Source organism: Streptomyces flavalbus (assembly GCF_042674625.1).
Taxonomy (GTDB): Bacteria; Actinomycetota; Actinomycetes; order Streptomycetales; family Streptomycetaceae; genus Streptomyces; species Streptomyces flavalbus.
The window spans coordinates 3,464,175-3,521,690 of record NZ_JBHTEB010000001.1 but is presented as its reverse complement, the minus strand read 5'-3'; the positions used below and the strand labels follow the sequence as shown (position 1 = coordinate 3,521,690).

Annotated in this window: 48 protein-coding genes and 2 pseudogenes (2 of these 50 running past the window's edge); 27 read left to right on the top strand and 23 right to left on the bottom strand. The window is 68.4% G+C overall.

What is annotated here, in order from left to right; genetic code table 11:
- On the top strand, positions 1-105 hold the 3' portion of the coding sequence (locus tag ACFQZ6_RS15660) for a DUF4913 domain-containing protein (protein ID WP_381609056.1). Its footprint begins 336 nt before the window's first position; 105 of the gene's 441 nt are visible here — the last part of the coding sequence; its start codon lies off the left edge, out of view; it ends in the stop codon at positions 103-105.
- Positions 106-158: 53 nt separating this feature from the next.
- On the opposite strand, the gene ACFQZ6_RS15655 is transcribed toward ACFQZ6_RS15660, so the two are convergent.
- Positions 159-1,373, bottom strand: a complete 1,215-nt coding sequence (locus tag ACFQZ6_RS15655) for an RICIN domain-containing protein (protein WP_381609052.1) — start codon at positions 1,371-1,373, stop codon at positions 159-161.
- Positions 1,374-1,496: 123 nt separating this feature from the next.
- Between ACFQZ6_RS15655 and ACFQZ6_RS15650 the strand changes: the two genes are divergently transcribed.
- Positions 1,497-3,092, top strand: coding sequence for a glycosyl hydrolase (locus tag ACFQZ6_RS15650; protein WP_381609049.1), 1,596 nt, complete (start codon positions 1,497-1,499; stop codon positions 3,090-3,092).
- Here the strand turns inward: ACFQZ6_RS15650 and ACFQZ6_RS15645 are convergent.
- On the bottom strand, positions 3,074-5,974 hold the full coding sequence (locus tag ACFQZ6_RS15645; RefSeq protein WP_381618335.1) for an AfsR/SARP family transcriptional regulator: 2,901 nt from the start codon (positions 5,972-5,974) through the stop codon (positions 3,074-3,076). The two genes, ACFQZ6_RS15650 and ACFQZ6_RS15645, sit on opposite strands and share 19 nt — an antisense overlap.
- A 252-nt stretch (positions 5,975-6,226) precedes the next feature.
- On the opposite strand from ACFQZ6_RS15645, the gene ACFQZ6_RS15640 reads away from it, so the two are divergent.
- The 3 genes from ACFQZ6_RS15640 to ACFQZ6_RS15630 all read left to right on the top strand — a co-directional run bounded on the left by ACFQZ6_RS15640 (position 6,227) and on the right by ACFQZ6_RS15630 (position 11,316).
- The gene (locus ACFQZ6_RS15640) at positions 6,227-7,411 is read left to right on the top strand and encodes a hypothetical protein (protein WP_381609046.1); all 1,185 of its coding nucleotides are present in this window, start codon (positions 6,227-6,229) and stop codon (positions 7,409-7,411) included.
- A gap of 51 nt (positions 7,412-7,462) precedes the next feature.
- Positions 7,463-10,342: an AfsR/SARP family transcriptional regulator gene (locus ACFQZ6_RS15635; protein ID WP_381609043.1), complete on the top strand. Its 2,880-nt coding sequence runs from the start codon at positions 7,463-7,465 to the stop codon at positions 10,340-10,342.
- Positions 10,343-10,407: 65 nt separating this feature from the next.
- Positions 10,408-11,316: a hypothetical protein gene (locus ACFQZ6_RS15630; protein ID WP_381609039.1), complete on the top strand. Its 909-nt coding sequence runs from the start codon at positions 10,408-10,410 to the stop codon at positions 11,314-11,316.
- Positions 11,317-11,339: 23 nt separating this feature from the next.
- Here ACFQZ6_RS15630 and ACFQZ6_RS15625 read toward each other — a convergent pair whose 3' ends face one another.
- Together ACFQZ6_RS15625 and ACFQZ6_RS15620 are read right to left on the bottom strand one after the other, a co-directional pair.
- Positions 11,340-13,160, bottom strand: coding sequence for an MFS transporter (locus ACFQZ6_RS15625; protein ID WP_381609036.1), 1,821 nt, complete (start codon positions 13,158-13,160; stop codon positions 11,340-11,342).
- Between the two features lie 135 nt (positions 13,161-13,295).
- Positions 13,296-15,790, bottom strand: a pseudogene (locus ACFQZ6_RS15620) (D-alanyl-D-alanine carboxypeptidase).
- Between the two features lie 225 nt (positions 15,791-16,015).
- Here ACFQZ6_RS15620 and ACFQZ6_RS15615 point away from each other — a divergent pair.
- The 3 genes from ACFQZ6_RS15615 to ACFQZ6_RS15605 all read left to right on the top strand — a co-directional run bounded on the left by ACFQZ6_RS15615 (position 16,016) and on the right by ACFQZ6_RS15605 (position 18,316).
- Positions 16,016-16,771, top strand: coding sequence for a GOLPH3/VPS74 family protein (locus ACFQZ6_RS15615; protein WP_381609033.1), 756 nt, complete (start codon positions 16,016-16,018; stop codon positions 16,769-16,771).
- 274 nt (positions 16,772-17,045) lie between these two features.
- Entirely contained in the window at positions 17,046-17,903 is an 858-nt protein-coding gene (locus ACFQZ6_RS15610; RefSeq protein ID WP_381609030.1) for a helix-turn-helix domain-containing protein, read from the top strand.
- Between the two features lie 221 nt (positions 17,904-18,124).
- Positions 18,125-18,316 (top strand): DUF397 domain-containing protein, encoded by a 192-nt coding sequence (locus ACFQZ6_RS15605; RefSeq protein WP_381609027.1) that lies wholly within the window; start codon positions 18,125-18,127, stop codon positions 18,314-18,316.
- A 109-nt stretch (positions 18,317-18,425) separates the two neighbouring features.
- On the opposite strand, the gene ACFQZ6_RS15600 is transcribed toward ACFQZ6_RS15605, so the two are convergent.
- From ACFQZ6_RS15600 to tgmA, 5 genes are all read right to left on the bottom strand, one after another.
- Positions 18,426-18,941 (bottom strand): glutathione peroxidase, encoded by a 516-nt coding sequence (locus tag ACFQZ6_RS15600; RefSeq protein ID WP_381609023.1) that lies wholly within the window; start codon positions 18,939-18,941, stop codon positions 18,426-18,428.
- Positions 18,942-19,035: 94 nt separating this feature from the next.
- Positions 19,036-19,989, bottom strand: coding sequence for an N-acetylmuramoyl-L-alanine amidase (locus tag ACFQZ6_RS15595; protein ID WP_381609019.1), 954 nt, complete (start codon positions 19,987-19,989; stop codon positions 19,036-19,038).
- 296 nt (positions 19,990-20,285) lie between these two features.
- Positions 20,286-20,771, bottom strand: coding sequence for a hypothetical protein (locus tag ACFQZ6_RS15590; protein WP_381609015.1), 486 nt, complete (start codon positions 20,769-20,771; stop codon positions 20,286-20,288).
- A gap of 83 nt (positions 20,772-20,854) precedes the next feature.
- Positions 20,855-21,814: an ATP-grasp ribosomal peptide maturase gene (gene tgmB / locus ACFQZ6_RS15585; protein WP_381609012.1), complete on the bottom strand. Its 960-nt coding sequence runs from the start codon at positions 21,812-21,814 to the stop codon at positions 20,855-20,857.
- An 18-nt stretch (positions 21,815-21,832) separates the two neighbouring features.
- Positions 21,833-22,024: a putative ATP-grasp-modified RiPP gene (gene tgmA, locus ACFQZ6_RS15580; RefSeq protein ID WP_381609010.1), complete on the bottom strand. Its 192-nt coding sequence runs from the start codon at positions 22,022-22,024 to the stop codon at positions 21,833-21,835.
- Between the two features lie 295 nt (positions 22,025-22,319).
- Here tgmA and ACFQZ6_RS15575 point away from each other — a divergent pair, with 295 nt between their 5' ends.
- Positions 22,320-23,993, top strand: a complete 1,674-nt coding sequence (locus ACFQZ6_RS15575) for a cellulase family glycosylhydrolase (protein WP_381618333.1) — start codon at positions 22,320-22,322, stop codon at positions 23,991-23,993.
- 104 nt (positions 23,994-24,097) lie between these two features.
- Here ACFQZ6_RS15575 and ACFQZ6_RS15570 read toward each other — a convergent pair whose 3' ends face one another.
- On the bottom strand, positions 24,098-25,249 hold the full coding sequence (locus tag ACFQZ6_RS15570; RefSeq protein WP_381609007.1) for a hypothetical protein: 1,152 nt from the start codon (positions 25,247-25,249) through the stop codon (positions 24,098-24,100).
- Between the two features lie 266 nt (positions 25,250-25,515).
- Here ACFQZ6_RS15570 and ACFQZ6_RS15565 point away from each other — a divergent pair, with 266 nt between their 5' ends.
- Together ACFQZ6_RS15565 and ACFQZ6_RS15560 are read left to right on the top strand one after the other, a co-directional pair.
- A complete protein-coding gene (locus ACFQZ6_RS15565; protein ID WP_381618330.1) occupies positions 25,516-26,040 on the top strand; it encodes a SigE family RNA polymerase sigma factor in 525 nt (174 codons plus the stop codon).
- Positions 26,037-26,909 carry a hypothetical protein gene (locus ACFQZ6_RS15560; protein ID WP_381609004.1) on the top strand — a complete coding sequence of 291 codons (873 nt, stop codon included), beginning with the start codon at positions 26,037-26,039 and terminating at the stop codon, positions 26,907-26,909. Before ACFQZ6_RS15565 ends, ACFQZ6_RS15560 begins: the two co-directional genes overlap by 4 nt.
- A 29-nt stretch (positions 26,910-26,938) precedes the next feature.
- On the opposite strand, the gene ACFQZ6_RS15555 is transcribed toward ACFQZ6_RS15560, so the two are convergent.
- From ACFQZ6_RS15555 to ACFQZ6_RS15545, 3 genes are all read right to left on the bottom strand, one after another.
- Complete coding sequence (locus ACFQZ6_RS15555; protein WP_381609001.1) at positions 26,939-27,949, bottom strand: sigma-70 family RNA polymerase sigma factor; 1,011 nt, start codon at positions 27,947-27,949, stop codon at positions 26,939-26,941.
- Between the two features lie 43 nt (positions 27,950-27,992).
- Entirely contained in the window at positions 27,993-28,739 is a 747-nt protein-coding gene (locus ACFQZ6_RS15550) for an SDR family oxidoreductase (RefSeq protein ID WP_381608999.1), read from the bottom strand.
- A 102-nt stretch (positions 28,740-28,841) separates the two neighbouring features.
- Complete coding sequence (locus ACFQZ6_RS15545) at positions 28,842-28,997, bottom strand: ATP-binding protein (RefSeq protein WP_381608996.1); 156 nt, start codon at positions 28,995-28,997, stop codon at positions 28,842-28,844.
- A gap of 162 nt (positions 28,998-29,159) precedes the next feature.
- Here ACFQZ6_RS15545 and ACFQZ6_RS15540 point away from each other — a divergent pair, with 162 nt between their 5' ends.
- The 3 genes from ACFQZ6_RS15540 (at position 29,160) to ACFQZ6_RS15530 (ending at position 31,403) form a co-directional block, all read left to right on the top strand.
- A complete protein-coding gene (locus ACFQZ6_RS15540; protein ID WP_381608994.1) occupies positions 29,160-29,429 on the top strand; it encodes a type II toxin-antitoxin system Phd/YefM family antitoxin in 270 nt (89 codons plus the stop codon).
- Positions 29,419-29,886, top strand: coding sequence for a type II toxin-antitoxin system VapC family toxin (locus tag ACFQZ6_RS15535; RefSeq protein ID WP_381608991.1), 468 nt, complete (start codon positions 29,419-29,421; stop codon positions 29,884-29,886). Before ACFQZ6_RS15540 ends, ACFQZ6_RS15535 begins: the two co-directional genes overlap by 11 nt.
- A gap of 678 nt (positions 29,887-30,564) precedes the next feature.
- A protein-coding gene (locus ACFQZ6_RS15530) for an IS5 family transposase (protein ID WP_381608989.1) occupies positions 30,565-31,403 on the top strand; the annotation gives its coding sequence in 2 pieces (ribosomal slippage) (positions 30,565-30,909 and positions 30,912-31,403; 837 coding nt in all).
- On the opposite strand, the gene ACFQZ6_RS15525 is transcribed toward ACFQZ6_RS15530, so the two are convergent.
- Positions 31,400-31,735 carry a hypothetical protein gene (locus tag ACFQZ6_RS15525; protein WP_381608986.1) on the bottom strand — a complete coding sequence of 112 codons (336 nt, stop codon included), beginning with the start codon at positions 31,733-31,735 and terminating at the stop codon, positions 31,400-31,402. The genes ACFQZ6_RS15530 and ACFQZ6_RS15525 overlap by 4 nt on opposite strands.
- A 392-nt stretch (positions 31,736-32,127) precedes the next feature.
- Here ACFQZ6_RS15525 and ACFQZ6_RS15520 point away from each other — a divergent pair.
- Positions 32,128-32,672: pseudogene (locus tag ACFQZ6_RS15520) on the top strand (AAA family ATPase).
- A 461-nt stretch (positions 32,673-33,133) separates the two neighbouring features.
- On the opposite strand, the gene ACFQZ6_RS15515 reads toward ACFQZ6_RS15520, so the two are convergent.
- Positions 33,134-33,847, bottom strand: a complete 714-nt coding sequence (locus ACFQZ6_RS15515; RefSeq protein ID WP_381608983.1) for a hypothetical protein — start codon at positions 33,845-33,847, stop codon at positions 33,134-33,136.
- A gap of 437 nt (positions 33,848-34,284) precedes the next feature.
- Positions 34,285-34,869, bottom strand: a complete 585-nt coding sequence (locus ACFQZ6_RS15510; RefSeq protein WP_381608980.1) for a hypothetical protein — start codon at positions 34,867-34,869, stop codon at positions 34,285-34,287.
- On the opposite strand from ACFQZ6_RS15510, the gene ACFQZ6_RS15505 reads away from it, so the two are divergent.
- The 7 genes from ACFQZ6_RS15505 to ACFQZ6_RS15475 all read left to right on the top strand — a co-directional run bounded on the left by ACFQZ6_RS15505 (position 34,853) and on the right by ACFQZ6_RS15475 (position 42,368).
- Positions 34,853-35,263 (top strand): head decoration protein, encoded by a 411-nt coding sequence (locus ACFQZ6_RS15505; RefSeq protein WP_381608977.1) that lies wholly within the window; start codon positions 34,853-34,855, stop codon positions 35,261-35,263. The genes ACFQZ6_RS15510 and ACFQZ6_RS15505 overlap by 17 nt on opposite strands.
- A gap of 30 nt (positions 35,264-35,293) precedes the next feature.
- Positions 35,294-36,346, top strand: coding sequence for a major capsid protein (locus tag ACFQZ6_RS15500; RefSeq protein WP_381608974.1), 1,053 nt, complete (start codon positions 35,294-35,296; stop codon positions 36,344-36,346).
- A 181-nt stretch (positions 36,347-36,527) separates the two neighbouring features.
- On the top strand, positions 36,528-36,833 hold the full coding sequence (locus ACFQZ6_RS15495; RefSeq protein ID WP_381608971.1) for a hypothetical protein: 306 nt from the start codon (positions 36,528-36,530) through the stop codon (positions 36,831-36,833).
- A gap of 715 nt (positions 36,834-37,548) precedes the next feature.
- On the top strand, positions 37,549-39,636 hold the full coding sequence (locus tag ACFQZ6_RS15490) for a DEAD/DEAH box helicase family protein (protein WP_381608969.1): 2,088 nt from the start codon (positions 37,549-37,551) through the stop codon (positions 39,634-39,636).
- 11 nt (positions 39,637-39,647) lie between these two features.
- Positions 39,648-39,812 carry a hypothetical protein gene (locus tag ACFQZ6_RS15485; RefSeq protein ID WP_381608966.1) on the top strand — a complete coding sequence of 55 codons (165 nt, stop codon included), beginning with the start codon at positions 39,648-39,650 and terminating at the stop codon, positions 39,810-39,812.
- On the top strand, positions 39,809-41,716 hold the full coding sequence (locus tag ACFQZ6_RS15480) for an AAA family ATPase (RefSeq protein ID WP_381608963.1): 1,908 nt from the start codon (positions 39,809-39,811) through the stop codon (positions 41,714-41,716). Before ACFQZ6_RS15485 ends, ACFQZ6_RS15480 begins: the two co-directional genes overlap by 4 nt.
- A 154-nt stretch (positions 41,717-41,870) precedes the next feature.
- A complete protein-coding gene (locus ACFQZ6_RS15475) occupies positions 41,871-42,368 on the top strand; it encodes a DNA phosphorothioation-associated protein 4 (RefSeq protein ID WP_381608960.1) in 498 nt (165 codons plus the stop codon).
- A 588-nt stretch (positions 42,369-42,956) separates the two neighbouring features.
- On the opposite strand, the gene dndE is transcribed toward ACFQZ6_RS15475, so the two are convergent.
- The 4 genes from dndE to dndB are packed head-to-tail and all read right to left on the bottom strand — an operon-like array spanning position 42,957 to position 47,928.
- Complete coding sequence (gene dndE, locus ACFQZ6_RS15470; RefSeq protein ID WP_381608957.1) at positions 42,957-43,337, bottom strand: DNA sulfur modification protein DndE; 381 nt, start codon at positions 43,335-43,337, stop codon at positions 42,957-42,959.
- Entirely contained in the window at positions 43,327-45,324 is a 1,998-nt protein-coding gene (gene dndD, locus ACFQZ6_RS15465) for a DNA sulfur modification protein DndD (protein ID WP_381608954.1), read from the bottom strand. Before dndD ends, dndE begins: the two co-directional genes overlap by 11 nt.
- Entirely contained in the window at positions 45,311-46,801 is a 1,491-nt protein-coding gene (gene dndC, locus ACFQZ6_RS15460) for a DNA phosphorothioation system sulfurtransferase DndC (protein WP_381608951.1), read from the bottom strand. The genes dndD and dndC overlap by 14 nt, the downstream gene beginning before the upstream one ends.
- Positions 46,798-47,928 carry a DNA sulfur modification protein DndB gene (gene dndB, locus ACFQZ6_RS15455; RefSeq protein WP_381608948.1) on the bottom strand — a complete coding sequence of 377 codons (1,131 nt, stop codon included), beginning with the start codon at positions 47,926-47,928 and terminating at the stop codon, positions 46,798-46,800. The genes dndC and dndB overlap by 4 nt, the downstream gene beginning before the upstream one ends.
- Positions 47,929-47,996: 68 nt before the next feature.
- On the opposite strand from dndB, the gene dndA reads away from it, so the two are divergent.
- Positions 47,997-49,139, top strand: coding sequence for a cysteine desulfurase DndA (gene dndA, locus ACFQZ6_RS15450; protein ID WP_381608945.1), 1,143 nt, complete (start codon positions 47,997-47,999; stop codon positions 49,137-49,139).
- Here dndA and ACFQZ6_RS15445 read toward each other — a convergent pair whose 3' ends face one another.
- A complete protein-coding gene (locus tag ACFQZ6_RS15445) occupies positions 49,140-50,579 on the bottom strand; it encodes a DNA phosphorothioation-associated putative methyltransferase (RefSeq protein ID WP_381608942.1) in 1,440 nt (479 codons plus the stop codon).
- 381 nt (positions 50,580-50,960) lie between these two features.
- Here ACFQZ6_RS15445 and haaT point away from each other — a divergent pair, with 381 nt between their 5' ends.
- The 4 genes from haaT (at position 50,961) to haaN (ending at position 55,795) form a co-directional block, all read left to right on the top strand.
- Positions 50,961-53,726 carry a cyclophane-containing RiPP biosynthesis TPR protein HaaT gene (haaT, locus tag ACFQZ6_RS15440; protein ID WP_381608939.1) on the top strand — a complete coding sequence of 922 codons (2,766 nt, stop codon included), beginning with the start codon at positions 50,961-50,963 and terminating at the stop codon, positions 53,724-53,726.
- 128 nt (positions 53,727-53,854) lie between these two features.
- A complete protein-coding gene (haaA, locus tag ACFQZ6_RS15435) occupies positions 53,855-54,058 on the top strand; it encodes a HaaA family cyclophane-containing RiPP peptide (RefSeq protein WP_381608936.1) in 204 nt (67 codons plus the stop codon).
- 13 nt (positions 54,059-54,071) lie between these two features.
- Positions 54,072-55,283: a radical SAM protein gene (locus tag ACFQZ6_RS15430; protein WP_381608934.1), complete on the top strand. Its 1,212-nt coding sequence runs from the start codon at positions 54,072-54,074 to the stop codon at positions 55,281-55,283.
- Between the two features lie 32 nt (positions 55,284-55,315).
- Complete coding sequence (gene haaN / locus ACFQZ6_RS15425; RefSeq protein WP_381608933.1) at positions 55,316-55,795, top strand: cyclophane-containing RiPP N-acetyltransferase HaaN; 480 nt, start codon at positions 55,316-55,318, stop codon at positions 55,793-55,795.
- Between the two features lie 472 nt (positions 55,796-56,267).
- On the opposite strand, the gene ACFQZ6_RS15420 is transcribed toward haaN, so the two are convergent.
- Both ACFQZ6_RS15420 and ACFQZ6_RS15415 read right to left on the bottom strand, forming a co-directional pair.
- On the bottom strand, positions 56,268-56,450 hold the full coding sequence (locus ACFQZ6_RS15420; RefSeq protein ID WP_381608930.1) for a hypothetical protein: 183 nt from the start codon (positions 56,448-56,450) through the stop codon (positions 56,268-56,270).
- Between the two features lie 317 nt (positions 56,451-56,767).
- A protein-coding gene (locus ACFQZ6_RS15415) for a type ISP restriction/modification enzyme (protein ID WP_381608927.1) crosses the window boundary here: on the bottom strand, positions 56,768-57,516 show its 3' portion. 2,716 nt of this gene lie beyond the right edge of the window; only the last 749 of its 3,465 coding nucleotides appear in the window; the start codon falls outside the window, past its right edge — the gene reads right to left on this strand; it ends in the stop codon at positions 56,768-56,770.

The following is a 57,516-nucleotide window of genomic DNA, read 5'->3' as shown; positions in this document are numbered from 1 at the left end:
CGCGACCCGTCGGGCCCGTTCGCCGGGTGCAAGCCGGGCAGCCACCGCGCGAAGGAGGTCCCGACGGTCGACGCCAAGGACCCGTTCGGACCGCCACCCCCGTAGGACGGGCGTCCCCGTCACCCGCTGTCGGCTGACGGGGACGCCCGCACCGGCCGTCACGGCCTGCGGAACACCCACCGGTGGTCGTCGGAGTCGCTGCACGGGTACAGCGTGGCGTTGGTGTGCGCGGCCCGCTTGTCGGTGCGCGCCACGTCCAGGCACATGTCACCGCTCTTCTGGTTGCGTATCCAGTACGCGCCGTCCGCGCGCCGGTCCAGCCACCAGAGCTGGTTGTCGGCGGCGGTGCCGTCGCAGTGGTACTCGGTCACGGGCGTGGTCGCGCCGACGGCGCCGTAGTTCGGCAGGTCGAAGCAGAGGCCGTCCTTGGCGTTGCGGATCAGGTAGAGGTCGGCGCCCCGGGTGCCGCCGCCCTTCACCCGCCGCTCCAGGACCCAGCGCTGGTTGTCGGCGGCCGACGGTTCGCAGGCGGCGTCCTGGACCTTGCCGTCCGGGCTGCCCTTCCCGGTGCCGGGGACGTCGGCGCAGTAGCCGTACTTCTTGTTCCTGATCAGGATCGCGCCGGTGGGGATGGCGGGGTCGGCGTCGGACCTGGGCGTCGACCTGGGCGTCGACCTCGGCGTGGGCTTGGGGTCGGGCTTCGGTGTCGCCTTCGGTGTGGGCGTCGGCTTCGACTCCGGTGGCCTGGTGGTCTTCTTCTTCTTTTCGCGTTTCGGCTTGGGGGAGGGGGAGGCCGGGGGCGGGGTGTACGGGCGTGAGGAGAGCGTCGGGCTCACCGTCACCGGGGCCGGGGACGCGCTGGGCTGGAGGCTGACCGAGGGGCGTTCGGCGCCGGTGGTCTGGTCGGGGCCGCCCCCCGAGTCGCGGGTGCCGAGGGCGACGAGGGAGCCGATGACGAGGACGGCGACGGTGACGCCGACCGTGCCCAGGACCACCGGGCGGTGCAGGAGGCCGGGGGCCTGGTACTCGTCGTCGGACTGCGGGGCCGACTTGCGGCGCGGCGCGACCTCCGGCAGCGGCACCGGGGCTGGAGCTGGCGCCGGGACCGGCCCCGGGTCCACAGGGACCTCCTCGTCCCGGCGTTGTTCCAGCAGCGTGCTGGAGCCGTCCGGCGCGACCTCGACGACGGCGACGTAGCCCGCGTCGGGGTCGGAGATGGCGGCGGTGACGGGGGCGTCGCGGCTGCGGGCGTAGCCGTGCAGGGTGTCCAGGATGGCCACGTCGACCGGCTCGCCGGGCACCACCGGCACCGGCACGCCGTCGATCTCGGCCGTCCCGTCGGCGGAGATGACCACGGTCAGGGGTTCCGTCATGTCCGTCGCAACGGGAAACACCCCCGAACAGTTCAACCGCCGGGTGAACCGTCCGGCGTCCTCATCCGTCGTGGCCCCGCGGGTGGCCCTGATCCCGCCGACACGACTGAGAGGGACGTTTCCATGCCGTTGCCGATCCCCCTGCCCAGGCGCAGGCTCCTGCTGGCGCTGTTACTGGCCGTCGTCGCGGGCGCGACGGTCGTCGCGTCGGCCGTCTTCGCCCCCGGCGGGGGCGGCGCTGACCGCCGCGACCGCGTCTCCGGGGTCGCGGCCACCGGCGAGCACACCGTCACCTTCCGCAACGAGATGGCCGAGCCGGTCTGGATCGGCGCCACGGTCAACGCGGACGGCTCGGCGCCGCTCGCCGGGCTGCCCAGGCTGGAGCCGGGGCAGTCCGCCACCATCACCGTGCCGGAGCGGTCCGGCGCCGGGCACTGGCGCGGCAAGTTCTTCGCCCGGCAGGGGTGCACGGGGGAGGACGGCAGTACGTTCCACTGCGCCGTCGGCGACTGCGGTCCGTACGCCGACCACTGCGCGACCGGCGAACAGCCCGTCAGCCTCGCCGAGTTCAACTTCGACCCGGCCGACGCGCTGGCCCCCTGGTACAACGTCAGCTACGTCAACGCGGTGTCGTCGACGGTGACGATCGTCCCGGACGGTGCGGCACCGCCCCCGGACGGCGGCGAGTGCTCCGACGTCGGCTGCCCCGGCGACCTGCTGGCCGTCTGCCCGCCGGAGAACCTCACCCGGGACGCGGCGACGGGCAGGCCGCTGGTCTGCGTCAACCCGAACCGGGACGCCAAGACCGCCTACAGCGAGGCGCTCACCCGGCAGTGCCCGAAGGCGTACTCCTGGTCCAGGCACGACGCCGAGCCCGGCAACCAGGTCGTACGGCAGTGCAGCCACTGCACCGGCATGACCGTCACCTTCCAGGGCGCGTCCACCCCCGCTACCACGGACCCCGTGACCCCCACGCCGGACGCCCCCGCGCCCGCGCACGCCAAGGGCGTCAGCCTCAACCCCGTCGAGGGCGCCGCCCAGGCGCTGGTCGACTCCGGGGCGTCCTGGTACTACAACTGGGCCTCCTCCACCGGCGAGGTCACGAAGCCCGACGGCGTCGACTACGTGCCGATGATCTGGGGCCCCGGCTCGGTCACCGACGCCGAACTGGGCGCGGCGGCACGCGAGGGCACCAACCTCCTCGGCTTCAACGAGCCCGACCACCCCGGCCAGGCCAACATGAGCGTCGAGCAGGCCCTCGACCTGTGGCCCCGGCTGGAGGCGACCGGCCTGCGGCTGGGCGCACCGGCGGTCGCCTCCGGCGCCGACCTCGAAGGCGGCTGGCTCGACCGCTTCATGAAGGGCGCCGACGAGCGCGGGCTGCGCGTCGACTTCATCCCCGTGCACTGGTACGGCGCCGACTTCGGCCCCGACGCCCCGGAGCACCTGCGCCGCTACCTCCAGGCCGTCCACGACCGCTACGGCAAGCCGGTCTGGCTGACCGAGTACGGCCTGATCGACTTCTCCCAGGCCACGCCCCGCTACCCCAGCCCGCAGGAGCAGGCCGCGTTCGTCGCGTCCTCGACGCGGATGCTGGAGCAGCAGGGCTTCGTGGAGCGGTACGCGTGGTTCACCCTCTCCACCCGCACCAGCCCGACGGGCCTGTACGACGGGACGACGGCGAACGCCAGCGGCGAGGCCTACCGGGCGGCGGGTTGAGACGGACGGGGGGCGGGCGGGTGCTCGTCGAGACGGCGCAGGTTGGCGCGGACCTGCTCGGCGTCCGGGTGGTCCAGCTCGCCGAAGATCTTCAGCGCCCGCCGCCACGCCGTACGGGCCTCCTCCGGGCGGCCCACCGAGAGGAGGACCTCCCCGAGGTGACCGAGCGTGTGCCCCTCCCCCCACTGGTTGCCGACGTCCCGGTGGGCCTCCAGCGCCTGCCGGTACGCGATGATGGCGTCGTCGTGGCGGTCAAGCCGGTGCCGTACGGTGCCGAGGAAGTCGAGGGCGACGCCCTCGACCCAGCGGTTGCCGCTGGTGCGCAGCACGGTCATGGCCTCCTCCAGGCAGGTCACGGCGTCGTCGTACCGGCCGAGCCGCTGGTAGGCGTCGCCCAGGTTGGCCAGGCAGATGCCCACGCTCCACGGGTCACTGCCGAGGGTGCGGTAGAGGGCCAGACCTCGGCGGGTGTACTCGACGGACTTGCGGAACTGCCCGGCCTGGAGGTGGATGTCGCCCAGGTTGGCCATGGCCGACGCCCTGCCCTGCACGTCGCCCGACTTGCGGTACAGCACCAGCGCTTCCCGCAGGGCGCTGATCGCCTCCTCGTGACGGCCCAGGGAGCGCAGGGCGTTGCTCAGGTCCTTCAGCGCCCACGCCTCGCCCTGCTCGTCGCCGCTGGCCCGGGCCGCCGCGAGCCCGGCCCGGGTGGTGTCGTGCCAGTCCTGGAGGTGGCTGCGCAGGTAGAAGAAGCCCCACAGGGCGGCGGGCAGCCGCCACGCGATGCCGGGCAGCCCGGACGCGGCGGCCTGGTGCACCGCGGCGACGAGGCCGGGCCGTTCGGCCTCGCACCAGTCCACGGCCTGGTCGTGGGTGGTGAACGTCAGCGGACGGCAGCCCGGCGGCGGCGCTTCGAGGGGCACCCGGCGGCGGCGCGGCGCGAGCCACGCGTAGGCGGCGTCGGCGGTGTGCAGGTACCAGGACAGCAGCCGCTCGACGGCGTCCGCCCGCTCCCGCTCCGCCTCCTCGGCCTGGACGCGTTCGGCGGCGTAGGCGCGCAGCAGGTCGTGCAGGACGTAGCGGCCCGGCCGGTGCTCGGTGAGCAGGTGGGCGCGGGTGAGTTCGGCGAGCGGGCCGCGCACGTCCCGGGGCGCGAGCCCGACGAGGGCCGCCGCGGACGGGGTGGAGATGTCCGTGCCGCAGTGCAGCCCCAGCAGCCGGAACAGCCGTGCCGCCGGGGCGGACAGCGCCTCGTACGACCAGGAGAAGACGGCCCGTACGTCCGTGCCGAGGTCGCTGCTGGTGAAGGCGTCGAGGCTGCCGTGGCTCTCCCGCAGCTCGTCGACGACGGCGCTGAGCGGGAACCCGGGGTGGGTGGCGGCGCGCGCGGCGACCAGGGCCAGCGCCAGCGGCAGGCGGGCGCCGTACTCGATGATCTCGTCGGTCTCCTTCGGCTCCGCCGCCAGCCGCGCGGCGCCGAGGCGGCGGCTGAGGAAGCCGTGGGCCTCGGTGGTGGTCAGCGGGCTGAGCGTCAGCGGGTGCGCGCCGTCGTTGACGATCAGGCCGGTGAGCTGGCTGCGGCTGGTGACGATGACCAGACAGCCGGGGGCGCCGGGCAGCAGCGGCCGTACCTGTTCGGTGTCGCGGGCGTTGTCGAGGAGGATCAGCACCCGGCGCCGGGCGAGGGTGCTGCGGTACAGCGCCGCCTGCGCGTCGAGCTGGGCGGGGATGCGCTGCGGGGGCAGCCCGAGGGCGGTGAGGAAGATGTGGATGGCCTCGCCGGGCGGCATCACCGAGCCGGTCGGGTCGAAGCCGCGGAGGTTGACGTAGAGCTGCCCGTCGGGGAAGCGGTGGGCGACCTCGTGGGCCCAGTGCACGGCGAGCGTCGTCTTGCCGATGCCGCCCATGCCGCCGATCGCGCCGATCACCACCGTCTTCGGGGATGTGCCGTCCCGGGGCAGCAGGGCGCGGATCTCCTCCAGTTCGCGGTGGCGGCCGGTGAAGGCGGGCAGGTCGGCGGGGAGTTGCGCCGGTCGGCCCACGGTGGTGGGCGGCGGCTCCGGGGCGGTCGGCGCGGGGGCGGCGTCCTCTTCCTCGGGGGGCCGTCGTGGTGACGGGGCCGGGTCGGGGGCGGGGTCGAGGGACGCGTCGGCCGCGAGGATGCGGTCGTGTAACTCCCGGAGCGGGGCGCAGGGTTCGATGCCCAGTTCGGAGACGAGGATGCGCCGGGTCGCCCGGTACGCCGCCAGCGCCTCGGCCTGCCTGCCCGACCGGTACAGGGCCAGCATCAGCAGCCTGGACAACTGCTCACGCAGCGGGTGCTCGCCGGTCAGCGACGTCAGCTCGGCGATCACGTCGCGGTGGCGGCCCAGCTGGATGTCGAGGTCGAGCCGCATCTCCAGCGCGGCCAGCCGCCGTTCGGCCAGCCGGGCCCGCTCGCTCTCGGCCAGCGGTCCGGGCAGCCCGGCCAGGGGCGTGCCCTGCCATCCGGCGAGCGCCTCGTGCAGCAGGTCGGCGGCGGCGGCCTCCTCGCCCGCCGTGCGCAGCCGGGTCGCCTCGGCGACCCGCCGCTCGAACAGCCCCAGGTCCAGGGCCTCGTCGGGGACCTCGGCCAGATAGCCGTCCGCGACCGAGACGATCACCCGTGGGGTGCCGTCGCCGTCGCCGCCGGGTTCCAGTGTCTTCCGCAGCCGCGACACGTACGTGCGCAGCACGGATATCGCGGCGGATGGCGGCTGTTCCCCCCACACGGCGTCGACGAGTTCCCCGACGGTCACGGGGCGCCCGCGCCGCAACAACAGGGTGGTCAGTACCACTCGCTGCTGTGGCGAACCGAGATCGATTTCCTGTTCACCGTGCCATGCGCGGACCGGCCCCAGCACGGCGAAGCGCACAAACCCGCCGTGCGCTGTGTCTCCGTAGCCTGTGTTCACGCAGGTGACTCTACTGACGGGGACGTCGATCCGATCGTGACCAGGGTCTCTTTTCGGAACGTTGTTGCTTTGCCGACTCATGCCGGTAACGCATTTCCGGCGAATACGGGGAGGTAATGCGGAGTTGAAGGCAAGAGGCATCAATAGGGCGGTCCTGAGCGGGGGTTGAACTGTTCGGGGGTGTTTCCCGTTGCGACGGACATGACGGAACCCCTGACCGTGGTCATCTCCGCCGACGGGACGGCCGAGATCGACGGCGTGCCGGTGCCGGTGGTGCCCGGCGAGCCGGTCGACGTGGCCATCCTGGACACCCTGCACGGCTACGCCCGCAGCCGCGACGCCCCGGTCCGGGCGGCCATCTCCGACCCGGGCGCGGGCCATGTCGCCGTCGTCGAGGTCGCGCCGGACGGCTCCAGCACGCTGCTGGAGCAGGTGGCCTCCGCGCCTACCGCGCCTACCGCGCCTACCGCGCCCACCACGCCCACCACGCCTACCGCGCCCACCGCACCCGAAGCGCCGCCGCCCCGTCGCAAGACGGTCCCGCGGCAGTCCGACGACGAGTACCAACCCCCGGGTCTGCTCCACCGCCCGGTGGTCCTGGGCACGGTCGGCGTCACCGTCGCCGTCCTCGTCATCGGCTCCCTCGTCGCCCTCGGCACCCGCGACTCGGCGGACGGAGACAGCCAGAACACCGGCGCCGACCAGCCCGCCGTCAGCCTGGAACCCACCACGCCGACCACCCCCGTCACCGTCACGCCCACCCTGTCGTCCCGCCCGTACACCCCGCCCCCGCCCAGCCCCACCCCCACGCGCAAGAAGAAGCCCAAGCCCGACAGGACCCGGGAGAAGGACCCGAAAGCCACCGTCACACCCACCCCCACGCCCACCCCGACGCCCACACCCCCTCCCACCACCGCCCCCACCCCGCCCTCCGCCGCGATCGCCGTCTCCAAGCTCGCCGCCAGCGAACCCGGGCGGCACATCTGCTACCGCGCCTACGTCGTCGGCACCGGCTGGCAGAAGCCGGTGTGCGACGGCGCCACCGCGGGAGTGGTCAAGGGCGAGAGGAAGATCAGGGCGCTCAACTTCGCGGTGTCCGGCACGAAGGGCACCTCGGCCAACGCCTACCGGCACGAGAAGGGCTGGTGGCAGACGCCCTGGCCCGGCGTGGTCGACGGCGTGGACCTCTACGTCAACACCACCAAGAAGGACGCCCCGTATCTTCTGGGCTTCGCGATCAACGTCGGGGACGGCGTCGTCTGCGCCAACGTCAACGTCCAGACGCAGGGTTGGCACGGCCTGAAGTGCGACGAACCGGGCGGCTACGTCTTCGGCGGCACCCTGGACGAGGACCTCTGGCTGCGCGCCGTCCGCCTCACCGTGTGAGGTGACCAACGCGACGCCCCGTACGCCACCACAGTCGCTAGGGTCCCGACCGTGGAGGCTTACGACGCCCCGGCCGCGCCCGCCCTGCGCTTCGCACTGCTCGGACCGCTGCGGGCCTGGCACGGGGACACGGAACTGGCGCTCGGGTCACCCCAACAGCGCGCCGTCCTGACCCAGTTGTTACTGCGCCGGGGACAGGTCGTCAGCCTCGACGACCTGGTCGACGGCGTCTGGGACGAGGACCCGCCGACCGGCGCGGTGCCGGTGCTGCGCACCTACGTCTCCCGGCTGCGCAGACTGCTGGAGCCCGACCGGGAACCCGGCCACCCACCCCGGACCGTGATCTCCCTCGGCGACGGGTACGCCCTGCGCGGCACCGGCACGCTCACCAGCGACCTGGACGCCTTCGAGGACCACGTCCACCGCGCCGAGCGGCACCGCGCCGCGGGCGACCACGGCGCCGCCGCCGCGCTGCTGCGCACCGCGCTCGACCTGTGGCACGGCACCGCCCTTGCCGGGGTGCCGGGGCCGTACGCGCGGGCCGAGCGCACCCGGCTTGCGGCGCTGCGCCTCGACGCCGAGCAGTCCTGGCTGCGCGCCGAACTCGAACTCGGCCACCACGGCGCGGTCGTGCCGGAGCTGCTGGCCCTGCGCGACGCGCACCCGCTGCGCGAGGACGTCTGCGAGCTGCTGATGCTCGCGCTGTACCGGAGCGGACGGCAGGCCGAGGCGCTGGACGTCTACGCGACCGCCCGCCGTACCCTCGTCGACGAGCTCGGCATCGAACCGGGCCCCTCCCTGCGGGCGTTACACGCCCGGGTGCTGGCCGGGGACGACACCCCGGACCCCGGCTCCCCGGACCCCGGCGTCCAGCCCCAGCCCCACCGCCCGCTTACCCCGAAGCCGTCCCAACTCCCCGCCGACCTGCCCACCTTCACCGGACGCCGCGGCGAACTCGACCAGGTGGCCCGCCTGCTGCCCGCCGAAGGGCACCCCGGCGCCGCCGTGATCGCCCTGGTCGACGGGATGGCGGGCGCGGGCAAGACCACCCTGGCGGTGCACTGGGCCCACCAGGTGGCCGACCGCTTCCCCGACGGCAGCCTCTTCGTCAACCTGCGCGGCCACGACCGGGACGGCGCCGTCCTCGACCCCTCCGACGCGCTCACCGCGTTCCTCGTGGCGCTCGGCACCGCCGCGCACGCCGTCCCCGAAGGGCTCGACGCGCAGGCCGCCCTCTACCGCAGCGTCCTCGCCGACCGCCGGGTCCTGATCGTGCTGGACAACGCCCGCGACACCGAGCAGGTACGGCCGCTGCTCCCCGGCACCCCGGGCTGTCTGACCGTCGTCACCAGCCGCAACCGGCTCAGCGGACTGGTCGCCGGGCAGGGCGCCCACCCGCTCACCCTGGGCCCGCCGACGGCGGTGGAGGCCCGCGAGATGCTGGCCCGCAGGCTGGGCGCCGCCCGCGTCGACGCCGAACCGGCCGCCGCCGACGACATCGTCGCCCTGTGCGCCCGGCTGCCGCTGACCCTCGCCGTCGTCGCCGCCCGCGCCGCGCACCACCCCGAGTTCCGGCTCGTGGACATCGCCGCGGAGCTGAAGGAGAGCCACGGCAGCCTGGACGCGTTCACCGGAGGCGAGGTCGGCACCGACGTACGGGCCGTCTTCTCCTGGTCGTACCAGGCGCTGCCGCCCGCGTCGGCGGAGCTGTTCCGACGCCTGTCCCTGCACCCCGGGCCCGACATCAGCACCGCCGCGGCGAGCGCGCTGGCCGGGGTCCCCCGGGGCCGGGCCCGCGCCCTGCTCACCGAGCTGACCGGGGCCAGCCTGCTCACCGAACGGGAGCCCGGCCGGTTCGTCTTCCACGACCTGCTGCGCGCCTACGCCACCGAGGCCGCCGAGGCCGAGTCCGCGGGCGGCGAGGACGGCGACGGCGAGCGCGGGCGGGCGCTGCTGCGGATGTACGACCACTACCTGCGCACCGCCCACCACGCCGCCTCCGCCCTCGACCCGTTCCGCCAGATGCTCCCGCTCCCGCCCGCCACAACGGACGACACGGCCCCGCGGTTCACCGACCGCAAGGACGCCACGGCCTGGCTGCGCGCGGAGCGGTACGTCCTGCGGGCGGTCGTCGCACACGCCGCCGCCCACGGCCACCACGACCACGCCTGGCGCACCGCCTACGCCCTGGACGTGTACTTCAACCGCCTCGGCTTCTGGCAGGACCTCATGGAGATCAACGCCGTCGCCCTGGACGCCGCCCGCTTGGCCGGTCACCTCACCGGACAGGCGTACGCCCTGTGCGGTCTTGGCTTCGCCCACGCGCAGCTCCACCACGCCGAGCAGGCGCTGGCGTACCAGGAACGCGCCCTGGAGTTGTTCGAGGAGACCGGCGACGCCCTCGGGCAGGCCCACGCCCACCGCGCCCTCGCCTACCGGGCCAACCGGACGGGGGCGTACGACGTCGCGCTCGCCCACTTCGCCCGCGTCAGCGAGCTGTACCGGGCCGGGCACGACGTCAGCGGGGAGGCCGGTGTCCTCAACCAGGTCGCCTGGACGTACATCCTGATGGGCGAGCACGAGCGGGCCCTGGAGCGCTGCGAGCGCGGCATCGCCCTCTACCACGGCATCGGGGAGGCGTACGGCGAGGCGTCGACCCGGGACACCCTCGGCTACGCCCTGCACCACCTGGGCCGGGACCGGGAGGCCATCGCGTGCTTCGAGGCGTCGGCGGCGCTGTTCCGGGAGATCGGGGACCACTACCTCGAAGCCGACGTGCTGCGCCACCTCGGCACCTCCCACCGCGCCGTCGGTGACCCCGACGCCGCCCGTACGGCCTGGCGCCGGGCGCTCACGCTGCTGGCGGAGGCCGGGCACCCCGAGGCCGACGACATGCGGGCGAGCCTGCGCGAACTGGACGCCGGGGGTTGAACCGTCCGCCCCGTGGACCCGTTGTCGCCGGTGTCAGCACCGTCGACCAGGAAACGAGGGGCACCGTGGCCGAAGCCAACCCCCGTCCCGAGGACCGCGGCGGCGACCGGCCGTCGCTGATCCAGCGGGTCCGGGCCAGACGACGCGCCCGACGGATGCTGAGCCTGGAGCACGGACCGCGGCGCGGGCGCGGCCAGGCCCTGCTGGACGTGCTGCGCCGACTGTGGCGACGGCTGCGGGGCCGCGGCGGAGACGGCGTGTCCGCCGCGGCACCCACGGCCGGGTACGGCGCGGCACCCACGGCCGGGTACGGCGCGGGGCAGCCCACCGCCCGGGAGGCCCGCCGCGAGCGGCGCGACAACGAGAGGTTCGCCGACCTCGGCACCCGGATGCTGGACCTGCGCGGCACCGAACGCGAGGCGTTCGAGGACGCGGTGCTGCGGGAGCTGATGAAGCACAAGAAGAAGGACACGGCCCTGTGGAAGGCGTTCCAGGAGGGCCGGATGCCGGTCACGGCGATGTACGCCAACAACGCCTACGGCAGGGAACTGCTGAAGGCGGACAAGGCCACGGACCGGGAACGGCTGCGCAAGGACGCCGCACCCAAGTTGCCCGCTCTCGACCTGGGACCCGCGTTCAACCAGGGCGGAGAGGTCGACCAGGCCCTGGACGCGGCCCGGACGAGGGCGGCCACGGACTTCGAACGGGGCCCCCAACCCCTCAGCCGCTCGGCCTCCACGGCCTCCACCGTCTCCGCGGTCTCCACCAGGCCCGGAACCCCCGCCGTCGGTGACCCGGCCCTCGTCAGCCCGCTGTCCACCTTCGCCACGCCCGTCTCCCCGGTCTCCGACCGCGCGGCGCTCGCCTTCCCGCTGGGGAACTCCGCATCCCCGCCGTCGTCACCGAGCCACACCCGGCCGAACACGCCCCTGGGCCAGAAGCCAGCCCCGGCCCGGAAGGCGAAGGGCAAGTAGCCCCGCCGCCCCCGGCGCGGAGGTCAGCGCAGCTCCTCCGGGCACGGGGTGCCCCGCGGCAACTGGTACGGCGCCCCCAGCCGGTACACGCCCGCCCGCGGGGCGAGCAGGACCGTCCACTTGTCGCCGTGCTCGTCCTCCCCGGCCTCCATCAGACAGCCGTTGGTGTTCTCGAACACCTTCGGCTCGCCCTCGGCCCGCTCCTTCGACGCGTCCGTCTCCCGCGGCGGCTCCACGCCCTTGCCGTCGGCGTCCACCAGACCGAGCCACGGCGAGTACGGCACCCGGATGAGCACCCGGCCCGGCTCCCGCACCTCCACCGTCATCCCGCCCTGCTCGGCACGGTCGACGGTGGCGGGCGGATCGGCGAGCGGCGTCGGGTCGGTCACGGCGAACAACTGCCAGTTGGCGTCGCCCCAGATCTGCTGGAGGTACGGCAGCCCGCGCTGCACGAGGTCCCGCTCCCGGTGCCCGCCGTCCCCGTCCGGCTCGTCCTTCGGCAACACCACGAAGTGCACCGCCCAGCGCTTGAGCCACTCGTGGTAGTTCGCGGAGTTGAGGGTGTCGTCGTAGAAGAGGGGGTTGCGCTCCATGTCGGCCTGCCGGTTCCAGCCGCGGGCCAGGTTCACGTACGGGGCGAGCGCGGACGCCTCCCGGTGCGAGCGGGCCGGGACCACCTCCACGCGGCCCTTCTCCGCGCCGACCTCCTGCAACTCGTTGACCAGCGGCGCCAGCTCCCGCGCCCAGGACGCCGCCGGGGTGGTGTGCACCACGTCGTCGACGGACTTGAAGCCGATCCAGAAGGTGCACACGGCCAGCGACAGCACGACGGCGTACCACTTGAGGCTCCGCTGCACCGCGAACGGCAGCGCCGCCGCCAGCGCCACCACGGCGAACAGCATCGGCAGGCGGGTGATGTTCGACCCGATCTGCGAGCTGATCAGCCACACCAGCAGCACCGACAGCCCGTACACGGCGGACGTGATCCGCACCGTCCTCCACTCGCGCGGCACACAGAAGTAGACGGCCACCGAGGACAGGATCGGCAGCAGCGTCGAGGGGAACGGCATCGGCTGGGTGCCGGAGAACGGGAACATCCACGCCGACACCGCGACCACCGCGCTCGGCGCCAGGCCCAGCGCCCACGCGCCAGGACGCCGCTTCTGGAGGAACAGCGCCACCGCCACCAGCCCCACGAACAGCCCGGCGACCGGTGAGGCCATGGTGGCGAGCGCCGCCAGCGGGGCCGCGCACAGCGCCTTCGCCCAGCGTTTGTAGCGCCAGCGGTACGGCCAGCAGAACACGACGGCGACCGCGCCCAGCGCGAACATCATCCCGAGGCCGAACGTGACCCGCCCCGAGGCCGCGTTGCACAGCAGCGCGTAGACCCCGGCGAGCGCCGCCCACAGCGGGTTCCGCACCACCCGGCTGCGCAGCAGTATCAGCGTGAGCAGCCCCGCCGACACGGTCCCGGCGATCATCATCGTCGTACGGACCCCGAGCACCGACATCAGGTACGGCGACACCACGCTGTACGACACCGGGTGCATACCGCCGTACCAGGCGAGGTTGTACGCGGAGTCGGGGTGCCGTCCGACGAACTCGGCCCAGGCGTCCTGCGCCGCGAGGTCCCCGCCGCTGTTCGCGAAGGTGAAGAACCACACGACGTGCAGGGCGCCGGACAGCGCGGTGAGGGAGAGGACGGGGTGCCGGGCGAGTCTCTGCCGCAGCTCGTGCAGGGCTGTGTGGCGGACGGGCTCGGCGGGCGCGGGCGCGCTTATTCGCGGGCCCTTGTCCGGGCCCGGACCGGCATCGCCGGCGCGTGTCGGCTCCGTGGTGACCACCTGAGGCACTCCCCGTGTCCCGTCTTCTGTTCTTCGCTGTTCTCGGCGACGTGTCCCGTTTCGGGACGCTAGCAGACGCCCCGCCGGTGGGCGCCCTGATGAGGCGCCCGCCAGCGGGGCATGGGGGACGGCGGATCAGGCGACGCGGGTCAGTTTGGCCAGGAAGCCCGGCTCCGCCAGGTCGTCCTGGAGGGCGACCGGCACCTCGACCCCGCCGCCGCTGTCGTCGCCGACGGTGAGCGTGCCCACCCTCGTGCCCGCCTTCGCGGTGTGCGGCAGGTCGTCGGCGTCGAACGACAGCTCCACCTTCAGCCCGCCCAGCCGACCGCCCGCACGTCCTCGGTGGCGACGACCGGGGTGCGCCCGCCGAGCCCGTCGTCGACGTACCCGACGACGTCGCCCTTCTTCAGGATCTCCGCGGAGACCAGCCGCTCCCGCGCGGCGAGCATCGCGGTCTTGCTGACGGCGTTCACGGTGTCGATGATCGGCGCGGTGTGCTGGCCGAGGATCGCGCCGACGACGGTGACGGTCTCCCCGTCGACGTCCTTGGTCGCGGCGAAGAGCAGGTTGCCCCCGGCCGTGGTGGTGGTGCCGGTCTTGATGCCGATGGCGCCGTCATAGGGGACGAGGGTGTTCCAGTTGCGCCAGTCCTGCCCGGAGGGGTCCTTCCAGCTCGGCAGCTTGGTGATCTCCACCAGCGCCGGGATGCGCACCAGCTCGTTGCCGAGCTTCACCTGGTCCACGGCGGTGGAGACCGTGGTCCCCTCCAGGCCCGAGGGGTCGGTGTACGTGGTGTTCGTCATGCCGAGTTCCTTGGCGGTGTCGTTCATCTTCTTGACGAACGCCTCCTCGGAACCGGCGTCCCACCGGGCCACCAGCCGGGCGATGTTGTTGGCCGACGGGATCATGATGGCCGCGAGGGCCTGCCGCTCGGTGAGCTTGTCGCCCTCCTTGACGGTGTTCAGCGTGGACTCGCCGCCGGTCTGGTCGTAGCCGCCCTCCTTCTCGGCGAGCGCGTCGACCGTGATCTCCGGGCCCTCCTCGCCCGCCTTCAGCGGGTGCTCCTTGAGGATGACGTAGGCCGTCATCGCCTTGGCCACCGACCCGATCGCGACCGGCTTCTGCTCGCCGAAGTTCTCCATCGTGCCGATGCCGGAGACGTCCATCGCGCCCTGGCCCTCCTTCGGCCACGGCAGCCCCTCGAAGTCGCCCTCGAAGGAGTACGACTCCTCGGCGGTCAGGGTGAGCGTCGGCGTCGGCAGCGGGCGCAGGGCCTGCACGATCGCAAACACGATCGCCAGCAGCAGCACCAGCGGCGTCCAGATCTTCACCCGCCGCGCGAACGTCCGCAGCGGGGTCGCCGGGGGCGGCGGCGTGTTCGTCAGCTCCGCCAGCAGGTCCAGCGGCGGCTTCGGCGGCAGCGGCTGCTGCGTCGTCCGCTCCGGCCCGACCTGCGGGACGACGGCGGTCCCCTCGGCGGTCGTCGTCGGCCGGGCCTCGTCCAGCGGCTTCAACGCCACGAACTTGCTCGCCCGCTGCCCTTCCCCGGACGGCTCCCCACCCAACTTGAGCATCGTCGTCGGCTGATCGACCTCGGGCCCCTTCACCCGCGGCGCCCGGAAGACGGCGGTGGGCTGGTCGACGGGGGAGTCGTCGGGGGCGTCGGGGTCGGGGGCGGGGGAGACGGGGGCGTCGTCGTCGGAGTCGGCGGGGGCGGGGGCGTCGTCATCGCCGGTCGCCTGGGGCCGCCCGTCTTCCGGCTCGGCGCCGGGCTCCTCGGCGTCGGCGGTGGGGTCGGCGTCCTCGGGGGCGTCCTCAGCGTCGACCTCGGCGGCCGGGCTGGCGCCCGCCGCACGGTCGGCGTCGGCGTGGGGCTCGTCGGCGTCGGGGTCCGGGCTGGAGTCGCCCGGTGCCTCGTCGGCGTCGGACGCCGCGTCGCCGTCGCTGACGGCCTCCGCGTCGTCCTCGGCCCGGACAGCAGCCGCGTCCGGGGCCTCGCCGTGCTCATCCTCGACCGGCGTCTCAACGTCGCCCTCGGGCCCGTCCTTGGCCCCAGCCTCATCCTGGGTCCCGCCCTTGGCCCCGGCCTCGTCCTCGGCGTCCGCCTCAGCCCTGTCCGAGCCGCCAGCCTCAGCCTTGGCCCCGGTCCCAGCCGTGGCCCCGGCCTCAGCGTCGGTCTTCGCCTCAGCCCCGGTCTCGCCCCCCGCCTTCGCGGCGTCCGGCGCCTCGGCCTCGGGCTCACCCTCAGCGTCGGCCTCAGCCGCAGGCTCACCCCCAGACGCGGCGCCAGCCGCCCCCTCCGGCTCCGCCGACGTCACCCACGCCGCCACAGCCGCCCGCAACCGGTCCTCGCGGGCCGGGTCGGGCGCGTCGGCCGGGGCGGAGTCCTCCGGCTCGTCGGCGTTGCTGTCGGCGTCGACCGACCTCGGCGTGTCCCGCACCGAGAGCACCTGTGTGGCCGTATCCGCGCGCCCCCCGGAAGGCTCCTCACGGGTGACGGCGAGACGGGGATCGCGGGACTCGCCCCGCGCCCCGGGAACCGGACCCGCGCTCCCCGACGTCGGTTCTTCCGACGACTCGCGCTGCTTCGACCTGTCGGGGGACTCGCCCGCCACCGATGCCTCCTCCATGCGCCGCACGTTCTCCGTGCGCCTACCCGAAAATCGTGGAACCGCCGCCCGGACCACCACTCACAGCCCTGTCCGAACCATGTACCAGTGTCCTGTGTGCGGCCCTGCCCCAAGCGGTAGACGAGAACGACATACCTACTGGTTCCACTACAAACAGGTCACGCACCCTCGACAGACAGATGTGAGAGGGGTCACCCTGTCATTCATCCACGCGGGGAGGCATGGATGGGCAGGAGCCGCAGAACACTTCCGGAGGAGCTTCTGCTGCTGGCGTTGGACCCGGCCACGGGTACCACTGCGCAGCCGCAGTCGCTCGACCTCGGTCTGGCCGGAGCACAGCTAGTGGAGCTGGCGCTGGCCGGACGGATAGCCCCTGACGGGGATCGTATCGCCGTGGTCGTACCACGGCCGACAGGAGATCCGACTTTGGACTGCGCGTTGGAGTTGCTGCGAAGGCGCGGCGCCCCGGTGCGTGCGGTCCACTGGATCGGCGGACCCCGGCTGGGGCTCCGTCAGACGTACCTCTCGCACCTGGAGCGCTGCGGCATGGTCCATGCCGTGGAGGGCCAGATGTGCGGGGTACTGCCGACCACGCGCTACCAGGCGACGGACAACGCCATCAGCCGGGAGATCAGGGCCCGGCTGGACTCCGCGATCCGGACCGGCGTACCGCCGGACCCGCGGACGGCGGCGCTCGCCGCGCTGGCGCACGCGGTCGGACTGGGCAAGCACCTGTACCCGGGGAACGAGGGACGCTCGTCCCGCTCCCGGCTGCGGGACCTGATCAGGCACGACCCGATGGGCGGCCTCGTGGCGCACGCCGTGATGGACGTCCAGAACGGCGTGGCGGCCCAGCCGCGCCGCAGCCCGGCACCAGGACCGGGCCGCCAGCCCGGACCCGGCGCCAGGCCAGCTCCGGAACCAGCCCGTGGTGTTCCGGCGCAGCCGCGCCGCGGGATGGCGCGCGCCGTGGCTCACTGAGCCGCAGTCCCACGGCACGCACCGCACCCCAACAGACCCGGTTCGGGAGCCGCAGCGGTCCGCGCGGGGTGGCGGGACAGGACGTGTGAGAACGCGTCAGGTCCCGCCACCCCGCGCGGTCGCGTCCCGCCGGGTCCCGTCGCGTCCCGGAACTGGCGTGTACCCGCCGCATATCGATGGTTCTCCAGCGGTAAGAAGCACCTTGGTGGCAGTCTGCTCAACAGCAGATACGCAAAGTGGCAAATCGAGGCCCGCAGCCGGAGGTGCACGTCCCGTGGCGTCCAATGTCAATCCCACCGTCAGGCGTCGCCGACTGGGCCAGGAGCTGCGCAGGCTGCGCGAACTGAAGGGCATGACGGCCGAGGAGGTCGCCGAGCGCCTGCTGGTGTCCCAGTCGAAGATCAGCCGCCTGGAGAACGGCCGCCGCAGCATCAGCCAGCGCGACGTGCGCGACCTGTGCGGGGTCTACGAGGTGGAGGACCACCGGATCGTCGACTCGCTGATGCAGATGGCGAAGGATTCCCGCCAGCAGGGCTGGTGGCACTCGTTCGGGGACATCCCGTACAGCGTCTACATCGGCCTGGAGACGGACGCCGCGAGCCTGCGCGTGTACGACCCCCAGGTGGTGCCGGGCCTGCTCCAGACCCGTACCTACGCCGAGGCGCTCATCACGGGCGCGCTGGCGGAGGCGACCCCGGCGGACATCGAGAAGCGGGTCCAGGTGCGGATGCGTCGGCAGGAACGCATCACCGCGCCGGAGAACCCGTTGCGGCTGTGGGCGGTGGTCGACGAGGCGGCGGTGCGCCGGGAGGTCGGCAACAAGCAGGTGATGATCGAGCAACTGGAGTACCTGCTGGAGGCGTCCCAGTTGCCGCACGTGACGGTGCAGCTCATGCCGTTCGCGATGGGCGCGCACCCGGGGGTCAGCGGGCAGTACGCGATCCTGGAGTTCCCGGACGCGGCCGATTCGAGCGTGGTCTACATCGAGGGCGTGACCAGCGACCTTTATCTGGAAAAGGCGCAGGACGTCCAGAAATACGCCGTGATGTACGAGCATCTGCGGGCACAGGCCCTCAATGTCGACCAGACCCGGGAATTCATCTCGAACGTGGCGAAAGACTACGCGCGCTGAGAGAAGCGCCGCACGGTACACGATCGCCCGGCGGAGATGGAAGACCCTCCTGGAATATGCCATCCAGTCGAGTGAATAGTCGCTCCGCATCCCGGTGTTGGCGAGTAGCGTCGATCACGCCAATTGAGCACGAAGGTTGGCGCGATCCAAGCAGTCAGCAAGCACTCAGCAAGCACTCGGTAAGCAACTCAGCAAGTCAGCAACTGGCAACTGGAGCGAACATGGCGATCAAGCAGGGCGCGACGGACACGTGGGTCAAGTCCTCGTACTCGCAGGGCAACGGCGCGTGCGTCGAGGTCAAGTCCCCGGTCCGGCAGTCGATGGCCGTCCGGGACTCGAAGGTCCCCGCGGGCCCCGCCATCGGCTTCCCGGCCGACGCGTGGAACGCCTTCGTGGCCTCGGTCAAGTCGTAACGAGAACCGTCCACCCACCACCACACAACGCACCACCGACGAGCCCTCTCGACCAGTCCGCCGTCCTAGCCGAGGGGGCTCCGTCCGTGTCCGCGGGCGTGCCGGGACGTCAGCCCAGCGCACGCTCCACGGCCGCCGTGACCTCCGCCGACTCCGGCTCGGTCTGCGGCGCGAACCGGGCGACGACCTGGCCGTCCCGCCCGATGAGGAACTTCTCGAAGTTCCAGCGCACGTCCCCGCTGTGCCCCGCCGCGTCGGCGAAGCCGGTCAGCCGGTCGTAGAGCGGATGCCTCCCCGCGCCGTTCACCTCGACCTTCTCGGTCATCGGGAACGTGACGCCGTACGTCGCCGAGCAGAACTCGGCGATCTCCTCGGCGCTGCCCGGCTCCTGCCCCATGAACTGGTTGCACGGCACGCCGAGGACGGTGAAGCCCCGCTCGGCGTACCGCTCGTGCAGCCGCTCCAGGCCCTCGTACTGCGGGGTCAGCCCGCACTTGGAGGCCACGTTCACGATGAGCACGGCCTGCCCGGCGTACTGGCCCAGGTCGGCGGGACCGCCCCGCAGGGCGCCTATCTCGGTGTCGAGTACGGATGATGCCGCGTTGCCGTCGGTGTTCGTCGTCATGGGCGGATGCTAACCGCGCCGGATGACGGCCGTGGCGGCGCGCCGGGGCCCGGCCCGAGGACGGGCGGCGACCCCGGCCCCCTCGGCCGCCGTCTCAGGCGACGACGCTGAACAGCCCCGTGCGGTCGCCCAACGCGCTGAGGGTGATCTTGCCGGGGACGCCGTCGGCGTCGGCGCCGGAGTAGCCGAGGTGGCGCTGCCACTTGGCGTAGGCGGCGACGGTGGTGGAGCCGAAGGAGCCGTCGCCCGCGAAGGTCCTGTCCAGGTAGCCCAGTTGCACGAGGGCCGCCTCGGTGAGGTTGGTGCCCGCCATGTAGGTGACGTGGCCCTGCCGGGCGCCGGGGTCGGTCTTCGCGGCGGTGACCAGCCGGGAGAGGTCCACGCGGGGCTTGGCGGCCCGGCCGCTCCTGGCGGCGGAACCCGGCTTCTTCGCGGCGGAGCCCGCCTTCTTCCCGACCGGCTCGCTGGCGAGCTGCCTGCGCACGTCGGCCCGGAAGTCGTCCATGTCGAAGCTGGGGTCGATCTTGCCGGGCTGGACCTCCTTGTGCCCGGCGACGGACTTCTCGGTCCAGCCGTGCGCCCGGCACAGCGCCGCCGCCCACAGCACGGCCTGCCGGTACTGGGCGTCGGGGTAGGGGTCCTTGCCGTTGCCGAGGTTCTCGATCTCCAGGCCGTACAGCAGGTCGTTGCCGTCGGCGTTGGCGTCGTTGTCGTGGGGGAGCGCCTTCTCGGCGCGCAGGGCGTTCATGACGTCGAGGTCGACGGCCCCGGCGTGGTTGGCGCGGCCGTGGCCCAGCAGCCACAGACCCGCGGTCTTGCCGAGCCAGGCGTGGCAGAGCGGTCCGGGGAGGTCGGCTCTGCCGTTGAAGCACAGCTCGCGGTCGTTGTGCCCGGCGGTGTGGTGGATCAGCACGCCGATCACGGGCCCGAACTTCCGGCCGGTCGCGGCGTCCCGGTTGTGGGTGCGCCACCCCTCGTGCTCGTGGACGGTGAGGCCCTCGGCCTTCAGCACGGAAAGCGTCTTCGCGGCGGACAGCGGGGTCGCCATGGCTGCGTTCCCTTCGGAGCGGTGGAGCGTCACGTGAGGTGCTGGCGCGGGTGGGATTGAGGTGGAACGACCGCCGGTTGAATCACGGACGACGTTCCGCAGGGGTACAGCTTGGCGGAACACCGAGTCCGGGCGGGCCGGAATCCCCGGCTTCGGATGACGGCGGCGGGGCTCGCGGGGGTGCCCGGGTGGTGCGGGGGTGGTGAAGGGCTGGTGAGGGGGTGGGCGTGGGGCCGGGGCGGGCCACGGGGCGGCGGCCGTACCGGACGCCCCCGTACCGCCGTACCCCCTACGGCTCAGGTGCCGTGCGGAGCCATCCGTACGCGTCCGGACGAGCCGCCGTCACCGGAGTGGGTGGCCAGCCATACGCCGCGCACCAGGGACCAGGCCACCAGCGACGCCACCACGGGCACGCCGAACAGCATGGTCAGTCCGGCGCCGATGTTGGCGCCGATCACCCCGGCGGTCAGCACCCGGTACCCGACGCCGACGACCACGCCGGTCACCATCAGCGGCCCGAGCACCTGCCACCACCGCACGTCCAGCCGCCCGGCGCGCGAGGCCCGCACGAGGAGGGCGGCGGCCAGCCCGCCGACGAGCAGCGCGGCGGCGCCGAGCAGGGCGGCGGGGCCGTCGGCGATGTCCAGTGGGCGGTAGGCGTAGTCGAGTTCGGCGGGCGCGAAGCCCTCGGCGTCCTGCTGGCCCATCAGGCCCCAGGCGGCGACTGGTACGGCGGCCACCAGCGCGCTGGCGGCGGTCAGGAGCGTTCCCCGTGTGGTCATGCGTCCAGGGTGTCCGGGCGGCCCGGCGACGGCATGAGTCCGCGTACTCAGGTGCTACTCAACGGCGGCCACGGTCCCCGTTGCTATTCAACGGCGGCCACGGTCCCCCGTGTCGCGTCCTCCGCCAGCCAGCGGGCCACCGCCGCCGAGATCGGCAGCCCGCTCTCCAGCTCCACGAACCCGAACTGGCCCCCCTGGTTGCACTCCAGGAACCACCACACCCCGTCCAGGTCCTCGGCGAAGTCGAAGGCCGCGTAGGCGAGTTGGGCGCGGGCGACGTACTCCCGCACCGACGCGCCGATGCGCTCGGGCACGGCGACCGGTTCCCAGAGGTGCCCGGTGTCGCCGTAGCGGCCGTCGATCTGGTCCGGTTCCGCGGTCTTGCGGGCGGCGAACAGCTCGGTGCCGACGCAGGTCAGCCGGATGTCGGCGCGCTTGGGTATGTACCGCTGGAGCAGCGCGGGCCCGGCCGCTACGGCGGTGAAGTCGGCGTCCGGCCCGATGAGCGTGGTCGGCAGCACCAGCGCGGGCCCGGGTCCGCCGCGCGGCGGTCCCGAGGCGGCCTTCACCACCACCTTCCGGTGCTCCTCGGCGAACTCGCGGGCCAGCCGCGGGGCGGTGGTGAACACGGTCGGCGGCACGGCGAACCCGCTGTGGTGGGCGACCCGCAACTGCCACGGCTTCAGCCGCGCCTGTTCGGCACTGCGCGGGTGGTTCATCCAGCGGGCGGGGGAGGAGTGCAGCATCCCGAACAGCGCCTGCCGGGTCTCGGCGGTCAGCCAGGGGGACGCGTGCGCCGCGTGCGCGGCGGGTTCGCCGGGGCGGCGCATCCACACGGAGCGCAGGGCGCCCACGCACACCGTGCGGCCGTGGACCGACAGGTGCCCGTGGACGTCGCCGTCGCGGTACTCGACGGAGAGCGCGGCCTTGCCCGGCAGGTCGGCCGGGTCGAGGCGCAGCACGGAGGCGCCCGCCGTGTGCAGCTGGGCCACCACCATGTCGGCGGTCACGTCCTCGTCGGACGTGAGGATCAGTACGGTCATGGTCCGGGTGACGGGGTCTCAGTCGTCGAAGTGGGTCTGTGACCCGGCGGTGGACGCCGTCGTCCCGGCCGCCAGCAGCAGCGCGGTGTCGCTGATCGCCGGTCGGCCGTCGGGCAGCACGTTCAACTGCCGCGCCGCGTCGAACCGGTACGGCGGGACCGCGTCCGTCGGCGCCCCGGGGGAGGCGTACTGGAGGGTGAACGGCCGCACTCGGGACCTCCAAGGGGTCTGCGGGCTCTGCTGGTTCGGCTTCGGGTACATCACTTCTGCATCAACTGCACCAGGGGTGCTCATGATTCCCACACCCCACACATCGCAGGGCCCGGGGAAAGTGTCACCAGTCACACCCGAAGGGTTGACGTGTTCCTGGCGCGGTGGCTTCATGGGAGCGCTCCCATGAGCTGCTCGCATCGAACCGTCGAACGCACGGCCATCACCGTTCCATTGCACGGCTGTCCCCACCCCCTCCCCCACTGGAGCCGCTGTGAGAACACGAAGGAGCAAGATCCGTACGATCGGCAGGACCCGCACGGTCCCCGGCGCCACGCCCCTCCTGACGGCGCTGACCGCGCTGCTCGCCCTCCTCCTCGGCGCCCTCGCCCCCACCGCCCAGGCCGCCGAACCTCCCCGGGCCCAGGCGGCGGCGACCGGCCTGCACATCTCCAACGGCCGCCTGCTCGAAGGCAACGGCAACGATTTCGTGATGCGCGGCGTCAACCACGCCCACACCTGGTACCCCGGCGAGACCCAGTCCCTGGCCGACGTGAAGGCGCTCGGCGCCAACACCGTCCGGGTCGTCCTCTCCGACGGCCACCGCTGGAGCCGCAACAGCGCCGCCGACGTGGCCGCCGTCATCGCGGACTGCAAGGCCAACCGGCTGATCTGCGTCCTGGAGGTGCACGACACCACCGGCTACGGCGAGGACGCCGCCGCCGGGACCCTGGACCACGCCTCCGACTACTGGATCAGCCTCAAGGACGTCCTCGCCGGTCAGGAGGACTACGTCATCGTCAACATCGGCAACGAGCCCTGGGGCAACACCAACCCGGCGGGCTGGACCGCCCCCACCGTCGCCGCCGTGCGGAAGCTGCGCGACGCCGGTTTCCAGCACACGATCATGGTCGACGCGCCCAACTGGGGCCAGGACTGGCAGGGCGTCATGCGCGCCAACGCGCAGACCGTCTACGACGCCGACCCGACCGGCAACCTGATCTTCTCCATCCACATGTACAGCGTCTTCGACACCGCGCAGGAGATCACCGACTACCTGAACGCCTTCGTCGCCGCCCGCCTGCCCCTCCTCATCGGCGAGTTCGGCGGCCCCGCCGACCAGTGGGGCGACCCCGACGAGGACACCATGATGGCGACCGCCGAACAGCTCGACCTCGGCTACCTCGCCTGGTCCTGGAGCGGCAACACCGACCCGATCCTCGACCTCGCCATCGACTTCGACCCGAGCCGCCTCAGCAGTTGGGGCGAGCGGGTCTTCCACGGCGCCAACGGCATCGCCCAGACGTCGAAGGAGGCCACGGTCTACGGCACCGGCAACCCCGGTGACACCCAGGCCCCCACCGCCCCCGGCACCCCGGCGGCCTCCGCGGTGACGGCCACCTCGGCGACGCTCACCTGGCCCGCGGCCACCGACAACGTTGCCGTGACGGGCTACGACGTGGTCCGCGTCGGCGCCAGCTCGGAGACGGTCCTGGCCTCCGCCACCGGGACGTCGGTCACCCTGACCGGCCTGACCCCGGCCACGTCGTACACCCTGGCCGTCTACGCCCGGGACGCCGCGGGCAACCGCTCCCCGCGCTCGGCCACGGTGACCGTCACCACGGACCGCGACCCCGGCACCCCGGGGGCGTCCTGCGCCGTCACCTACCGGGTGGTGGGCGAGTGGCCGGGCGGCTTCCAGGCCGACCTGGTCGTCCGCAACACCGGCACGACGGCGCTCAACGGCTGGACCCTCACCTTCGCCTTCCCGAACGCCCAGACCATCACCAACATGTGGGGCGGTACGCCGGTCCAGTCCGGCCAGTCGGTGACGGTCACGCCCGCGTCGTACACGAGGACGATCCCGGCGGGCGGCTCCGTCCAGCTCGGCTTCACCGGCACGAAGACGACGACGAACGCCTCCCCGTCGACGTTCGCCCTGAACGGCACGACCTGCGCGGCTGGCTGACGCGCCGGCGGGACGTCTGGTCGTCTCCCTGCCCCGCTCCCGGAGGGCGGGACAGGGGGACGACGCCCCCATGAACGCCGTCGGCACCGCGGGCCGCGAGGGCCTCAGCGCCCGCTGGTCAGCAGCAGCGGGGTGGGCAGCCCGGTCGGCCCCCAGTCGTTCCCGGCGACGGTGAGCCCGCGGGGAGTCCAGGTCAGCCCGGCGAGGGACCGGTAGCTGTCGGCCGTACCACCGCTCGGCACACCGGGGTCGGACCACCGTCCGTCGCGCAGCCGCAGCACGTAGGGCGTGCCGTCCGCCTGGCGACCGGTGACGGCCACCCCGTCCGGCGCCAGGGCCAGGTCGGTCACACGCCCGGCGCTCGCCGGGGCCTTGACCTGCCGCCAGGAGCGGCCGTTCCAGTGCGCGAGGAGGGCGTGCCCCCGGTCCTCGTCGTCGTTCAGCTTGCGCCCCGCGGCCCAGACGTCGCCGCTCCCGCGCGCCTCCACGTCCATCAGCTCCCCGTTGACCCCGTCGTACGGCACGGGAACACGGGACCAACGACCGCCCGCGTACCGCAGCATCACGGGCTGGTCCGCGGCGTCGTACCCGGAGACCCACACGTCGTCGGCGCCGACGGCGGTGACGGAGTTCACCATCAGCGAGGCGGCGTCCGGCAGGGCGACCAGCCGCCACGCGTCGCCGTCCCAGTGCTGTACGACGGCTTCGAAGTGCGTCTCCTGGATCGTCCCGCCGGGCTTGTCCGGGTCGGGGACCTCGCTGTCGACGACGGTGATCCAGCCGACGGCCCAGGCGTCGCCGACGGCACGGACGGACACGTCGAGCAGCCCGGCGTCGGTGAACCGCACCCCGTCGGGCACCGGGGCGCCGACCACCGACCATCCGGTGCCGTCCCAGTGCTGGGTGTGGATCGCGCCGGACTGTGGCTCGTAGTCCCCGACGGCCCAGGCGTCGTCCCGCGCGCTGGCGGCCACGGAGTTGATCCGGTTGTCGCTGTTGGTCCACCCCCGCATCGGTATCCGCCGCCAGCCGCCCGAGTCCCCGTCCCGGGCGAGCAGCAGCGGCGTGGTGACGCGCGCCTTGCCGTCCTGGGCGACGCTGACGCCGTACGCCCAGGTGGTGTCGGCGTCGACGGGCGTGACGCCGTACAACTGGGCGTCGCCCACGGCGGTCAGGTCGGCGGCGCGCCAGCGGCCGTCGGCGTGCGCGGTGCCGGAGGACAGCGCGAGGGCGACGAAGGCGGCCCCCGCCAGCACTCGTACTCGTGCTCGTACTCGTGCTCGTGCTCGTCTGCTCATACTCAACTCTCCTGTTGGCCTCGGTCGGGATGCCCGCACTGGTCCCAGTGCGGTGGGGAGGCCGGAAGGTTGCGGACGACATGAGGACGGGGGGCCGCAACCCGGAGGGGGGTCCGGCGCACTGGAGGAGTGGGACGGTCCGCACCGGCGGTCCGGGAGAAGGGGGCGGGGTGGCACCCGGCGATGAGGCCAATGAGACCCATGAGACCCATGAGACCCATGAGATCCATGAGACCCATGAGGCTGATGAGGCCCATGAGGGCAAGGGGGGCGATGAGGACGCGCTGCACGACTTCGTCCGCGACAGACGCCTGGCGCTGTTCCGGAGCGCCTACCTGATGTGCGGCAACCGCGACGAGGCGGAGGACCTGGTCCAGACGACGCTGGTGAAGGTCGTCCTGGGCTGGCGGCGCCTGAAGCGGCTGGACAGCGTGGAGGCGTACGCGCGCAAGACGCTGTTCCACACGTTCATCGCGGGCAAGCGGCGTTTCTGGCGGCGTGAGCAGGCGTACGGCGAGCTGCCGGAACTGCCCGTTCCGGAGCCCGACTCGGAGACGGGACTGGTCGTGCGGGCGGCACTGGCCCGCCTCACGCCACGGCAGCGGGCGGTGCTGGTGCTGCGGTACTGGGAGGACCAGAGCGTCGAGGCGACCGCCGCGCTGCTCGGTATGCGGGAGAACACGGTGAAGAGCCACACGGCGCGGGGCCTGGCGGCGCTGCGCGCCGAGATGGGAAGGGAACTCGTATGACCGACGCGACGCCCGACGCGACGCCGGACGCGACTGCCGACGCGACTGCCAACTTGACGGCCGACTCGACGCCCGACTCGACGCCCGACTCCCTGGCCGACGAGGCGCGCGACCTGCTCGCGAAAGCCGCTGAGACGACCGGGGCCCCGTCGTTCGACGCGGGCACGGTGTTCGCGAAGGCGGCGCGGATACGCCGACGTCGCCGCCGTACGTTCCTGGCGGGCGCGGCGCTGACGGCGGCGACGGTGGGCGCCCTGCTGACGCTGCCCGACGGGACACCGGCCCAGACCACGGCGGCGCCGCCCGCCCCCACGCACACGCGGCTGACGGGCGGCTCGGGCCGGGAGGAGAAGCTGGCCGAACTGCTTCCCGCGGGCACGGGGAGGGTGGCGGAGGTGTCCCTGCCGCTGCTGCTCAAGAACGCGGACCTGGACGCCGTGGCCCCGGACGGCCCCGAGGGGGGCCCTCTGGACGGCGGTTACGCCATCCACCGGGACGGCGGTGTCGGCTACCTCACGATCAGCGTCCGCGACGGCGCGTCCCTGGACGCCAAGCTCCCCGACGCGCGCCTGTGCACACCGGCCGACACCGACCCGGCGCACAGGGACTGCGTCCGCGAGCGCACCTCCGGCGGCGGCACCCTGACGATCTGGCGCCAGCCCGAAGACCCCGAGCAGGAGTCCACCCCCACCTGGGGCGAGGAACTCAAGGGCGTCCTGACCCTCCCGGACGGCCGCACCCTCCTGGTCCGCGACAGCACGGGCTACCGGGGCGAGAACGCACTCGGCCCCATGCTGCCGACCCCACCCCTGGCCCGGGAACAGCTCCGCGCGCTGATGCTGCGACCGGAGCTGGTGACGCCGAAGTAGCGCCGAGCGGTCGAACGGCCGCGAAGGTCTCACCGCCCTGTGTCGGCGGGAGGACGCTGGCGGATGGGCCGCGCCTCCAGCACGGGGGCGAACCCGAACGTCGGCACCAGGCCGGGATCGTTGAACGCCGTGATACGGGCGACACGGTCCCCGACGACGGTCAGGACCTGGACCCCGTACGCCTCGTACCGCCCGCCGTCGCCTGCGTACTGATAGGCCACGACGGCGGGTTGGCCGTTGGCGAGGGTGGGCACCATGCGCCACCGTTCCCTGTGCAGGACGCGGGCGGCCAGGAACCCGATGACGGCCCGGCGCCCGGTGAACCAGGTCGGCGTCGGCGGCATCTCCATCTCCACGTCGAGGCGCAACAGTTCGACCAGCGCGTCGGTGTCGGCGCGGGTGAAGGCGTCGACGTAGCGGTCGAGGAGGGCGCGCCGGGTCGCCTCGCCAGGATCGGCCAGGTCGTCCTGGACCGGTCCGGCCTCGGCCATGCGAGCGCGGGCGCGGCGCAGCGCGCTGTCGACGGCGGCGGGCGTGGTGCCGAGGATCTCGGCGACCTCGGCCGTCGGGAACGCCAGCACGTCGCGCAGCGTGAGGACGGCGCGCTGCCGGGCGGGCAGGTACTGGAGCGCGGCGACGAACGCGAGCCGCACCCCCGTCCTGCCGCCCACGATGGCCGCCGGGTCGCCGGAGCCGAACAGCGCGTCGGGCGCGGGCTGCAGCCAGGGCACCGACGGCTCGCGTCCAGCGATGGCCACCCGGTGATCGTCGGCGGGCGCGCCGAGACCGGAGGGAAGGGGACGCCGGGCCCCTGCCTCCAGGGCGGTCAGACAAACCCTGGTGGCGATGGTGTACAGCCACCGCCGGACCGACGACCGGCCCTCGAACTGCTCGAAGGCCCGCCAGGCCCGCACGTAGGTGTCCTGCACCAGGTCCTCGGCGTCGTGGATCGACCCGACGATCCGGTAGCAGTGCGCGACCAGTTCGGCCCGGTACGGTTCGGTGCTGGCGGCGAACTCGGCTGTGACGCCCGGCGTCATCGTGGCGACTCCTCTCAGGTACGGCCCTGTCAGCTCGCTGGGCTCAGTCAACCGGCCGCAGCCCGGCGGCACCGGTGACCTGGTACTCCGTGGCACTGCCCGAGTCCTGGACGACTTCGACGACACACTTGGCGACCTGCTCGGCGGTAAGGATCGGCTGCTCCCGCCCCTTGATGAACGTCTCCCGGTCGACACCCTGACTCGCGGCATAGCCATCGACCGCGACCGAACCGACGTGGCCTTCGGGGGTCATGTTCGGCAGCAGCGTGTGGAACCGGATGCCGAGCCCGGCGGCCTGCGAGACCCCGACCGCGTACCCGTTCAGATACCGGATGGCGGCCTTGGCACTGGCGTACCCACCGCTGAGCGGCGACCCGGCCAGGGCGGCCCCACTCGACATCGACACCACCACGCTGCCCGGCGCCAGCGGCTCCCGCAGGGCGGCCCGGGTCCAGGCGAAGACATGCCGGGTGTCGGAGTGCCAGTGCCGACTGAACGTCTCCCAGGTCTGCTCCTGCACGGGCGCCATGTGCGGCGCGGCCCCGGCGTTGAGCACGAGCACGCCAGGCCGGTACTCCCTGATCACCTCCTCAGCAAGCACCTCATCGGCGGCATCGGCGGCAAGGGGCACGAACCCCTCCCCGAGCCCGTCACGCACGGCACGCAGCTCCCCCTCATCGCGGGCGATACCGACAACGCGCACGCCCTGCCCAACGAGCGCGGCGGCAATCGCCCGCCCAAAGCCACGGCTGGCACCGGTGACGACGGCGGTGGAGAAGGAAACAGACATCGGACACTCCGGGGGTGGTCGGTGTTCGGACTCGGTCCGTATTCAGACCAGCGCCGAAAGCAAAAAGCGTCGCTGCTCCCGCGACGGGGTGTGTGACGTGAGTCACGGCCGGATGGGGCACTTGCCGATCGCGGTCGCGTCGGCGCCGTACCGGTCCGCGAGAGCGGCGACGAGGAACAGACCCCGGCCGCTCTCGCTGTACGGCTCCGGGCAGGTGTCGTAGACCTCGATGCGCAGAGCGTGTTCGTCAGACTGCACGGTGAGCGAAACCGGCCCAGCGTCGTGCTGTCACGAGTTGCCTCCTGGTTCGGTGCGGCTACTCCATGTAACCGCCGCTGGAGCAGGGGAGACCACGCCGAATGCACGTCTTGCATGACCGAGTGGTGCCACGGCGTAGCACCGGGTGCTACCGTGGTCGGTATGAGCGTTCAGCCCGAAATCACCCAGCGGGATCTGCGTAGTCGGTCCCGGGAGATCATGGACGCCATTCAGGGCGGTCAGTCGTTCACCGTCACCCGTGACGGACAGCCGATCGGTCAGCTCGTCCCCTTGCGGCGACGCCGTCGGTTCGTCTCCCGTCGAGAGTTCGCCGCGATGTCCCGGACCGCACCCGACATCGCCCTCGACGCGTTCCGCACCGACCAGGACGCCACGGCCGACACCTACCTGAATGATCCCTATGCCCGCTGACCGTGCGACGTACGAGCAAGGGCTCCTCGACACCAACATCATGATTCTTCGCCGGTGGGTGGCCCCCGAGGAGCTGCCGGACGAAATGGCGATCACCGCCATCACCCTGGCCGAGCTGTCCGCCGGTCCGCACGAGGTTCGTCGCAACGACGAGCAGAGCGGCTACGACGAACACACCGAACGTGCCCGCAGGCTCGATGTCCTGCAACGCGCCGAAAACGAGTTCGACCCCATCCCCTTCGATGCCGAAGCGGCACGTATCTACGGCCGTATCTGCGCGGCGGTGATCAGCGCCGGCCGCAAGCCGCGCCGTCGGGTGGCCGACCTGATGATCGCTGCCATCGCCGTGGCCGAGGACCTTCCCCTCTTCACCACCAACCCCGACGACTTCGAAGGGCTTGACGACCTCCTCACCGTCGTACCGGTCACCCGCCCCACGGTGCCCCACGGGAGCTGATGCGTCACAGCCCGTGGAGAACGCGCCGGGTCCGGCAGCTTGCGGTGAGGCGGTGGAGTACGACCAGGAGCATGTCGACGCGCGGCTGACCAGCGATCCCGGGCGGGCGGTCTATGCCCTCCACACCGAACTCGGCCTGTCCCAGGCTGAATTGGCACGAGCGGGCCGGGTTGACGCGGCTCCAGGTGTCCCGGATGGAGGGTGGCGCCACCGTGCCGACCCACCCGCTGCGGCGACGCCTGGCCAAGGCACGGGACGGCTCACTGATGGTGGCCATGGAGGAAGATGACGCCCACGTCATCTTCCCCCCGCGCGCTGCCTGGGATTCGAGTTGCCAAAGGCCCCGGACCACGATCGGTCCGGGGCGGCTTCCCTGGTGCCCCCGGCAGGATTCGAACCTGCGACACCCGCTTTAGGAGAAAGGTCACCTTTGGAGCTGGTGGGACTGGAGCGGCCTCACCAGGAAGGACTCCGGAGAGGCGCCTTCACGGGCCGCCATACCGGATCTGACCTGCACGAACGAGTTCCCGGCTGGTCCCACGCTGTCCCGGCCGGTCCCTGGCTGTACCAAGCACTACGTCCCCAATCTGTCCCCGCCGGGACCTCCTGTCCCCGCACTGTCCCCACTTAGAACTCCTAACGAAATGATCTTCAAGGTGGTTAGATCACTCCAGACCGATGATCTGGAGGTGTGGGGTGGCTCGGCGGAAGTCGTGGGATGCCGATGACGAGCTGTGGGCGGTGATCGAGCCGTTGTTGCCCAAGGTGGAGCGTCGGGCTCGGCACCCAGGGCGCAAGCGGCATCCGGACCGGCTGGTGTTCCAGGGGATCCTGTTCGTGCTGCACACCGGGATCGCCTGGGAACACCTTCCGCAGGAACTCGGCTTCGGCTCCGGCATGACCTGCTGGCGTCGCCTGGCCGAATGGACCGAGGCGGGGGTGTGGCCACGGCTGCACGAGGTTCTCCTCGCCGAGCTCCGCGGCGCGAATGCCCTGGACTTCTCCCGCGCGGCGGTCGACGGCTCCCACATCCGCGCGTTAAAGGGGGCCCCAAGACGGGACGAAGCCCTGTCGACCGGGGCAGGGCGGGCAGCAAACATCACCTGATCACCGACGCGACCGGCATCCCACTCGCCGCCACTCTGACCGGCGGCAATCGCAACGACGTCACCCAGCTGATCCCGCTGCTCCAGGCCGTACCACCAGTGCGGGGCAAGCGCGGCCGGCCCCGGCGCCGCCCTGATGTGGTGCTGGCCGACCGCGGCTACGACCACGACAAGTACCGCCGCCGGCTCTGGGACCTCGGCGTGAAGCCGCAGATCGCCCGCCGCAGCACCGAGCACGGCTCCGGCCTCGGCATCCAACGCTGGGTTGTCGAGCGAGCGTTCGCCCACCTGCACTGGTTCCGCCGCCTGCGCATCCGCTGGGAGATACGCGATGACATCCACGAAGCCTTCCTCAGCCTCGCTTGCAGCATCCTCTGCTGGCGACGGCTGAAGAAGCTCCGGGCGCGTTAGCTTTCGTTGCCCTGGGCAGCACTGAAGCCGCGATCTTGGATCACCGGGAAGACTTGCTGTGTGGTGGTGATCCAGGCGTCGATGTCAGCATGGGACGACCTGATGGCGCTGATCAGCGCCTCGATCACGTCCAGCTTCGGAGTGCCGACGTTTAGGCTGAGCTCGACCATCGACACCTCTTGGTACGACATGACCAGCTGCCACCAGAACCGCATGAGGTAGCGGCATTCCTGAGGGTCACGGTCGTCAGCGAGGCGATCATGAATGACCCTCTGGACGCGCTGCCGCTGCTCATCGTCACGAAAGCCGTTGTTGAGGTCAGTCAGGGTCACGTCCGGACAGTAGCAACCGCGTTCGTTCGCGTCCCCTGAGTTAGCTCTCAGGTCCGCGTAGAGAATTCCGTTAGGGGTTCTTAGTCCCCATCGGGGTCGGCTGATGTGCTCGGGCGCCCAGGGGCGTACAACGGGGCACGTCGGGTCGTTTCTTGCGAACTCGTGAGCACCGCTCGGCCTTCGCGGGCGAGTACGCATCACATCGGTGGAGTACCTGACACTCACGTGGGTGGCTTCGTCAGCGTGAAACGGCCCAGTGGGATTCGGCCCCACTTGGCGATCTTTCGGGCATGATCTGTCAATGGAATTTGGCCCCACCCAAGTCGCCGGGCATGCTGATCCGACATGCCGGGCCCGACGCGCGGGCATGGCGACGGGGCGGGAGGATGACGTTGATCGTCTGGGTGAACGGTGCTTCGGCAGCGGGAAGACCACCCTGGTGGACGAGTTGCGTCCGCGCTGGTCCGAGGCACTCGTCTATGACCCGGAGATGGTCGGCTATGTGCTGCGGGAGATCGTGCAGGTGCCGACCGGCGACTTCCAGGATCTCAGGCTGTGGCGTCGGCAGGTCGCCGACCTGGCGGTGGGTCTGGTCGAGGAGTACCGCCGCCCGGTTCTGGTCCCCATGACCTTGGTCAACCCCGGGTATGTCGGTGAGATCTTCGACGCGTTGAAGGACGCGGGCATCACCGTCCACCACTTCTTCCTCAAGGTCTCCCGAGAGGTCCTGGAAAAGCGGATCGACGGACGGAGCTTCACCCCGGACGACCCTGAGCAGGACGAGCGGGTCCGACGCTGGTGCAGGGACAGGATCGAACCATGCATGGCCGCGGCCGACACCCTGCCCAGCGACACGGTGTTCCTGGACGGCGAACTGTCGCCGCAGGAGCTGGCCGACCAGGTACTGAACCGTGTCGGCGTGGGCCCTGGCCGGTAGGGCACGGTGTGGTGGTGGCGGTGATGGCCTGCGGTTATCCGCCGTCTTGATGGGTCTTGGCATGGTGCGGAGCAAGGTGCCGAGCTGACCGCGTTGCGCGAGGCGCGGGCGAGGTACCGCCGGAGTGCAGGGCCTCGGCCGGCGGAGTAGGCGGCTTGTGTCATGGTGACGCACGCACTGCTGTGTGCCATTTGCCTACTTCACGCACGGAGCTGATCCGGCCATTTTTGGGGCGGAGAGGCAGAGGGGGATGACGTTTCCCGCTGGCTATGCGTCTCCATCCACATTCACGTGATCAGGGCGGAGCGCTGAACGAGCTTCTGACCTCAGATGACTGGAAGCCCGGTGCCGCGAGGTCGGCAGTGGTGACCATGGTGGTAGCCCGTGAGCCTCGGCTTTCAGCTCGCACACGAATTGAAAGCGCGCCAACTAGCTGGGGCAACCTCAGCTGGACCCATCAGTCAGACGGACGCGTTGATCTGTTCGTTCCTCAACAGAACGCCGCCATCGGTTCGATGCCTCGCGAGGACCCTCCCGAGTTCAGCCAATGTCTCTTCGTCTAGTAGTGAAGGATTCGTCTCAAGCATCAACCTGATGCTGTCACCAAGCTGAGGCGTGAGCGCTCCCACGGCGCTCAACTCCAAAGGGTCATTCTCATCCTTAATCTGAACATTACGCAGAATTCGCATCTGCTCTTCACTGAATAGCCTAGCCATCAGCGCCGCAACAAAACGTTCCCACGCTTCTGTGCTGCTCATACTTGCTCGGTAATCTTCGCCAATAGCGGCCACTTCTTGCGGGGTCTGTGCAGGTGCAGATTCCGTCAAAGTGGTCGACGCGGTTGGTGCGGCTTGACTGTCAGACTTGCGGGCTTGCGCCAGTCTGATACGCGCGGACTTCATGTACGGAAGTGCCTGATCGTTCCACCATCTCTTGAGGTGTGGCGCGGCCTTCTCCGCAGCCTTGATGGCGCCAAGAAGAACCAGGGCGCCGAGCAGCTTATCGAGTTCCGAGCGCTCCGGCGAATCTGCTTCGTTCTCATCGTCGGGAATGAACGTGGCATGGCCAACGAGGCGCCCTTGGCTGTCGTATAGATTCTGATGGAGGCCACCATCTTTGGTCTGCCCAGGAGTCAGTTCATCAGAATATTCAAGGCGGCCTCTAAGACTAGCCATTTGCCACTCTCCCCCCACGGGTGTGCACGACAGATGCCCCCGACCCGGCCTTCCGGCTCGCATGCACACGCTGCCGTTCGGCGAACGAGGCGAGCCCACCGGGAGCCATGCTCCAACTGTACTTGCGACCATCGACGCTTCCGTATGGATTGGGTGCGTACGGCTCCCATGGACGACTACTGGGGAGGACCTCGCGGGTGGGCCTGCGGTCCACGGCGGGCTGCTTCTCTTCGAAGAGATCAAGCTATGTGGTGGCAGTCCTTGGACTGCGCAACGTCTGGAGGGTGCGGGGTGATGCGCAGATCACCCCGCACCCGTGGATGCTGATCAGTTGCGCGTCATAGGTTCAGTCAGCTGCGAGTTCCGTGGCCCCTGGGTGCGTTCGACTTGACCGTCTTGGTGGCCGTCTCCGTGTTGCGCTCTGACGGTGGTGTCGGCTATTTCTTCTTCGACTCGGGCTTGTCCTTGGCAGGCTGGGCCTTCTTGATCGTGCGGCGCGGGCTCCTCGTCGGTTCCGTGGTTTTCGCGGTGACCTTCTCCGGCTCAGACTGGTCCGCAGCTTGTGCGGGTGCGCTGCCGTGAGCCGCGGCGGTGGCGGTCTGAGGCTTCTCCGCCGCTGCTGTAAGGCGAGACGGCTTCTTCGGGAAGGCGCGCAGCGGCTGGCGCTTGCCGTCGAAGGTAGGGAGGAGCCGGGTGCGAATGTTCCGTGCGGTGGTTGCGGCGGGAGGGTTGTTCGTGAAGCAGACCCCGACGTTGTAGCGGATGCCCGGGGTGAGGTGCTTGAGGCTGTTCGCGTACGTCTCCGCGTCTCCGTCGTTGTTGAACTCGCGGGGCGGCACATCGAGGGCCCACGTCTGGACGGCTGCGCCTCGCCAGATGTGCTTGATACCGATGCGACGACCGTCGGGGTGGGCGAGGAACGCCGACAGGCCCGGATGGGGCTTGCTTTCGGTGTCGACGGTCCAGCCGTCACCGAGTCCTGCTGCCCGCCCGGAGGACTCTGGCGTGGATCTCCAGCCCATCACCTACTCCGAGTCCGCCACCGCCGACCGCCCCTGGCTGGCATCGGTCCACGGACTCGACACCCCGCTCACCATCACCCTCGACACGAGCCTGTTCACACAGGGCACCCACTACACACCGCCGGGCCTTGCCCAGCCCCGCAACGTCATGCACGCCGGCATCCCCCTCGGCCGCGTCACCGCCGCCGGCCTGTACGGCCCCTGGGACAAGGACGCCACCGACGGCCGCGCCACCTTCACCGGCGTACTCCTCGCCGATGTGCCCTTCGCCCCCGGCAGCAGCCGCGCCGGCGCGGCCCTGCTGTGGCACGGCGTCATCGCCGCCGCCCACATCCCCGGCGGCCTGGACGTCTCCACCATCACCGCCTCGACCGCACAGATCCACTTCATCTGAGCCAACTGCCCCGCTGAGGACCCCACCCCCATGCTCGAAACCCTGCTGCGCGACATCGACGCGGCCGACCTCAACGCCTTCGCCCGCACCATGCAGACGCCGGCCGACTTCGAGCTGACCCGCACGGTCATGCCCGAACGCCGCCTGAACTCCGTCAAGTTCCGCATCAAGAGCAGCAAGCGCCGCGTCAACGCCGCCAAGTTCCGCGCCTACGACGCCCAGACCGCCGTCGCCCGCCGCCAGGCCGAGAAGATCATCACCGAGGGCATGCTGCCCCCGCTCGGCCAGAAGCTGATCGTCGGCGAACTGGAACAGATCCTCCTCGACACCGCCCGCGGCGCCGACTCCTCCGAGTTCGTCGAGCTCCTCTACGACGACATCGAGCGCCACGTCGAGTCCATCCACAACCGCATGGAGCTCGCCGCCGGCGACCTCCTCCTCCTCCTCGACGGCAAGTTCACCCTCAACGGCGAGAACGGCCTGACGTTGGAAGCCGACTTCGACGTCCCGGCCGCCAACATGCCCACAGCCCCGAAGCCCTGGTCCGACCCGACGAGCGACCCCATCGCCGACGAACTGCGCTGGATCGAATACCTGCGCTCCATCGGCGCCCCGCTCCCTGCCCGAGTGCTGACCTCGTACAAGGCGCGCGCGACGCTGGCAGCCAACGACGCCTACCGCGCCGCGTACTACGGCAGCGTCAACGGCTCCACCACCCCCACCGCGGTCCTCGCCCCCAACGAGGTGGAGGTGGTCCGCGCTCGCTACAACCTCCCCCCGATCACCGTCTACGACGTCCAGATCTCCGTCGACGACACCTACCAGCGCGTCATCCCCGAGGACCGCTGGATCCTCCTCCCGCCCAACCCCGAGTCGTGGGCGGAGACCCAGTACGGAATCACCGCCGAGTCCCTGGTCCTGTCCTCCGGCACCAAGCCGGCCATCAGACGGGAGGACGCCCCGGGCATCGTCATCACCGCCGACTACCAGGACGACCCGGTGCAGGTCTGGACGAAGGGCGCCGCCGTCGCCATGCCGGTCATGTACGTGCCTGACATCTACATCACCGCGAAGGTTCTCTGATGCCTCCTACTCGCACCCTCGCCGCCGCGGTCTTCGTCACGGACCCCAAGACGCACGAGACTCTGCTCCTCCAACCGGGCACAGAGATCAACGAGTCGGCAATCGCCGAGCAGATCACTCACCCGGACGCATGGGTACGGGAGCCATCCCGCAGATCTCGCACAACCAAGGGTGAAGCATCGTGAATCTGTCCGACGCCGAGTATGCGTATCTCCGCTCCGAGCTCGGTGAAGCCGACCGCGCGGATCTCGACGTCCGGTATCACCGCCTCGGCTCCCTACGAGCCGTGGCCGTCGAGGTTCTCCGCGAACGCAAGGCTGCTCTCATCTCTGATCCCCTGGACGTGACGGTCCAGGGGATCGCCACCGTCAACATGGCCGAGAACCTCAAGGCTCTGGAGCGTCAGATCGCTGATCTTGCCGATTCGGGTCGCTCGACGCCCACTGATGTCCTCCCTGCACCGCTATCCCGGCGCCCTGGGCGATGAACTCGTCGACTCCGGCGCAGTTCTATCGATGGCAAAACCTCGAGCTTCCTCCACGTAAACGTTCTCTGTCTAACCTGACACGCCCAGTGCATCGTGTTCAAAGCGGTGCTCACCGAAACGCTGGAACAGGCGCTACAGTGGCCATCACTGGGCGTCTGACGCGCCCTCAGCAGGGGGTAGGCACTGCTCCCGCCCGATAGGGCGGGGGCGTTACTCGGGGATTGGACGGGGGGCGTATGGAACGAGTGGAGGAGTCCGCAACGTCCCCCGTGGCAGCCATTGCTAGGCGTACGACCGCGCGGGCTCGCGAATCTGCCGCCCTCGCCGTTGCTCACCAGACGGTGGCCATTGCTGCGGACAGTCGTGAGAAGCTGGTGATCCTTCTCGGAGTCGAGTCGCCGCCCTCTATCGATGTCCGCCCCTACTGTTCGACGCACCGAGCTCGACGCGCGCTCACAGTGAATGGCTTGTGGAACAGCCGGACGCTGCTGGATTGCACGATCCCTCAGCTGCTCGAGTTGCAGAATTGCGGACCCCGCAGTGTAGAAGAGATTCTGGCAGGGCTACTCATTGCTCTAGCGTCGCCCGTGATTCAGCAGCAACTCCCGATCAACGACGAGGAGATAGGGATTCCTTCCCCGAGCACCAAGAAAACGGTGACGCCGCTGACTGCCCAGGGCTTCTTGACTGCCATCCGTGGACGGAGGTTCGTGAAGTGACTGATCTCCGCGGCGTGGTTCTGGATGACAGCTACCGCAGCAGCTACAACGACGTGGTACGAGACTTCTATCTGCCTTGCTTGAGGGTGGCAACCCGGTACGACAGGGCTGTTGGCTACTTCACGAGCGGATCGCTAGCTGTCGTCGCCGAGGGAGTGGAGGCTCTTGAGCGAGCAGGCGGAAACATCCGCCTAATCGCTAGTCCAAACCTTCGCGCGGAAGACGTTGAGCAAATCAATCGCGGGTACGCACTGCGTTCCGTTGCAGAGGGCGCAGTTCTCCGTGAAATGGAGAGCATCTCACTCCTCTCCGGAGAAAAACTTGACCGCATTGGTCTTCTCGCCCGGCTAATCGCTAATGGCAATCTAGACATCAAGATTGCCTTGATGAGGTCGAGCCGAGGCGCCGGCATCTATCACGAGAAAATTGGCGTAATCACCGACGCGTACGGGAATCAGGTAGCCTTCACTGGATCACTCAACGAGACTGCAGCTGCGTTCCTGGACAACTTCGAATCAATCCAGGTCTTCCGATCTTGGGAGGAAGCCGACGCTCGCCGATCTTCGAGGATTCAGCGAGACTTCGAGGACTTGTGGACAGGAAGGACGCCGGCTCTAGAAGTGTTTTTCTTCCCTGAAGCCGCGCGGCGGAAGCTTATCGAGATCGGTGTTCAGCGTGGTTTCATCGGCGCAAGCCCACGAAACCCTGTAGAGGGCTGGCCAACTCTTCCCGAAAGCATTGCCCTGCGGGATTACCAGAAGAAAGCCGTGGAAGCCTGGCTGGAGTCGGGTGGGCGGGGCATCTTCGAGATGGCTACCGGAACCGGCAAGACCATCACAGCACTTGCTGCCGCAGATCAACTCGGGCGCCAACTCCGCGTGGTAGGGAGCTCACTGGTAACGATCGTGGTCGTGCCGCTACTCGCGCTAGCCGATCAGTGGTCCAGCCAGTTGCGGGAATTTGGCGTTGTTCCCATTCAATGCAGGGAGGCATGGCGAAGTTGGGAGCCTTCCGTTCGCGACGCCCTTGCAGCTCTAGTGATCGGCGAGCCACGAAATCTTGTGCTTGTCGTAACCAACACAACGTTCGTTACGGATCGATTCCAGGAGCTCATTCGACGGGTGCCCTGTCCTCTCTTCATCCTTGCGGATGAGGTTCACAATCTCGGGTCCGAGAGAATGCGTAGCCTGCTCCCTGAAAAGGCGGAGTTCCGGCTTGGACTTTCAGCAACTCCCGATCGGCATCTGGATCCGGATGGGACAGAGGCGCTCACCGAGTACTTCGGTGATGTGCTAATTGAGCTCGGCATCAAAGAGGCGATCTCCCTAGGAGCACTGACGCCATACCGTTACTACCCTGTCCTTGTTCCTCTGAATGAGGACGAAGCGGAGCTTTACAGCGATCTAACCAAGGAAATCGGTCGTCTCTACGCCCGACAAGCAAACGGAGCTGACGTCGAAGAGCGTCTCGGGCAGGTGCTGCTGAAACGCGCCAATGTTCTTGGACACGCTGAAGGAAAGATCCCCGCTCTCCGAGAGGAACTGGGTAAGCGTCAAACTGAGCCATACCAGCTGATCTATTGCGCGACAGGTAGTCGCCCAACTCTTCAAGGAACATCGGGCATCCGTCAACTAGACGAGGCGATCGCTGTCTCAGGCAGTGAACTCCGAATCCCGACACATCCTTATACCGCAGAGGAAGACTCTAAGACACGCCGCGATCTACTAAAGGACTTCGCATCCGGATCAGGCATCCGGGTGCTGGCATCGATGCGTTGTCTTGATGAGGGTGTTGATCTACCCGACGCGCGCATTGCGTACATGCTCGCCAGTAGCAGTAATCCGCGGCAGTTCATTCAACGCAGAGGAAGGGTGCTCCGCAAAGCGGAGGGAAAGAAGCGCGCGGACATTGTCGACTTCGTCGCAGTGCCACCAGGCTCGCAAGAACTGTTTGAGCTCGAGAGAAGGCTGTTTAGGCGAGAGCTTGAAAGGTGCATCGAGTTCGCGCGCTATGCAGACAATCAAGGGTATGCGTTGTCATGCTTGAGGGACCTTCGCGAACATTACGAATTGATGGATGTCTAGAAGGGGACTTGATGGACGAAGAGCAGTCAATCGAGGAGATTTGGGAAGGTCTCAGCGAGGAGGCTCGCGAGCTACTTTCCGAGGTTCTCGAGATCGAGAGGGAGAATCTACACTTCCTCAAGCCGGAAGGCATCGTCGACACGATCATTGCGAAGGTTGAGGGGATCGTCAAATGAAGATTGAGGAGATTAGCCTGCTCAACTTCCGCAATTACCGCGGCGAGCAGCGTCTTGTCTTTACTACCGCCCCGGACAAGAACGTGACGATGGTCTTCGGCACGAACGGCGGAGGCAAGACGACCCTCCTCAATGCGTGCACATGGGCCCTCTTCGGGGAACTCAGTCTCGACTTTGAAGAACAAGAAACGCTCATCAACTCTGAGGTTTGGTCCGAGGCCAAGGAGGGAGACCAGGTACCGGTTTCGGTTACTCTTCTATTCGAGCACGATGGAAAGAGGCACCGTGTAACTCGACATCGCCTTGGAATCAAGAATGGATCGGAGCAGAATCTCGGCAAAGTATCCTTTGACGTACGTGTAGAGGAACCTGGAGGCGCGTGGACACGGGTCCCGAATCCAACTAGCAGGATCGAAAAGATCCTCCCTAGCCGTCTGAAGTGGTTCTTCTTCATCAACGGTGAGCGCATCGAGAATCTCGCTAAGCCAGAAGCTTATTCGGAGATCCAGTCTGCGATCAAGACTGTCGTCGGAATTGAACCCCTGGAGCGCGGTGTTCGTCACCTGTCCCAGGCCCGGAACAAAATGCGGCACAAATTGAGGTCTGAAGAGGACGGCGAGATCGCTATCGACAGAGTCAACAGCGAGATCGACGATCTTCAGGCCGAGCAAAAGGAAAAGCAAGAGGAGCTCGATGAGCTTAAGTCGGATATCGCGCATCTCGAGACAGAACTGGATAGCGTCGATACCCGTCTTCGTTCGCTCGAAGGTGTAGCGGAACTTCAGCGAAGCAGGCTTCGGTTCGAGGAACTACAGAAGGACGCCAAAGCAGCGCTCAACGAACAGCTAGAGTCGCGCCGGCGCCTTATCCGCACCAAGGGGTTCACGGCATTTCTTCCGGGGTTTGCAGAGCAGATCCGCGCTGCATGCGCCGCGCTTAGGGAGAAAGGGCAGCTACCGGCACCTCTTAAGCGAACCTTCGTCGAGGATCTCCTCAGGGATGCGGAATGCATCTGTGGAACTCACTTGACTGATGGAAGTCCGGAGCGGGCCAAGATCCAAGAATGGCTGGAGCGAGCGGGTCTTGCTCAGGTTGAGGGTGCTTGGATGACCCTCCAAGGAGCTATGGCCACTCTGGACGACAACCGTAAGTCGCTCGTCGACGAGTTGGCGAGCGCCGATGCTGCTGTTGCCAAGAGTCGCAAAACTCTGCAGGAAATCGGTGCTGAGCTGGACGAGGTGACGAGTAAAATCAAGAACCTCCCTGGAGAAGATCACGCGAGGCTGGAAGCAAGGCGTGACGAACTGCGGAGCACTATCAGGGAGAAGACGTGGCGTCAGGGGGCCGTACAGGAACGGCTCGATTCTCTGGCGTCATCCTTGGAAAAGAAGGCGACTCTTGCAGAGAAGCTTGAGTTCAAGAACGCGGCAAACAAGAGGATTCAACATCGCATCAGGGTCCTGCGCGAGGCCGAGGAGGCTTTGGAGAAAACGAGAGACCTGATCTCTCAGCGGACACGCCGCAGTCTTGACGCACGTATCCGAAAAGTCTTTGAGCGTTCCTCGCTAAAGGACTACGTGCCTGAGATCACGCAAGATTTCGAGCTCAACCTCTGGATCGGCAGGGGAGATGAGCGTCGGCGTGCGCCTAAGTCAACAGGCGAAAACATGCTGCTGTCTCTTGCATTCGTCGCTGCCCTGGCTGAGGAGTGCCGGAGCGTCGCACAAAACGACAGCAGGGCAATGAGCGACATGAGCGACTTTCCTGTTGTCTTGGACGCCGCGTTTGGGAACCTAGACATCGATTACCGGCGAAGGGTAGCCGACTTCCTACCCAAGATGGCGTCACAAGTAGTCGTGCTGACGAGTAGGTCCAAGCAGAAGGTGCTGCGGAAGATCAGCTAGCGCCATTCGTTGGGAAGCAGTACGTCATCACGACCCACACCAAGAAGGCTGGTGTGGCGGACGTAACTGAAACGATCAATGTGGATGGGCGTGACTACAAGTATCAGGTGGTCGGCTCCTCCTTCAACGGAGCCGTATTGACGGAGGTCGAGGCGTGACGACAGAAGTCCTTCCGGGTGAGCTGCGCGTTCGCAGGCCGAAAGACAAAGAAGAGCTCATCCTTCAATTGCTTGTCCCCCCGGAAGGCGAAGGTCTCTTTGGAACCCGGGCTGAGGTCCTGGTTTTTGCTGCAGCACTCGGGTGGTCCCGGAACAGCCGTGTCGAATTGAAGGAGTTCGCCGAACCCATCAGGTTCGAGGTCTTCAGGAAGATGCCCACTGTAGAGGCGTTCATAGAAGGGCTGGCTGTAATGGCCGAGCCTGGCAACCCTGAGATCCTCAGTGATGCACGGGCATCTGACCGCCTCCGGATCTTTGAGGAGTACGCCAACGGCGGGCTCGCAGTGATCCGGGGCGAGCTGAACACGACCAGGGCCACCGCTGCCGATGCTCTGATTGACCTGGTAAGAGACGCGTCCGAGGCCAACCGGGACAAGGCGAGCAAGGTGCCTGCCGACATCCGCAAGATCCTCTCACGCCCCGACTGGTCGTGAGTAGGAGCTGAGACTGCCGTACAGGACCACTCGTCCCGTACGAGCACACGGCGGTGCCAGCTTAACGAGATCTGTCTCGTTGTGCTGGCGCTCGGAGGGATCGGCGGCTCCCTGGGCCAACAGGGAGCCGCCGGAATGATCGATCCACCGGCTAATGGAGGAACAATCAACACCGAGAGTACGGGGCGCAGCCCCGGAGTGAGAACTGCCCGATCCGCTGAACGGCGTGATTTGCGTCCTGTGTCCAGCCATGACCTGATCGCCTACCTGGCTGCCCTGATCATCGCCGCGGCTCCACCTGCTGGGCTGCTCGTGAGCGGTCAGCACAGTCCGACGGTCGTCCTGGCAACCGCGGCGGGCACAACGAGCGCCGGCGTGATCTTCGGCTCATGGGCTCGCTTCAGGAGGTCCAACCGGAGTGACGCTCCACGGACTCAGCGTGGTGGCCACCTCAGGTACGGCACTGGCAAGGGGCTGGACATCGGCTTCGCATGGGGTATGAGCGAGCGGGAGGAGAACGTCAAGGAATAGCCAGTGTGGGGTGATCACCCTGACAGTGGATGATCACCCCACAAGGTGATGGGATGCTCAGGCGAGCGCTTCCCCCACCAGGTCTTGGATGTTGCGCAGGTCCTTGCGACCTGCGAGATAACCAACGCCACGCTGGAGGTGGACGTGCAGCGTCCGGGACAAGGCTTCCTCTGAGGGATCTTCGCCGTCCGCGGCACACCGTTGCTTGAGAAGTGCGAGGTAGATGTCGCCGTACGTGGTACCGGCGAAGGTCCTCCAGTCCATCTCCACGTTGGAGTCGCTGGCGACTTCCTTCACGAGTGGAGTTGAGGGATCTTGCAGGGACATGACGAGCGCCCAGCGGCACAGGATGTTCCAGTTCCTGATCCCGGTAGTCCGCTTCAGCCGCACAAGCTGGTCCTTGGACTGCTGGGACAGCCGAATGGTGTCAAGCGACATGCGCGGTTCCTCCCGTCCACCAGTAACCCCCTGCCACCGACGTGGTGAAAGTCGTTTCGTCGTGCTCAAGCGTGTACATGTGAGCGATGGCGGGCCTTAGCTTCTTGAGGAGCGGTTCGTCGATCTCCTCGTCGGTCGAAAGAAGCAGGACCTGATGGCTTGCCTGAGGGAAGTACCGCTCCACGAGATGTTCGCGATGCTTGCTGTCCAAGCGTCCCAGCGGGGTGTCGATGACGCTGGGCAGCCAGTTGCCGGCCACGCGAGCCAGGCCCCACAGGAGGGAGATCGCGAGGAGCTGCCGCTCGCCGGCGCTAAGGCGGCTGGGGTCCAGTTCCTCTCCTTCGGAATCAACGAGCGTGAGGCGGAACTTGTCCGCTGTGTTGATTCGGAGATCCCTCACGAGACCACTCTTACGCATCAGCCGATTGAAGCTGTCGAGAACGGCAACTTCCAATCGATTAATATGGTGCTGCAGAACGGCCTTCTTAAATTTATCCAGAGTGTCGCGGTAGCGATCAGAATAAGCAATGATCCGTGCTGATCGTTCAGCCTTCTCGATGCTGCGCAGTCGCCCCTTAAGGGCGTGCTCGAGCTCCGACTTCAGGTTCTCGTGGTGCCTTTGAATCGCGACCAAGTGCTCAGATGCCGCATTGAGCTCAGCCTCGAGTAGAGCGACTTTTCGAACAGCCCTGTCCCTATCGGCAAGACGCTTGGCAATGGCATCTTCTTGTGGGACAGCCCCGAGCATTCGATCTAGCGTTTCCTGGCGCTGGCGAAGTTCCTGCGCCTGTGCGAGAGCAGCTTGGGCCCGCTGCCGCTCATGTTCCAGCACGCTGTCCAGGGCAGTCAGTTGATTGAACGTCTTCTCGGACACGCCGAGGATCTGTGGTGTGACAGAACTTTCTCGTCGACGCTCTCGATCTTCTGCGAGCTTCTTGAGGACAGAATTCCTCGTCTCTTCCGACAGGAATTCAGAGAGAAGTTCCTGGAACCACGTGTCTCGCTTCTCCAGAGCGTCGACAACCTGCTTAGCTTCAGCCGCTTCCTTCTCTCTCAGGGTCTGCTCACGGATTTCCTCGATCTGAGGACGAACAAGGAGGAGCGGGAGAGCGCCCGCGGCAATGTCGTGACGGAGCGCCTCCTCGGCCTGAGCAAGCTGCTTTGCAACGGCCTTGCTTTCGTTGTCGAGTGCCGTCCGCTGCTGGAATAGTTCGCCCCCTTCCTTCTCGAAGGCGTGGTTAGCCGCAACAAGATCCTTCTGCGCTTTATCAAGAGCGTTGCGCTTGGCGCCCTCTAGCTGTTTGGCGTCGTCGATTTGCTGGACAGCTTGATCCAACTCTTCTTGCAGCTCATGAATACGGTCGATAACCTTCTGATCTTCATTTGTGAGCCTGTGTCGTCGCTGAAGCCCGAGAAGGTCCGAGCGCAATTGCTCGATAGTATTCACGCCGAGGAGTGACTGGACCGCAGATTCAATCACGGTCGCGGCACGCTCCGGATCCGCCAGTGACTCGATCTTCTCGCCATCGAAGAAGAACAGCGAAGCGACTTCCAGTGGGAGTAGGTCCTCAACGTAGTCAGCCCAGTTCTGGCCAGCGACTGGATCAACCTTTCCGTCGATCAGTACCGTGGTGAACTCGTTAAGAGTCTTGCCGCTGGTCTTCCAGCTGCGGTGCAGTTTGTAAAGGCGTTCCTCATTATCAACCGTGATCGTGAACTCAAGGGCAATGCTGGCACCCTTGGCGGGATCGGCCTTGCGGTTGATACTTTCTCGGAGGTAAGCCTCGTACGGCCTGTTACCTCGTCCGCTGCATCGGGCTCGAGCGCCATAGAGCACTAGTTGGATGGCGTCGAGCAGCGTTGTCTTGCCGCAGCCGTTCAGCCCACCGATGAGAACGATCGGCTTCTCGGGCGACGTCGTAAGGTCAAGAGTATGTGACCCCCGGTAGGCGCCAAAGTCTTGGAGGGTGAGGCTACGCAGAAGCATCGGTGCTCGCTTCGTCAATAGAGAAGAGGGGGCTGTCACGACGGTTGTGTCGGCGTCGTGCGAACTCGACGGCATCTTCTTCGTTTTCGTAGAAGCCCTTCTCGATGGCGGACTCCAACGCTTCGAAGAGGTCCGAGCGACGGGTCATGGTGCGGAAGCGGCGCTCGACCCCCAGGAGTTCGCGCACGGTGGAGAAGTGGAGCTCGTCACCCTCGCAGACTTCCCGGAGAAGGTTGATTTCCTCAGCGCCAATGGCGAGGTGCTCGTCCAGGGGGCGTCCAGGAAACTCTTCCTGGGTCTCTTCCTTGTAGATGCGAGGAAGTGAATCTTCGACCTCATGCTTTTCAAAGACCCAGATCCGCCGGATCTCGTGAAGCTCCTCCATGGTGATGAGCTCGATGCTGCGTACGTGCTCCGGGACCTTGGGGTTCCTTCGGATGTACGTCTGTGCCCGGAGTAGCTTGCGCAGCCACTCCTCACGCGCTTCCTGCGTGTATGGTCCCGGAACATTCCGGTCGTTGAACAGCTGGATGGTGCCGTTCATCTTCCGGAAGTCCCGCAAGTGACGGTCATCAGCAATGTCCAACTCGTTCCGGAGCTTCAACAGCGGACGCATCCAGAGCTTTTCTTCATCGTTCTGGATCATTGCAGCCATCGACTTGTCCTTCTCGACAAGCGTGCACGTCCAGCACCCGAAGCGGCTGTCGCCGCAGGACGGTGTACTGTCGTCGACCACCAGCGGACACTCGCCATCGCTGGAGGCGCCCTGGTACATCGTGAGGAGGTCCTCGTTATCGACGCCCCAAGCATTGGCCTCCTGCATGAGGAACATCCAGACCTCGTCATTGCTCCAGTCCTCAATAGGGCTGTAGACGAGTGAGTTGGGCAGGTTGCCGTTAGGGGAGAGCCGATCGCGGACGCGCCGTTTCTCCTGCTTGGCCATGGCCTTCGCCCGTGCTTGGCTCTCAGCCTTGCGGATGCCAAGCACCAGAATCGCTTCGCCATGCCGCCGAACGACGCGTCGAATGAAGCTGTTGGATGGCCTGATCTTGAGACGTTCGGTGCACCAGCGGAACTTCGGGCGAGGAGCCGGATAACCGCGGCCGATCAACCCGACCCAGAACGTGTCCTTGACTTCCGGAGTGAGTCGATGAGGTTCGATGGGGAGGCCCTGAGACTCGGCGGCTGTGCGCATCGTCTCGAGTGACTGGGTGACCCAGCTCGCGACAATGGGGTTCTCCACCAAGGTGTCCGTACTGATGACGTGCACCGGCTTCGTACGCCTCTCGGCGGGTAGCCCTTGGAGGGCGAGCCACACCAGCTGTAGCACCGCGGTGGAGTCCTTTCCACCGCTGTACCCGACCACCCAGGGGACTTCGTCGGCCGTATAGAGCTCGCGGATCTCCTCAGTGAGCTCGGCGACGACCTCCGAGAGGCTACGTCCCTCGAAGGGCTTCCGACGCGTCGGCGTGCTCATACGTCTCCTCGCAAGTAGGCGTCCTCGAGCTCCTGTTCTTCTGGCGTCAGCTCAAGGCCGATGTGGCGGCGCAGATAATTGACTGTGAGCGCGAGGTGCTGCTGGCTCTTCTGTACACGGCCGGCGGACATGGCCCGGCCTTCCCAGGCCGGGTTGTTCCGTGACCAGTCCACTGCGCTTAGGCGTTTCAGTCGTGCACGCCACCTCGACGGGCTCGTCGATTCGTGGAGCAAGCTGTTTCCTAGGCGTCCGAGGGCGTGCAGGGCGATGCCGTGGCTGTGAATGTAGTCGCGGCGCACGTCAGGTGCGGACAGAACGCGCTGGCGTACGAGCGCCCAGTCGGGGATCTGTGCATCGACAGCTTCCCAGTATGCCTGAGCGAGAGCAGCGGCCTTGTCCCTCTCGACCTTCAGCCCTTGCAGAAGGCACCGGGTGCCGGAGTGCAGGGCGCTCAGCGTGAAGAGCTTCCGCGAGCGCTTGGAGAGGTTGCTGCTCTCCATCTCGATGTGGCCCCTGAACACGGGAGAACTCATCGCGAGGAGGCGAGTGATGTTAGCCAAGTCGTCGCGGTGGTCGTAGAGGACACCGATGGACCGAGCTGGACGAACAGCGTGTCTGTTCAAGTCCGCGAACATCTGCTGACATCTCTTCAGCCCGGCATCGTGGAAGAAAACCACAGCGATGGTCTCGTGCCCGAGGTCGGGGTTCTCCCGTAGCGCCTGCTCGATCGCAGCACGGCGATGCTGGCCATCGTTGATGAGGAAGCGAGCTGACATCGGGATGCGGATCTGTCCGGCACGCATCCCCAACCCACTGTCCGTTATGCCTTCAAAGCGCATTTCGCCATCAACTGACGCAGTAAGCGCACTGAAGACATAGTCGTCCGGATTGTCGAGCAGGTAGCGCGTCAGCGCCGGCAGTCGCCCCTTGTTCAGCACACGCTGAGCCCGCAACTCGGCAGGGAGCTCGACGTCGTCGAACAGGAAGATGCGCGGGATCAGTCGCAGGGGGCACATCGAGACGTAGAACTCGCGCCCGGCTTGGACGCCGCGGATGGCCGGAAAGACGTAGTCGAAACCAGCAGACGTCGTCTCGTCAGCAGTCTTCGTCGATGTGTGAGAGTCCACACGCGGAACGCTATCGTACGGAAGCGAAATGACGTGCGCAGGGTGCCAAAGTTACGTTCAAAAGTAGGGTGAGGTCCGTGGTTACGTATCTGGATGCAGCAGCAACGACTCGGGTGGACCCTCGCGTGGCGGACGTCGTCATGCACTGGATGACCGAGGACTTCGGCAACGCAGGTAGCCGCACTCACGACTACGGAACCCGCGCCAGGAAGGCGGTACAGCAGGCACGCGAGTACCTCGCCAGCACCGTTGACGCGGAGGCATCCGAACTGATCTTCACGAGCGGCGCTACAGAGAGCAACAACATCGCCCTGCTAGGGCTTGCCCCTTACGGCGAGAAGAGTGGCCGACGTCACATCATCACGTCCGCGATCGAGCACAAGGCTGTCATCGAACCGTTGGAGCACCTTGCATCCCGGGGCTTCGAGGTCGAGTTCCTCAGCCCAGGGTCATCAGGCCGGCTGAGGGCCGATGCGGTGATGGAGAGGGTGCGCCCCGACACGCTGCTCGTCTCCCTCATGCACGTGAACAACGAGACTGGCGTGATTCAACCAGTCACCGAACTCGCGCACATGCTCCGGAAGACACAGACGTACCTACACGTTGATGCCGCTCAGGGGTACGGGAAGGTGCCTGAGGACCTGAAGGCACCCATCGACATGATCAGCATCAGCGGGCACAAGGTCGGTGCTCCGAAGGGGGTAGGTGCCCTCGTTGTGCGGCTGAGAGAGTTCGAAGCCATCCCGCTCGAGCCGATCATGTTCGGTGGAGGGCAAGAGTGGAAGCTTCGCCCTGGCACCCTCCCTGTACCGCTCGTCATGGGACTCGCCGAGGCTGCGAAGATCTTCCACTCTGAGCACAAGGCGTGGAACAAGCGCGCGCTTCAGGTCCGCCAACGGCTACTTGACGGGCTGCAGAAGACTCAGTTCCGCATCAACGGCGACCAAGAGCACACTGTGCCTCACATCCTCAACCTGTACTTCGAAGGTGTGAGCGCTGAGGCACTCATTGTGGGCTTGAAGGAACAGGTGGCCGTGGCCACGGGCTCCGCCTGCACGAGCGCTTCCTACACGCCGAGCCATGTGCTTGCTGCCATGGGGCTGCCGCGCAACGTGGCTCGCAACGGTCTCCGGCTCTCGTGGTTCCCTGAGCAGGCGGAAGACCTAGACGTCGACGAGCTGGTTAAGGCAATCACGAGGCTACAGGCATGATCACTGGGAGGCATCCCGCCGGATCAAGCGGTGGCCCCGCAGTTGCCGGCCACACCTGACGAGTTCAGCCTCCCAACCGTTCTCCGTCCCGATGAGGTGGGGGCGCTCGTAGAGTCCGGCTCTCACCTCTGAATCGGTCAGTCGCTTATACATAGGTACGTCGGGGTCGTCTGAGGGCAGAAACTCGTGCTTGCGGTGCAGTAGTGGCCGGTTGGTCGACTTCGCGTACGACATGTGGGAAGTCTCTAGCGACTGCAGATCCACCATGTATGAGGACCGGATACGCGGGTGGGGGTCTGTATCGAAGTCCGGGTAGTCCAGCCACGACGCGGCGCGGCCCTGGTGCTTCAACTTGACCACTGTCCATTCCTGCGGGCGTCCAGCAGCGATCGACGCGCAGTGCTCGTAAAGCCGCAGCACCGTGGGCATATGGTCGACCGCGCGTCGGTGGACGTACAGCGCCGTTGGTGTCAGTTTTCCGACCTGCGAAGCGTTCATCGCCCCTCGTACGTAACCATCGTCACGGAGCTTGAGGAGCATCCGATCCGAGCGCTTACAAGCCTCCTTGTAGGACGTGAAGAAGGCGCGTACGTCGAGCTGCACACTGATCGGGAGGCTACTGAAGGGGCCGCGGCCGTTGAAGAGCTCCACGGCCAGGTACAGAAGTGTGTTCAGAGTCGAACGTTTCGCTCCTTCTGCGACCTTCTCCTGGTCAGCGGAGTCGCGGACGAGTCGCTTGAGCTCATTCGGTTTGAAGTGGGCGAGGAGCTCGGCTGTCGTGCGCGGCATCTCATCGATCCTGGGTAGCCGACCCCGCCGCTCCACGTAGTCCACGATCGCTGTAATCGCTGATGCCGTGTCTTCGGAAGAGAGCCACTCGGCATCCGGAACAATGCGCTGGGCGAGGTAGCTGAGGCGCGCGGCGTCGTCCTTGAACGCATAGACAATGCCCGGGGCTGCTGAGACGACTCGAGCACCAGTGACGTCCTCAACGTAGGAGCGCAACTCGCTCGAGCCATAGAGGTGCTGGAAGGTCTGCCGACTGGTGCGCAATCCGTCGCTGAACGCCTCGCCCTTGACCTTGGACTTCTCCCAGGTGAGACGGGCCGACACGATCAGGATCGTTGTCGCGAGCTCCCAAGCCTGCTCAAGTGTCGTTCGGCGTTCCGCCGGGTCCTCAATCACATTCAGGACGTATGTAAGGAGGACGACCGACGATGGCTCGACTCGTGCCTCTGGCCGGTAGTACGGGTCCCAGCCGACGATCCTGCAATCAAGCCGCTCCAAAGCTCGGACGTCATCGCCCCGGCCACAGCCATAGTCGAGAATCGTTCGGTCTTGGGTGAGCTGCCTGTCAGCGAGCGCCTGTCGCGCCGGGACGGACAAGTTGGCACGGCTGATAGCCGTGCGACGCCGATCACTCTTCCAGGTCTGTCGCATCAAGCCTCGCTGCATCTCTCCTGCCGGTAGGCAGCGTAGTCAGACCGACCGCATAGCACGACGGCTTCGGAAGGTACTCGCACAAATGAGTGTCCCGGGCCACCGACGCCGGTGGGCGATGGCAAGCAATCAGCAGAGCCTGCTCAACGTGAAGAGGCGTCTGTCAGGAGAACAGATAGCCTGAGAGGCCAATCTCTTCATTATCAGCGTGGATGGCGCAGAGGCGCTCTTGACCAAGGTCCATCAGCGCTGTTCCGCTTGGGGAGTCGGGGCGTCGGACTCGGGGGTTGCCTTCGTGGCCAGGTCGGTTGTCAGTGCGCGGTGTCTCGTCACCTGCACCGGGACGGAATCGGCCGCTCCCCCGATCGCTGGGGACTTCGCATGAGACTCCGGCGCGGTATCGCGATCGCCGTCGTAGCCGCAGGCGGCGCTGTGACCACCCTCTTGGTGGGGCTCGTCACGAACGCCGTGTCCGATGAGTCGCGGTGGCCCGGCTGGCTGGGTTGGTTACAGGAGCACGCCTGGTTCTCGTTCGTCGTGCTGGGCGTGACGATGGCGGGGCTGACGGCCCTGCTCGCCGGGCTCTCCGAGACGCGGGATCCCCTCCCGCCGATGCGAGCGGACGATGGAGCGGGGCCGGGGGCCGCCCAGGTGCTGCGTTCGTTGCCGCGCGACACCGCCGCGTTCACCGACCGTGCCACGGAGCTGGAGCAGCTGGTGGGTTCGGTGCGGGCCTCGCAGGAGCGTGGCGAGCCGCTGCCCGTTCACGTGATCGACGGGATGCCCGGCGCCGGGAAGACCACCTTCGCCGTACACGCCGGCCACCTGCTCTCCGAGCGGTTCCCCGACGGGCAGCTCTTCGTGAACCTCAACGGGCACACGCCGGGGCGCACGCCGGTACAGGCCGGCGAGGCACTCGCCTCGCTTCTCGCTGCCGTCGGCGTGCCGACCCCGCAGATACCCGTCGGCGACGACGTCGGAGCGGTCACGGAGGCCCGGGCCGCCATGTGGCGGAGCAGGCTCGCCGACAAGAAGGCACTGCTGATTCTCGACAACGCGGCCAGCTATCGGCAGCTGGAGCCGCTGCTCCCCGGTGGGAGTGGATGCCTGGTGCTGGTGACCAGCCGGAAGCGGCTGGTGGCGAACGAGGAGGTGGTCATGTCGGTGGACGCGCTGCCGCCGGATCACGCTGTCGACCTCTTCGTGCGGCTGAGTGGGCGGTCGGCCGATGCGCTCGACCGGGGTGTGGTGGGCGAGTTGGTGCGGCTGTGCGGGTGTCTGCCGCTGGGGGTGTCGCTTCTCGCGGCACGGCTGCGGCATCATCCGTCGTGGTCCGCCGAGGACCTGCGTGGGCGGCTGGTGGCGGCACGGGATCGGCTGGGAGAGCTGCGGGCCGGGGAGCGAGCCGTCACGGCGACGTTCGACCTCTCCTACCGGGATCTCGCTCCGGAGCGGCAGCGCTTCTTCCAGCGGCTCGGCTTCTTCCCGGGTACCGACCTCGACGCGCACGTGGGTGCGGCCCTGGGCGAGGTCTCGGTCGCGATGGCCCGTCGGCACCTCGAAGCGCTCTACGACGACCACCTGATCGACGAGCACCCGGGGAGCCGATATCGGCTGCACGATCTCTTACGCGACTACGCTCGCGGTCTCGCCGCCGAGGGGGACAGCATGGACCACGTACGGGCCGTTGAACGTGTGTGCACCTATTATCTGGCCGCTCTCGCCGTCGCGAACGGGCACATCGTGCGCAGCGGGGCCATGATGCCGACAGCGCCGGACGGCGCGTCGGGGGTGGAGACCCCGGCCCTGGAATCGCGGGCGGACGTCCTGAGCTGGCTGGAGACCGAGCGGGCCAACATCCTCGCCTGCGTCCGGCGGGCGAACGGTCTCGCCCTGTACGACCTCGTGGTCCGGCTCGCCGCCGCCATGGCACCCTTCCTGCGCCAGGCCGGCCCTTGGGACCAGGCCGTCGGGCTCCATCGGACCGCCGCCGAGGCCGCCCGGCACACCGGCGACCAGCGGGCGCTGGGCGATGCCCTCGCCGAGCTCGGTGTCGTACGCCGCTTCATGGCCGCCTACCCGCAGGCGATCGAGGCCCTCAACGACGCCGTGGCGGCGTACGAGGCGGTCGACGACCGGCGCGGCAAGGCGGACGCTCTGAACCAGCTCGGCATCGTCTGGTACCTGACCGCGGACAACGAGGACGCGGCCCGCGCCCAGACCGAGGCCCTCGCGCTTTACCGCGAGCTGGGGTACCGGCTCGGGCAGGCGAACGCGCTCGCGGATCTCGGCATGACACACCGGCAGATGAGCCGGTTCGACGCCGCGGTGGAGGCGCAGAGCGAGGCCCTGGCGATCTACCGGGAGCTCGGTGACCGGTACGGGGAGGCGAATTCCCTGCGGGACCTCGGCGTCGTGCACTGCCTCACGGGGGCGTACGACCTGGCCGCCCGGCATCACCAGGACGCGTTCGACATCTACCTGGAGCTGGACGACCGTGTGCACCAGGCTTACGCGCTGAACGAGTCGGGCGTCGTCCGACGGCTCACCGGGGACGTCGAGGGAGCGCGGACGGCGCACAGCCAGGCCCTGGCGTATTTCACCGAGCTCGGTGAACGGTTCGGCCGCGCGAACAGCGTCCGCCACCTTGGCGTCGTGGAGCGCGTGTCCGGGAACGCGACGGAGGCGATCCGGCTGCTGGAGGAGGCCCTGGACGCCTACCGCGAGCTCGGCAGCCGTGGGGGTGAGGCCGCCTCGTTGAGTGAGCTGGGCGTGGCGCGCGGCATCGTCGGTGAGCACGATGGTGCGATCGAGGCGTTCGAACGCGGTGTGGCCATCCTGCGGGGGCTTGGTGACCGGTGCGGCGAGGCCGAGCTGCTGAACCACAGGGGGACGCTGCTGCTCACCTCGGGTGACCCGGCGGCCGGCCGTCGGCACTTCGACCAGGCGCTCGCGCTCGCGCGGGACATCCGCTGCCCGCTGGAAGAGGCGCGATCGCTGGAGGGCATCGGCCGCTGCGAGTGGACGGTCGACGGGCCCGGCCACGGTGTGGCCTCGCTGCGAGCAGCCGTGACCGTGTACCGGCGCTTGGGGGTGCGCGCGGCCGTGGACGACATCGAACGACTGCTGGCGCCGCGGTCTGGTTGACGTCGTGCCCATGTGGCTGAATTCCCTGTCCATGGCTTGCTGTTGAGGATGCTACGTTTCCGGCTGATCTGTCGCTTCAACCCCATCGCACCGTGCCGGCCCGGCACGTACCTCACGAGGAGCGTTGAATGCCGGCACCCACGTCCGTCACTGAGCCACGCACCATCACGTGCGTCGACCCGGCGTTCGCGGAGCCGACGGTGGCCGGCACCGCGGTCCTGGACCGCGTGGCCGCCCGCGTCCGGCAGCGGCTCGAGGCCGAGGAGAGCGCAACGGCTCGGGTCGGTGACGGTGCCCACGCGGCCTCGCTCATCTGGCCCTGGCCGCTGTGAGCGTGTCCGCTCGATGACAGAACCCGAAGGCCCCGTTCCCTTCAGGACGTTCATCCTCAAGGTCGCCAACCGCTGCAACATCGACTGCGACTACTGCTTCGTCTTCAACTCCAGGGACCAGACAGCGCGGCGCCTGCCCGCCCGAATGGACCTCGCTGTGGCCCGGGCTGCGGCCCGGCGGATCGGTGAACACGCCGCCGCGCACCGTCTTCGGACCGTCCACGTCGTACTGCACGGCGGCGAGCCGCTTCTCGTCGGCGTCGGGCACATGGCCGATCTGCTGGAGGCCGTCCGGGACGCCGCGCCGACCGGAACCCGTGTCCTCTTCGGGCTCCAGACCAACGGGACTCTTCTGTCCGACGCCTGGCTGGACCTCTTCGAACGGTACGAGGTCGCGGTCGGCGTCAGCCTCGACGGACCGCCGCGTGCGAATGACCGGCACCGGCTGACCCACGCCGGGCGGTCGAGCGCCGACTCCGCCGTCCGCGGCATCGAACTCCTGCGGTCGCGGCCGCGCCTGTTCGCGGGACTGCTCGCCGTCGTGGACCTGGCCAACGACCCCGTGGAGGTCCACGACTACCTGGCTGCGTTCGAACCGCCCGTGACCGACTTCGGCCTGCCGCACGCGACCCACGACGACCCGCCGCTCCGGGCCGACCCGAGCGTGCCCGAGTACGGGCTGTGGATGAGCCGGGTGTACGACGCCTGGCTCGCCCGGTCCGATTACCGGCACAGCGTCCGGATGCTGGAGGACATTGTGGCCCTCAGCTCCGGCGTGCGCGGTTCGGTGGAGACGCTCGGACTGGCTCCGCCGACGAGCGTCGTGATCGAGTCCGACGGCTCCGTCGAGGCTGTGGACACCCTGCGGTCGGTCGAGGAGGGCGCCTCCTGGCTCGGGCTCGACGTCCTTCGCCACTCCTTCGACGAGGCTCTGATCCGAAGCTGCTGCACCGGCAGCAGGGCAAGAACGCGCTCGCCGAGCAGTGCCGCGCCTGCCCGCTCGTGGACGTGTGCGGCGGTGGCTACCTGCCGCACCGCTTCAGTGCCGCCCAGGGTTACCGGAACCCGTCCGTCTACTGCGCGGACCTGGAGTACCTCATCCGACACGTCCAGGGCTCCCTGCGGCGACACGGCTGGAACCCTCACGCGCAGGCCGTCTCGTCGCCGTAGGCGCGTGTGCCGTACCGCCATGGGGCATGACGCGTTGGAGCGAGTGCAGCAGTGACCGAAGCTACCGAGGAACGACAGGAGGCGCCGATGACCGTGACGATCCGCCCTGCGGAGAAGCGGGACGTCCCGGCCGTGGCCGAGCTGATCGAGGAGATCGAGCGGTTCTACGGCGCGGCTGACACGGATATCCAGCCACTGGAGGAACGCCGCACCCAGGTCGAGGAGGCGCTGTTCGGCTCGCCGTCGCTGGCCTCCGCGCTGCTCGTCGAGGACGAGACCGGGGATGTCGTCGGGCTCGCCGCCTACTCGTTCCTCTGGCCGGCCGCCGGTTCCTCGCACTCCCTGTTCCTCAAGGAGCTGTACGTCCGTGACACGCTCCGGCGGCAGGGCGTTGGTGCCCGTCTCATGGACGAACTCCGCGCCATCGCCGGCGCGCGGACCGGGTGCAGCCGTGTGGAGTGGATGACCGACAGGGACAACCCAGGGGCACGGGCCTTCTACAAGTCACTCGGGTTCGCCGAGTTCGACGGGAAGATCGTCTACCGGGTCGAATCCGGCACCGCGTGAGGGTGGTACGAGGCGAGTGGAAGTAGAGCGCTGCGACGAGTGCGGCAGCAAGGTCGTCATCGGGCTCGGATGCGAATGTCTGCCGGGCACGTCCGCGTCGGCGTCGGCTGCCCCGCGTTCGGTGAGTACGTTCGTGAAGAGGGAGTGGCGCACTCACTCGGAGGACACGATCCTGATCTCCCCGGCGCAGATCGCGCACCGGCCCGGATGGTGTGACCACATGAGCGAGGACGACGTACAGCCGCCGCGCTGGGGATGGATCCCGAATCCTCCGCCCGTGCTCTGGGAGCGGTTGAGCAGTGCTTCTCCGGCGACGGCCACCGCGGGCAATCGGAAGCGGCGGGCCGTGCGAAGGTGCACCACCTGTGAGGCGAACCTCGCTCAGGGCTGACCACCGCGCTGCAGTATCGCTCTGCTCTCGCTTCGACGGGCGCGGCCTCACCCGTCAAGGCCGCGCTCGCCTGCGTTGGGATCAGTAGCTGATGACGAGCCGCGCCGAGGGCCGGTCGATGACGGCTCCGTCGGCGAGGTCGCTCTCCGGTGTGTCCGCGGGGTAGGCCGTGACCACGGGTTCCGCGGTCCGGGCCGGGCTCCAGGCGCGGATCTGCGCGCAGATCCGCTCGGCGAGATCGGCGCCGGCCGGTCCGTAACCCACGGCTCCCAGCCGGAACCGAGGTTCTCCCCCAGCGTCTTCGCCGGTCCGCTCCAGAGTGAGGTACGCGATGGAGTCCCGCTCGACGAGTTTTCTCCGGGCGGGGCTGTGACCTGCGAAAACGTCGACTGCGTGGTGCCTGGCCTGGGAAAACACCCCTCGGTAGCTCTCACGTGTTCGCGGGGTTTCCCGGCCTCATGTGTGCTGAATCCGTTCTGGCTGGCTTCTTCCCGACAAGCGGTCAGCGACCAGCGAGGTCGTCGGCAAGAGAGTGGGACAGGGCGTATCACCAATTGGGAACTGGTTGCCATCCGTGCTGATCATGTCCGACCGCGGTGCCGTCGAGCACGGGCGCCGGGCGGCACTGGTGAGCGCCGCCCGGGTGTTGCGACACCGAGGGAGTCGGCCGGGGGCGTTAGGGGTTCGACAGGGCCAGGCGGTTGACCGTCGACTGTTTCCAGGCCGGGTAGAAACGCGTGGTCCGGGTCGGTGCGAGCGTTCTTGGCGCGCTCGGGTATTGGGAGGATACGGCGTCGATTCAGCTCAGCCACATCGATCAGGGGTGCGGCCACGATGCGCTCGAGTAAGTCCGCCTGCTGCGGCTCCAGGGCAGTTAGGTGACTGAGCACGGCGAGCATCTCCACGAGTTCTCGACTCCACTCGTGCTCCCAGTGCTCGGGGCGCTCGCGGTCGAGTTCGCTGGTCACCTTGCCAGCAGTGCGGTTGCTGCGGTAGGCGAGCCAGCTGTCGAGTACGTTGCGCCCGCCGGTGGTGTAGTTGCGCATGCGCGGCGTGACGCCAGTGAAGACGCCCCCCTCGATGATCAGTTGCTTGCTTTCGGAGTCGTAGGTGATCGTGGAAGGGAGCGCATCAGGCGCGACTTCTTGGGCGTACGTGATCTCGGGATGCAGGCGTCGCCACCAGCTGGATGTGCCTGCGGGGCGGCCGTCATCTGGGCTGATGCTTCTTGTGCCGAAGGTGGAGGCCCACAGAATGTGGTGTCCCAGGCTGACAGCCTCATGCCAGAGGCCACTGGCGGCGGTCAAGGGAAGGCGTACGCCGAGTGAGT

Bases quoted from the DNA above. Each gene is read 5' to 3' on its own strand.
- ACFQZ6_RS15655 (WP_381609052.1), bottom strand. From the start codon at position 1,373: ATGACGGAACCCCTGACCGTGGTCATCTCCGCCGACGGGACGGCCGAG.
- ACFQZ6_RS15650 (WP_381609049.1), top strand. From the start codon at position 1,497: ATGCCGTTGCCGATCCCCCTGCCCAGGCGCAGGCTCCTGCTGGCGCTG.
- ACFQZ6_RS15640 (WP_381609046.1), top strand. From the start codon at position 6,227: ATGACGGAACCCCTGACCGTGGTCATCTCCGCCGACGGGACGGCCGAG.
- ACFQZ6_RS15615 (WP_381609033.1), top strand. From the start codon at position 16,016: ATGGGCAGGAGCCGCAGAACACTTCCGGAGGAGCTTCTGCTGCTGGCG.
- ACFQZ6_RS15605 (WP_381609027.1), top strand. From the start codon at position 18,125: ATGGCGATCAAGCAGGGCGCGACGGACACGTGGGTCAAGTCCTCGTAC.
- ACFQZ6_RS15600 (WP_381609023.1), bottom strand. From the start codon at position 18,941: ATGACGACGAACACCGACGGCAACGCGGCATCATCCGTACTCGACACC.
- ACFQZ6_RS15595 (WP_381609019.1), bottom strand. From the start codon at position 19,989: ATGGCGACCCCGCTGTCCGCCGCGAAGACGCTTTCCGTGCTGAAGGCC.
- ACFQZ6_RS15590 (WP_381609015.1), bottom strand. From the start codon at position 20,771: ATGACCACACGGGGAACGCTCCTGACCGCCGCCAGCGCGCTGGTGGCC.
- tgmB (WP_381609012.1), bottom strand. From the start codon at position 21,814: ATGACCGTACTGATCCTCACGTCCGACGAGGACGTGACCGCCGACATG.
- ACFQZ6_RS15560 (WP_381609004.1), top strand. From the start codon at position 26,037: ATGACCGACGCGACGCCCGACGCGACGCCGGACGCGACTGCCGACGCG.
- ACFQZ6_RS15555 (WP_381609001.1), bottom strand. From the start codon at position 27,949: ATGACGCCGGGCGTCACAGCCGAGTTCGCCGCCAGCACCGAACCGTAC.
- ACFQZ6_RS15550 (WP_381608999.1), bottom strand. From the start codon at position 28,739: ATGTCTGTTTCCTTCTCCACCGCCGTCGTCACCGGTGCCAGCCGTGGC.
- ACFQZ6_RS15540 (WP_381608994.1), top strand. From the start codon at position 29,160: ATGAGCGTTCAGCCCGAAATCACCCAGCGGGATCTGCGTAGTCGGTCC.
- ACFQZ6_RS15535 (WP_381608991.1), top strand. From the start codon at position 29,419: ATGCCCGCTGACCGTGCGACGTACGAGCAAGGGCTCCTCGACACCAAC.
- ACFQZ6_RS15515 (WP_381608983.1), bottom strand. From the start codon at position 33,847: ATGGCTAGTCTTAGAGGCCGCCTTGAATATTCTGATGAACTGACTCCT.
- ACFQZ6_RS15510 (WP_381608980.1), bottom strand. From the start codon at position 34,869: ATGGGCTGGAGATCCACGCCAGAGTCCTCCGGGCGGGCAGCAGGACTC.
- ACFQZ6_RS15500 (WP_381608974.1), top strand. From the start codon at position 35,294: ATGCTCGAAACCCTGCTGCGCGACATCGACGCGGCCGACCTCAACGCC.
- ACFQZ6_RS15485 (WP_381608966.1), top strand. From the start codon at position 39,648: ATGGACGAAGAGCAGTCAATCGAGGAGATTTGGGAAGGTCTCAGCGAG.
- ACFQZ6_RS15480 (WP_381608963.1), top strand. From the start codon at position 39,809: ATGAAGATTGAGGAGATTAGCCTGCTCAACTTCCGCAATTACCGCGGC.
- dndE (WP_381608957.1), bottom strand. From the start codon at position 43,337: ATGTCGCTTGACACCATTCGGCTGTCCCAGCAGTCCAAGGACCAGCTT.
- dndD (WP_381608954.1), bottom strand. From the start codon at position 45,324: ATGCTTCTGCGTAGCCTCACCCTCCAAGACTTTGGCGCCTACCGGGGG.
- dndC (WP_381608951.1), bottom strand. From the start codon at position 46,801: ATGAGCACGCCGACGCGTCGGAAGCCCTTCGAGGGACGTAGCCTCTCG.
- ACFQZ6_RS15445 (WP_381608942.1), bottom strand. From the start codon at position 50,579: ATGCGACAGACCTGGAAGAGTGATCGGCGTCGCACGGCTATCAGCCGT.
- haaT (WP_381608939.1), top strand. From the start codon at position 50,961: ATGAGACTCCGGCGCGGTATCGCGATCGCCGTCGTAGCCGCAGGCGGC.
- haaA (WP_381608936.1), top strand. From the start codon at position 53,855: ATGCCGGCACCCACGTCCGTCACTGAGCCACGCACCATCACGTGCGTC.
- ACFQZ6_RS15430 (WP_381608934.1), top strand. From the start codon at position 54,072: ATGACAGAACCCGAAGGCCCCGTTCCCTTCAGGACGTTCATCCTCAAG.
- haaN (WP_381608933.1), top strand. From the start codon at position 55,316: ATGACCGTGACGATCCGCCCTGCGGAGAAGCGGGACGTCCCGGCCGTG.